Here is a 57123-nt window from a genome sequence, read left to right on the forward strand (position 1 = left end):
CTCGCGCCGCTGAATCTTTTTCGCGGGACGCTGCCCGAGCGGGACATGCCGGCGCTGGCGCTCTTGTCGTCGACCACCCTGCCGCTTGTCGTCGCGCTCACCTATCTCGGCGTCGGGAGGGGACAGCTGGCGCCAGAGACGGCGCCCGCGCTTGTGGGCGCGGCGATGGTGACCGTCACGGCGTTCCCGACGCTGGCCTTCTGGCTGCGTGGAGCGCGTCAGCCGTCGCGCCTTGAGAGCGGCATATCGTCCATCGCTCACGCCGTCGCCGATTGGTTCTCTTCGCAAGCGGCCGGCGCATTCGCCAAACTGCCGCCTCGATGGATCGAGACTCTCCAGGACGCCGAGCGTCGCGTCTCCGATCTGTTCAACCGCCCTTAGAGCGCCTCCCGATCACATGGAATCATGTGATCGATAGGAATCGCTCAAAATCAAAATGGTGGAGCAGGTTCTCATCGAAAAAGTCTGTCAACTTTTTCGGAACCTGCTCTAGCCGAACAGGCCGCCTGGCCTCGGCGCAAGCGGATTGTCGGTGAGCGCCTGCGCGTCGGGACGGTCGGGCGCAGGGTGATTGACGAGCGCGCCGTAGAGTCCCTGGACGAAGCCCTCGTCGAGATCCTTGACGATGAAGACGATGCGCGTGCGTCTGTCCGCCTCGGGCCAAGCGTCGGGCCAAGCGTCGAGGCGGTGCGGCGGGTGAAAGACATGCTGCACGCCATGGATCGCCACGGGGCGCGTCGGATCGTCGGCCAGCGCCACGATTCCCTTCACGCGCAACATCCGCGGCCCATGCGTGTGGCGCAAAAGGTCGATGAAAATGTCGAAGGAGGCTGGCGTCAGCGGCGTCTCGGAGGAAAAGCAGAAGGCCCGGATATGCGCGTCATGCCGGTTCACATCCTGACGATGGTCGTGGGCTCCGTCGTGATGCTCATGGTTATGGTCATGGTTCGCGTGATCATGCGCCTGCGCTGTTTCCACCGCTTCGGCGTTGAGCCATTCCTTCACGCGCGGCGTCTTGGTGGCGGGATCATAGAGGCCGCAATTGAGGAGCGCGTCGGGCGTCGCTTCGCCCTTGGCGGCGTCAAGCTGTAGCGCGCCCGGATTGAGCCGCGCCAGCCGCGCCTTGAGCGCATCCACACGCTCGGCGCCTTGCGGCAGATCCGTCTTGGCGATGACGAGCCGATCGGCGACGGCGGCCTGTTTGACGGCTTCCTCATGCGCGTCGAGCGTCGATTCGCCATTCACCGCATCAATGAGCGTGACGACGCCGTCGAGCCGATAGCGCATCATCAGATAGGCGTGGGACATGATCGTGTGCAGGATCGGCGCCGGATCGGCGAGGCCAGTCGTTTCCAGCACGACGCGCTTGAACGGCTTGATCCGGCCGTTGTCGAGCCGCTTCAGCAGATCTTCGAGCGTGTTCACCAGATCGCCGCGGATCGAGCAGCACACGCAGCCCGAACTCATCATCACCATGTCGCCGTCGATCTTCTCGATGAAGAGATGATCGAGGCCGATCTCGCCGAACTCATTGATGAGGACGAGCGTCTCGGCGAGCGCCGACGAGGCGAGCAGGCGGTTAAGCAGCGTGGTCTTGCCGGCGCCAAGGAAGCCGGTGATGACGGTCAGCGGAATTGGCGGCGGCGCCGAGCGCGTCGCGCGACTCGCGGCGGCCTTGGTCAGATCGTTCATTCAGCGGAACTCGCGCCGGAGCTGGAGAAATTTCCTGCTCGCGGAAGGCTCGCATCTTCGCCGAAAACGCCGCGCGTTTCCAGAACGAACGATCCTCTGGCGTTTCTCAGCTCTTGCCCGGTTCGGCGGCGGAGTGCGCCTTCGAGCCGGCCGGCTTTTGCGCTGCGGCGTGCGGCGCGGCCGCTTTGGGCTTCGTCGCGCTTCTCGCCGCCTTGGGCTTCGCGGCTGGTTCGTCGGCGACGACGTCGTCGACCTTTGCGGCGTCCGCCTTTGCCGCCTTTGCCGCCTTGGCGGCGCGCGCCGCTTTCGCGGCCTTGGCGTGTTTGGCGCGTCGCAGCGATATGGCGTCGGGCGCCGGCTTGCTGATCGGCGAGGCGCTGGCGTCGCCGGCCTCCGGCTGCGCCGCATAGGCGGCAAGATCGGGCTGCTCGCCGACCGGCGCTCCCGGCGCGCGGGCCCGCGCCACCGGCCCGGCATAGCCCGGCGCGCGTCCCACATAGACGGACACAGGCTCAAAACGCGGGCGTGGCAGGTGCGCGATTTCCTTGGCGTTCATCTGCTGCTGCTGAGCGCCGCCGAGCGTGTCGAGCAGCGGAACGCCAGAGCCGACGGGGACCGACGCGTCCTCGATCTCCGCCATGAATTCCGCCGCCGCCGGGCCGCGGTGGTGGCACACAGACTCGCGCAAGTCAGGCGCCGCCGTTGGGCCGGAGCTGGGCAGGGACGCCAAAGAGGCGACGGCCGCGCCGCTCTGGAAGCCGCGATCGAGCAGCGCCGCCGTCTTCGCCGTGCGCAGAATCGGATTGGGCGCGCCGAGGACGACGGCGATCAAACGCCGGCCGCCGCGCGTGGCCGAGGCGACAAGATTAAATCCGGCCGAACATGTGAAACCGGTCTTCATGCCGTCGGCGCCCGCATAACGGCCGAGAAGATGGTTATGCGTGGGGATGATCTGCTTGCCGAGCTGCATCGCGCCGATGTTGAACAGATTGGCGTGCTCGGGAAACTGCAGGTAGAGCGCGCGGCCGAGAATGGCGAGGTCGCGGGCCGACGTGACCTGCCGTTCGTCCGGGAGGCCGTTGGGATTGTACCAAACCGATTGCGTCATGCCGAGCGAAGCGGAGGCGCGGTTCATCTCGTCGGCGAAGGCTTCGACCGAGCCGGACACGCCTTCGGCGATGGCGACGGCGATGTCATTGGCGGATTTCACCATCAGCATGACGAGCGCATTGTGCAGGGTGACTTCCGAGCCGGGTCTGAAGCCCATCTTGGAAGGCGCCATGCCGCAAGCGCGCGGCGACATCATCACCGGGGTGTCGAGCGAGATGCGCCCCTGGCGCACCGCCTCGAGCGCGACATAGGCCGTCATCAGCTTCGTCACCGAGGCGGGATACCAGGAGGCGGTCGCCTGATCATGCGAGAGCACGGCCCCCGAGGCGACATCGACGACGATCGACGGGGTCGCGCGGGCGGGCGCGGCGGCGCCAAACACGATCAGCAATACGGTCGTCGCCGCAACCAATGTGGATTTCGAGAAGGTCATCCGCCTAGCCCCGTCACCCGGCGCTGAAACGCGCGGGATCGCATGAAAACGCCGCCTATATATAATAGCGCCTAAGGCGCACAGTCGGAAATAGGCTTGGAATTGGGCGATTCGGGGGCGGTTGTTGATAAGCTGTTAACCATGACCTCAGGGAAAGCGCGGGCCGCCGTCATGGCTGAAGCGGGTGGTTCCGACGCGCGAGTTCCGGCTCGACAAGATGATATCTCATCAGGAACTTCAGCGCCCGGGTCCATGACTGGTCGGTTTCCCCACGCAGATCCGTCTGCGAGATATGCGCCAGTTCTCCCGTGCGCGCGTCGCGAATGCGCATTTCGAGATATTGCTCCATCACGCTGACTTTTCGAAAGAAGCAGACGAAGGACAAGTCTGCGCCAAGCGTGCGCGCAATGTCGGCGTCGCAGCCGTTGCACTTGCGCAGCCAATGGTCCTTGACCCTCTGATCCGTCGCCGCGCTTCCGTCGATGATTTCGAACAGCCCGGATTGAGTCAGGAGTTCGCGCGCCAGCGCGGTCATCCGCTGGAGGCGCGCGGTTTCTTCGGGGCTTTCCCCGGCGATCGGACCCCCGGCGGTGAAGTCGTCGAGTTCGATGTCGAAGACCGCGAGTTTGAATGGCGGGGAGGATTGCGCGCGAGCGCCGGTCGCGACGGCTCCGGTCGCGATTGTGATGAGCGCCGATAACAAAAGGTGAGTGAGCGTCTTCTTGACCATCGCCAGGCTCCGCCGTTGCAGTGGAAGTCGTAGCCCGCGCGAAGCGTTGGAAGCTTCGGCCTTTCGCCTGCGGCGGTCTGGGCATATTTCCTCTGGGCGGCCGATCAGGTCGCCGGCGCGTCGCCGACAAGTCCTGCGCCGATGGCGAGCCAGACGAGATGGGCGTCGGTGCGCGCGCCGATCTTGGATTTGATCTGATAGTGGTAGTTCTGAACGGTTTTCGGACTGAGATTCAAGATGCCGGCGATGTCCTCGGTCGTTTTGCCCGACGCGACGAGCCGCAAGATCTCCGTCTCTCTGGGGCCAAGCTCATCGACGAGCGCGCGGCCTTCGCCCAGTCGCTCGGCGGCGATCTCGCGCGCGACGTCGTCGCTGAGCGCCCGGCCGCCCCTGGCGACGATCGCCACGGCGCGGAGCAGCTCGGCGGCGTCGCTGCTTTTGGTGACATAGCCGGATGCGCCGGCCTCAAACGCTTTCAGCGCAAAGGCCGCGCCGCTGTGCATGGTGAAAATCAGAATGCGCGCGCTTTTGTCCCACTGCCTGATGTGGCGGACCGCTTCGACGCCGCTCGCGCCGGGCAGAGAAAGATCCATGATGACGATGTCGGGCGAAACCTTCCGATAGGCCTGATAGGCCTCCGCGGCGTTGGCGGCTTCGGCGACGATTCTGTAATCCGGCTGGCGCTCCAAGAGCCGCCGATATCCCTCCCGAACGATCGGGTGGTCGTCGACGAGAAGAATTGTGGTCATGCGAGCGCGAGACCTTTCATCGGCGCCGGCGCGCCGGCGATGAGCGGAATGCGCGCGACGACGCGCACGCCTTTCGTGGCGTCGCTGATCGACAGACTTCCGCCAAAAGCCGCGATGCGCTCGCGAATCCCGAGAATGCCGTGGCCGGAGGCGGCGGCGAGGCGGGAGGCGTCGCCGCCGCCATCATCCTCGACCGTCAGCGCGACGAGCCCGTCGGCGGCCGCCGCGCGCTCGACGCGCAGATAGACGTTTTTCGAGTCGCCGTGCCGCATGGCGTTGGTCAGACATTCCTGCGCGATGCGATAGAGGCTCGTCGAAATCGTCTGAGGAAGGTCGGCGAGGTCGCCCGTGAGCCTCAGGTGGATGACCGCCTTTCGTCCCGCTTTGGCGTTCCAGCTCGCCGCGAGCTGGACGAGACAGGCTTCGAGCCCGAGCTCGTCGAGGTCTTGCGAGCGCAGCCGGGCAAGCGCCTCGCGCAGGGTCGTCATCATGCGCTTGGCGACGCGCCCGATTGAGCGGGCGTCCTCGGCGACGCCCGGATCACTCTTAGCCGCCGCAGCCTCGATCGAGCCGGCGAAGGCGAGGGTCGCCGTCAGGCACTGGCCGAATTCATCGTGCAAGTCGCGGGCGAGCGCGCGGCGCTCCTCCTCCTGGACTTCGAACAGCCGCTTCGTGAGCGCGGCGCGCTCCGCCGTCGTCCGCGCCAGCCGCTCGGCAAGGTCGTTGACGGCGCGCGCGATCAGGCCGAACTCGCCTTTCGTGATGGCGTTTAGCCGGCTGGCGTAATTCCCTTGCTCCAACTGGCGCAGCCCGCAGACGATGGCCCGGGTCGGCGCCAGAGCATGGACGATGGCGACCGCGGCCAAGAGGCAAATGCAGACCGCCATCGAGGCCGCAACGCCGACGATGATCGAGATCTGCCGCCAGGCTTGTCGGATCGCCGCGCCGGCGTCCGCCCTGACGAGGATTGCGCCGGTTTCCGGTTGCCGAACGGTCAAGGGCCGAGTGATCGGCGCATGTGCGCCGAACACGCGCTCATAGGCCGAAGCAAACCATGCCGGCGCGGCGGAGCCGACGCCCTCGAGCTGGCTGCAAAGCGTTTGCGGCTCGTCGTCCCCCGGCGCATAGCTGACGCAGACGCCCGGCGAAACGAGCTTCAAAGTCGAAAGCGACTCCCAGTCGGGGACGGGCAAAATGTTGTCGCGCCGCATGCTGCCCCGCCAGAGGATGGCCTGCCAGTAGAGATTTTCGAGCTGGTGTGCGACGCGCTCGGCGGACGACGCCGCTTCCGTTTCGATCGCGCGATGCGCGTCGACCATCACCCAGCCCGCGGTCAGCGTAAGGCAGATGAGGGTGATGCCGACAAGCTGCAAGACGAGCCCAACGATCAACCGCATTGGCGCATTCCCCGACAAAAAACCCGTCGCTCAGTAGAGCAGGAATCGAAGGGAGGTCCAACGCGCATCATGCGCTTAGGCCCTGATCGGGCAAATTGCCTGGGGCGCGTGAGCGATTTGGATTCGTTTCGAAATTTCGGCGCGGCCTGGGCGGATATGCTAATGTGACGCCCATGCGGGTTGACGAAAGCGCCAGTGACGCCCTGGATGCTGCGTCCTGGCGACCCGATTGTGGACTCGGTCGTGATCGACAAGCTTGAATTCCTCATCGCCGTCGCAAAGGAGAAGAGCTTTTCGCGCGCGGCGGAGATTTGTGGCGTCACCCAGCCCACGCTCTCGGCCGGCGTCAAGCAGCTCGAAGATTCGCTCGGCGTGTTGCTCGTCAACCGTTCCTCGCGCTTCCACGGCCTGACCGCCGAGGGCGAACGGGTGCTCGAATGGGCGAAGCGCATCGTCGGCGACGCGCGGGCGATGCGCCAGGAAGTTCGCACGCTCAAGGAAGGCCTGAGCGGCCAGCTGAAGATCGCCGTCATCCCGACCGCGCTTGGCATTGTCTCGGCGCTGACGACGCCCTATCGCGAGAAGCATCCGGGGGTGCGCTTTTCCGTGATCTCCGCGTCGTCGAGCGAGGTGCTGACCATGCTCGATAATCTTGAGATCGACGCCGGCATTACTTATCTCGACAATGAGCCGCTTGGCCGCGTGCGCACGGTGCCGCTCTGCTCCGAACGCTACCGGCTGCTGACCTTCGCCGACAATCCGCTTGGGAACCGCGACCGGGTGACATGGGGCGAGGTCGGTCGCATTGATCTCTGTCTTCTCACGCCGGACATGCAGAACCGTCGCATCGTCGAGCAGCTTATTCGCAAGGGCGGTTCCGAGCCCATGCCGATCCTCGAGTCGAACGATGTCATCTTGCTCTTCGACCATGTGAGATCCGGCCACTGGGCCACGGTGCTGCCGGAGAAGCTCGCGAAGACCCTAAACGTGGCGGCGCCGTTGCGCTCCATCCCCATCGTTGAGCCGGAGGCTGTGCATGAAATCGGCCTTGTGGCGCCGCAGCGCGAACCGGTGATTCCGCTGGTCGCCGCCTTGGTCTCGGAGGCCAAGAAGCTTGCTGAAAGCCACACGCTCGACGGTTGATAGGATCGCCCTATCGCACAACGGATGGTCGCTATTGATCGGGCCTTGGATTTCCGGCAGTGTTCTCGGAATTAGTCTAAATAGGACGACCGCATATGCGCAACGTCCGGACTGAAAGGGAAGAAATGGCTGGCGCTGCTCAGTATAGCGACGAGCGCGCGCGGGAAATCATCGCCGCCCATATGGGTCTTGAGGGACCCGCGATGCCCATTCTGCACGCGCTTCAAAAAGAATTCGGCTATGTGCCCGACGCCGCCGTCAAGGAAATGGCCGAGGCGCTTAATATTTCGCGCGCCGAAATGCATGGCGTCGTCACCTTTTATCACGACTTTCACCGCGCTCCGCATGGCCGCCATACGCTCAAGATCTGCCGGGCCGAGTCCTGCCAATCTATGGGAGCGGAGCGACAGGCGCGGGCGTTTCTCGACAAGTTGAAGCTTGACTGGGGCGGAACGACGCCGGACGGCGCCCTGTCGATCGAGCCGGTCTATTGTCTGGGGCTCTGCGCCCACAGCCCTTCAGCGCTTTATGACGGAGAGCCGATCGGCCGCGTCGACGCTGAAATGCTTGACGAAATCGCCGCGGAGGCGCGCGACTGATGGTGAAGCTTTACATCCCGCTGGATATGGCCGCCGTTGCGATGGGCGCCGACAGACTGACCGCCGCCGTCGCGCAAGAGGCCGCAGCCCGCGGCGAAACAGTCGAGATCGTGAGAAACGGCTCGCGTGGAATGCTCTGGCTCGAGCCCCTGATCGAGGTGGAGACTCCCGCGGGCCGTGTCGGTTACGGACCGGCCAAGGTCAAGGACGTCGCGTCGCTGTTTGACGCCGGGTTCCTGACCGGCGGCGCGCATCTGCTGAACATCGGGATCGTCGACGAACATCCCTGGATGAAGAAGCAGAACCGCGTCACCTTCGTTCGTTGCGGCGTCATCGATCCGCTGTCGGTCGCCGAATATGAGGCGCATGAGGGATTCAAGGGCCTCACGCGCGCCTTCGAGATCGGGCCCGTGGCCGTCGTCGAAGAGGTCACGAAATCGGGCCTGCGCGGCCGCGGCGGCGCGGGCTTTCCGACGGGCATCAAATGGAAGACGGTGGCGGACTGTCCGCCCGGCCAGAAATATGTGGTCGTCAACGCCGATGAGGGCGATTCCGGCACTTTCGCCGACCGCATGATCATGGAGGGCGATCCGCTCTCGCTGATCGAAGGCATGCTGATTTGCGGATACGCCGTCGGCGCCTCCAAGGGCTATGTCTATCTGCGTTCCGAATATCCCATCGTCGCCAAGGTCTTTCAGGCGGCGATTGAGAAGGCGGTTGAGGCGGGCTGGCTCGGCACGAACATCAAGGGCTCGGGTTTCGACTTCGACGTCGAACTGCGCATCGGCGCCGGCGCCTATGTTTGCGGCGAGGAGACCTCGCTGCTCGAATCTCTCGAGGGCAAGCGCGGCATCGTGCGCGCCAAGCCGCCGCTGCCGGCCCATGTCGGGCTCTTCGGCAAGCCGACGGTCATCAACAATGTGCTGTCCATGGCCACCATACCGATGATCATGGAGAAGGGCGCGAAGCATTACGCCGATCTCGGCGTCGGCCGCTCGCGCGGCACCATGCCGCTGCAGATCGCCGGCAACGTCAAATATGGCGGCCTCTTTGAGACCGACTTTGGGATTCCGCTCGGCGTGGTCGTCAACGAGATCGGCGGCGGCACCCGCTCGGGTCGTCCCGTCCGGGCGGTTCAGGTCGGCGGCCCGCTCGGCGCCTATGTGCCCGTGTCGCTTTTCGACCTTCCGATCGACTATGAAGCCTTCGCGGCCAAAGACAGTCTCATCGGCCATGGCGGCCTCGTCGTATTCGACGACACCGTCGACATGTCCTGGATGGCGCGCTTTGGCATGGAGTTCTGCGCCATCGAGAGCTGCGGCAAGTGTACGCCGTGCCGGCTCGGATCGACGCGCGGCGTCGAGACTATCGACAAGATTCGCAACGGCATGGACGTCGATGCGAATATCGAGCTCCTCAAGGATCTCTGCCACACGATGAGGTTTGGCTCGCTCTGTGCATTGGGCGGCTTTGCGCCGTATCCGGTCGAGAGCGCGCTTCGACATTTTCCCGAGGACTTCCGCAAGCCGGCCCTTGAAGCCGCTGAGTGAGGTAGCCGCCATGACGCTTATCAAAGAAATCGATTACGGCACGCCCGAATCGCCATCCGTAAAATCGGTCACGCTGACCATTGACGGGAAGAGCGTCACCGTGCCCGAGGGCACGTCGATCATGCGCGCGGCGATGGAGGTTGGCACCGAGATCCCGAAGCTCTGCGCCACCGACAGCATCAAGGCGTTCGGCTCCTGCCGCCTCTGCGTCATCGAGGTCGAGGGCCGCAACGGCACCCCGGCCTCCTGCACGACGCCGGTTGCGCCCGGCATCTCGGTCAAGACGCAGACGCCGCGCCTCGCCGCGATCCGCCGCGGCGTGATGGAGCTTTATATTTCCGACCATCCGCTGGATTGCCTGACCTGCGCGGCCAATGGCGATTGCGAGCTGCAGGACATGGCGGGCGCGGTGGGTCTGCGCGACGTCCGCTACGGTTATGACGGCGCCAATCACGTCTTTGCGCGCAATAGCGGCGAAGTGAATTTCGACTGGAAGCCGAAGGACGAGTCGAATCCCTATTTCAGCTATGATCCGTCCAAGTGCATCGTCTGTAACCGCTGCGTGCGCGCTTGCGAGGAAGTGCAAGGCACCTTCGCGCTGACGATATCAGGCCGCGGTTTCGACTCGCGCGTTTCGGCCGGCATGGACGAAGCCTTCATGGAATCGGAATGCGTGTCCTGCGGCGCTTGCGTTCAGGCCTGTCCGACCGCGACTCTGATCGAGAAGTCGGTCGTGGCCGTCGGCCAACCCGAGCATTCCGAGGTCACGACCTGCGCCTATTGCGGCGTCGGCTGCACTTTCAAGGCCGAAATGCGCGGCGAAGAAGTCGTCCGCATGGTGCCCTGGAAGGACGGCAAGGCCAACCATGGCCATAGCTGCGTCAAGGGCCGCTTCGCCTATGGCTACGCCCATCACGGCGACCGAATTCTTAATCCGATGATCCGCGAATCGATCGACCAGCCCTGGCGCGTGGTCTCGTGGGACGAAGCTGTCGGCTTCGCCGCCGACCGGCTAAAGGCGGCGCAGGAGAAATACGGCAAGAACGCCGTCGGCGTGATCACCTCGTCGCGCTGCACGAATGAGGAGAGCTACCTCGTTCAGAAGCTCGCGCGTCAAGGCTTCCGCAACAACAATACCGACACTTGCGCGCGCGTCTGCCATTCGCCGACGGGCTACGGCCTGGCGCAGGCCTTCGGCACCTCCGCCGGCACGCAGGATTTCGACTCGGTCGACGACGCCGACGTCATTCTCGTCATGGGCGCCAATCCGACCGACGCGCATCCGGTGTTCGGCTCGCGCATGAAGAAGCGCCTGCGCGATGGCGCCAAGCTGATCGTCATCGATCCGCGCCGCATCGACCTGGTGAAGTCGCCTCATATCAAGGCGGATTACCATCTGCCGCTCAAGCCCGGCACCAATGTCGCGATGATCACGGCGCTGGCGCATGTGATCGTGACAGAAAATCTCGCCAATCTGGATTTCGTGAAGGCGCGCTGCGACTGGGACGAATATCAGGACTGGGCCGCCTTCGTCGCCAACGACCGCTACAGCCCCGAGGCGCTCGAAAGCGTGCTGGGCGTGCCGGCCGCCGACATTCGCGGGGCCGCACGTCTCTACGCCTCCGGCGGCAATGGGGCGATCTACTACGGCCTTGGCGTGACGGAGCATAGCCAAGGCTCCACCACCGTCATGGGCATCGCCAATCTCGCCATGGCGACCGGCAATCTCGGCCGCCGCGGCGTCGGCGTGAATCCGCTGCGCGGTCAGAACAATGTGCAGGGCTCCTGCGACATGGGCTCGTTCCCGCACGAGCTGCCGGGCTATCGCCACATCTCCAACGATGCGGCGCGCCAGGCGTTCGAGAAGGATTGGGGCGTCTCCCTCGATCCGGAGCCGGGCCTGCGCATTCCCAACATGTTCGACGCGGCGATCGAAGGCACCTTCAAGGGGCTTTACGTTCAGGGCGAGGACATTCTGCAGTCCGACCCCGATACGCGCCATGTCTCGCGCGCGCTGGCGAATATGGACATCGTCATCGTGCAGGACCTCTTCCTAGTCGAGACCGCGAACTACGCGCATGTCTTCCTGCCGGGCGCGACCTTCCTCGAGAAGGACGGCACCTTCACCAACGCCGAGCGCCGCATCCAGCGCGTCACCAAGGTGATGTCGCCGAAGAATGGCTACGCCGACTGGGAAGTCACCCAGCTGCTCGCCAACAAGCTGGGACTCAATTGGAATTACGCCAACGCCAGCGAGATCATGGACGAGATCGCGCGGCTGACGCCGTCCTTCGCGGGCGTTTCGTTCAAGCGACTGGCGGAAGCCGGTTCGCTGCAATGGCCGGTCAATGACGCCTCGCCCGACGGCATGCCGATCATGCACATCGAAAGCTTCGCGCGCGGCAAGGGCAAATTCGTCATCACCGAATATGTTCCGACCGAGGAGAAGGTGGGACCGCGGTTCCCGTTGCTGCTCACGACCGGCCGCATCCTGTCGCAATACAATGTCGGCGCGCAGACGCGACGCACCGAGAACAGCCAGTGGCATCCCGAGGACGTCCTCGAGATCCACCCGCATGACGCCGAGGATCGCGGCGTCCGCGAGGGCGACTGGGTGAAGGTGGCGAGCCGCGCCGGCGAGACGACCTTGCGCGCCAAGATTACGGATCGCGTCGCGCCGGGCGTCGTCTATACGACGTTCCACCATCCGAACACTCAGGCCAATGTGGTCACGACCGACAATTCGGACTGGGCCACCAATTGTCCTGAATACAAGGTCACGGCGGTTCAGGTCTCAACCACGAACGGACCGACCGACTGGCAGCATCAGTATCGCGAGCTGACGGAGCAGAGCCGTCGCATCGCGAGCACGATCGACGCGGCGGAATGACGGAGACGCCGTCGCCGACACTACGGGTGGAATGCCTGGCGCGCCGTCACGATGTGATGGCGCGTTCTTCTCGCGTGATCCCCGAAGAGACGCCGGTCGCCTTCACCTTTGGCGGCTCCACCCATGCGGTGATGATGGCGACGCCGGCGGATCTCGAGGATTTCGCGATCGGCTTCGCGCTGACGGAGGGGCTGATCGATTCCCCGGAGCAGGCGGGCGACGTCGAGATCGTCGTCTCCGACGCCGGCATTGAACTACGCGCCTGGCTCAAGGGCGGACGGCAGGAAGCCTATGTCGAGCGGCGCCGTTCGATGGCGGGGCCGACGGGCTGCGGTCTTTGCGGCATCGAGAGTCTGGAGGCGGCGACGCGCGTTCTGCCGACGCTCGACAATGCCTTATCGGTGCACGCCGACGCCTTGATCGAGGCGATGGGCCGTCTGCCGGCCGCGCAGATGTATAATCAGGAGACCCGCGCCATTCACGCCGCGGCCTTCTGGAATCCCGTCTCCGGCGCGCTGATCGCGCGCGAGGACGTCGGCCGCCACAACGCCCTCGACAAGCTCGCCGGCGCCTTGACGCGCCAAGCCATCGCCGCCAAGCAAGGCGTGGTGCTGATGACGAGCCGCGTATCGGTCGAACTTGTGCAAAAGGCTGCACGCATGGGCGCGCCGATCATCGCCGCCGTCTCCGCGCCGACCGCGCTCGCGGTGCGCAACGCGCAGCACTGCGGCATGACGCTCGTTGCGGTCATGCGCGGCCGCGACTTCGAAATCTTCACCCATCCAGGACGCATCCTCGAACAGGTTTCCGCACATGTCGCATGATTCGGTCGATAAGCTCGTCAGAATGGCTAACCAGATCGGGACGTTCTTCATGGCTCAGAAGCATCCCGAAGGCGTCGTGAGCATGGCGGATCACTTAAGGAAATTCTGGGATCCGCGTATGCGGAACGCCATCCTCGCGCATCTCGATCACGGCGGCGCCGGGCTCGATCCGATCGCGATGGAGGCGGTGAAGCGCCTCAAACACGCAGCGGGCGCCGCTACTTCCGAACTGCGTCCCGGCGAAGGCGCCGCCGACGGCTGAGGAATGCGCGACGGCGCAAGCCGCCGATTGGCGAAATTATTGGACGTCGGCGCATTCCTCGCCTAGGTCTCAGACCCAGGCGCAGCCGCGCGATCATTCTTGCTACGACTGAGCGATGACCGACCAGACATGTCCCTGCCGCGCGATGGACGCGCAACAGCATTCCTATTCGGCCTGCTGCGCTCGTTACATCGAAGAGAAACTGCCGGCGCCAAGCGCTGAAGCGCTGATGCGCTCGCGTTACACCGCCTTCGCACGGGGCGACATCGACTACCTTGTCGACTCCTTGGCGCCGGAGTCGCGTTACGATTTCGATCGCAAGGCCATCACGCATTGGTCGCGCAACTCGCAATGGCTTGGACTCGAGATCCTGTCGACGGAACAGGGGCAGCAGGGCGATGAAACCGGCTACGTCGAATTCGTCGCGCATTTCACCAGCGAAGGCGAACGCTATGCGCATCGGGAGCGGTCGCTGTTTCGACATGACGCGCAGGATGGCCGCTGGTATTTCCTCGAAGAGGCCAATCGCAAGAGCGCGCCCGTCGTGAAGGGCAAGCAGGCGGGCCGTAACGATCCTTGTCCCTGCGGCTCCGGCAAGAAGTTCAAGAAGTGTTGCGGCGTCGCCGCCTGAACGGCGATAAGCGCGACGATTCGATTCACCTGCCGCCAGTATCCTGGAACAAAGCGGTTGCGCCCGCGTTCCGTCGGCGTGGAACACTCCTTAACCTTGGGAGAACGCCGATGGATTGGAATCGAGTCGAAGGCAATTGGAAACAGTTCAAAGGCAAGGTGAGAGAGAAGTGGGCGGAACTGACCGACGACGATCTCGCGCGCATGGACGGCAAGCGCGAGCAGTTTGAGGGCGTTCTCCAAGAGCGCTACGGCGAAGGGCGGGACCGCATTCGCGAAGAGGTGGACGCCTGGTTGAAGACTCTAAAGTCGTGACACTTTAGCGCGCCGCAAGCTTGGCGCGACGTCCTCTCCTGGCGCTTAGGTTCGGGCTTTTTAATCGGCGCGCCCGCGCCATTCCTTCGGCGAGGAGGGGGGCGCAGAGCTGTGCCGGCATTTTGGAACATTCTTAAAAAGGGAGAGTTGTTTTCTTATCCTTCTCCGATGATAGGAGAGCCGAAATGAGTTCGAAGCCGAAACTTGGATTAGACTGGCGGCGCATTGTGGAAGCGCTCACCAAGACGCTGCTTTTGTCGCAGCTCGAAGCGCCGCGGGAGCGCTTCATCCATGTTCGTGAACCGCGACAAGCGGAGATCGAGCATTGGCTGCGCAACCGAAAATGACTGCCTCGACGATTGATCCGCGATGATTGCCTGTTGAACGACAGGCAATCATTTTTTTGTCCATTGTTTTCTATTCACTTCAGCGCGACTCAACTCAAGGCGCCGGTCGCGCGTTTTCAGGAGCGCCGGAGCACGAACCCCTCCAACCTATTTGGCGACCGACGTCGAAAGTCGTACGAGTAAGTCAAGAAACTTGTCCGGCATGGGTTCTAACAGGCTCGCCGCGTATATGTCGCGCAGCCCGGAGGTCAATTCCCCATCGATCCCAAGGAACGAGAGCTGGTGGGGCGCGTCATATCGCTGCGCCCTGGGCGCGCCCCGACGGCCCTGCGTCGTTTGCCTTTCAGCCTTCTTTTCCATTTCGAAGAGCCCCTGGGCGGCGCTCCCGATGTGGGAGCCGTCGACTCCAATGACAACGGGCAGATGAAGAGTCATGCTTGAATTCAACAATATTCGAGGGCCAAATGTTCCCAAGGCGCGCGGCGAAGAGGGCGGAAGCGGAACGATGCGTTCGACGGAACGTTAAACGTTATAGGAGAGTTCCCTGCCCTCGGAGAGGTTTAGAATGGCGCCGCGGTCATTCTGGAAAGGCTATTTGAAGCTTTCGCTTGTGACCTGTCCGGTCGCGATGACGCCGGCCACGACGGAAGGCGAGAAAGTTCGCTTCCACATCCTTAATCGAAACACCGGCAACCGCGTCGTCAGCCAATATGTCGACGCGGTCTCCGGCGCGCCGATCGGCGAAGACGATGCGGCGAAGGGTTATCCGCGCGGCGAAGACGATTACGTGCTGCTTGAAGATGAGGAGCTTGACGCCCTAAGCCTCGAAAGCACGCGAACGATCGATATCGAAACCTTTGCGCCGGCCGCGAGCGTCGACTGGATTTGGTTCGACAGGCCCCACTATCTTGTGCCAGACGATCCGATCGGCGTTGAGGCCTTTTCCGTCATTCGCGACGCGATGAAGGCGACGGGCACAGTCGGCCTGTCGCGGCTCGTGATGTATCGACGCGAGCGCGCCGTGATGGTCGAGCCGCGCGACAAGGGGCTCGTCTTATGGACGTTGCGCTTCGCCGACGAGGTGCGCGATCCGAAGGACTACCTCGACAAGATCGGCGCTGAAGCGCCGAACGCGAAAGCTCTCAACCTGATTTCCAAATTGATCGAGGAGCGCAAGAGTCACTGGGATCCGGCGATGACCCATGATCCCGTGCAAGCGCAGTTGCTGGAGATCATTTCTGGAAAGAAGAAGGAGCACACACCCGCTCGCGGCAAAAAACGGGCGTCGGCGGCTCCGAGCAACGTCGTCAATATCATGGATGCGCTTCGCAAGAGCATTGATGCGGAAAAGCGCGGCGCCAAACGTCGCTAGGCTTTTCTCCTTCTCCGCGCGTTCGGGGTTTCGATCGGCGCCGCCGCTTGACGAAAGTCTCCCCACGGATCGCTCTGCAGCGACTCGAGGCGCGCAAGGGTTTTCGCGATCGTGAAATAGTCAGGTCCGATCGCCGGACTAAGTTCGTCCCAGGCGAGCGGCATCGACACGGCGGCGCCGGGACGGGCGCGCGTCGAGTAGGGCGCGACGGCCGTGGCGCCGCGCTGATTGCGCAGATAGTCGACGAGTATCTTTCCGCGGCGCTTCGATTTCGTGATCGTTGCAAGATATTTGCTCGGGCTGTCATTCGCCATGGCGTCGGCGATGCTTTTGGTGAAAGCCTTCACCTGCGGCCATGCAGCTTTGGGCGTCACGGGCGCCGCCACATGAAGGCCCTTTCCGCCTGAGGTTTTCACGAAGGCGGCGAGCCCAAGGGCTTGGAGTCGCTCCCGCGTTTCTTCCGCGGCCGCAATGACGGACTCCCACGCGACCTGTTCGCCGGGATCGAGATCCATGATGATGACGTCGGGGCGCTCCCAGTCCGACGCCGTCGAGCCCCAGGGATGAATTTCCAGGGCGCCGGATTGAACGAGCGCGATCAGGCCGTTGAGGTCCTTGATGCTGAGCAGCGGCTCCTCTTCGCCTTTCGGATCGTCGATGAGCACGATGTTCGGATCGATGCCTTTCCAAGCGTGTTTCTGGAAGAACTTCTCTCCCTCGACGCCGTTGGGGCAGCGCAGCAGCGCCAGCGGGCGATTGACGATGAAGGGCGCGATATAGCGCCAGATGTCGGCGTAGTAATCCGCCAGGCCCTGTTTGGTGACGCCTTGGTCCGGCCAATAGAGCCGATCGGGATGGGTGAGCCTCACGACGCTCTGCTCCGCTCTCGCCGCTGTCGCCCGCTCAACGGGCGGCGCCTTTTCGCGGACGACGTCGCGCGCGTCCTTATCTTCGCGCAGACCGCGAAAGGAGGCGTGCCGAAGATTTTGATCGCCCGTCCAGCCACGAAATTCGACCTCGGCCACCAGCTCGGGCCGCACGTAGCGCACATGGCGCGCCGCGTCCGCGCTGAGCCGCGCGCCAAAGGGATTCGAGGAGACGCGCATGGGATCGAGCTTCGTGAAAAGCTCATGCGCCATATCCGCCGTAAATCCCGTCCCGACGCGGCCGACATGGCACAGGACGCCATTCTGGTAGACGCCGAGCACGAGGGCGCCGATCGCCCGGCGCGACACCGTCGATGGCGTATAGCCGGCGACGACGAATTCCTGCCGCGCGAAGCATTTGGCCTTTATCCAGCTCTTCACGCGGCCGGAGCGATAGGGCGAATCCCGCAGTTTCGACACCACGCCTTCGAGACCCAGCCGACACGCGTGCGCCAGCACGACCGCGCCGCTGTCCTCAAAGTGACGACTCAGACGAACCTTGTCGTTGGCCTCGGCGCCCAAGAGTCTTTCCAGCAACCGTTTGCGTTCCAGCAAGGTCGCGCTGCGCAGATCGTAGCCGTCGAGGTAAAGAAGATCGAAGACCCAATAGACGAAGCGATCGGTGCGCCCTGCGCTCAGATCGGCCTGCAGCGCGGAGAAATCCGACGCGCCCGAACTCGTTTCGACGACGATTTCGCCGTCGATGAGCGCGGCGCCAAGCGGCAGGGCGCGCAGCGCCGACGCGACCTCATCGCCAAATTTCTTCGTCCAATCGAGACCGCCGCGTGAGAGCAGCCTTACGCGTCCCGCCTCGATGCGCGCCTGCACGCGATAGCCGTCGAATTTGATTTCGTGAATCCATTCCTTGCGCGATGGCGCGACGCCGGAACTGGCCTGCATTGGCGCAACGAAATTCGGCAGCGCCGCCTTCTTTGCGCCCTTGAGATTTGACGGGTCGATGTCGGCCGCAGGCGCTTGCGGCGTCGCAAGGGAACTCGTTTTATCCAAGCGCGACGCGGCGCTCTGCTTCGGCATGGCGCTTTTCTTGGAGCGCCGCGCCGGCTTGCCCTCTGCGACATCGCCAATCGTGCGTCCGGTGTCGACCGAGCGCGGCATCTCGTCGAGTATGTCTTCATCCTTAGGCGTTCGCGCAAATTCGTCTTCGCTTTTGATGAGAAGCCAGTTGTCGTGCTTCTCGCGCGGCTTTCGCGCCATGCGCACGAGATGCCAACGGCCGCCGAGCTTTTCGCCGCGCAACTCGAAATCGAGGTGGCCCTTGGCATAGCCCTTATGCGGATCGCCTTCGGGAATCCACACGCCCTTGTCCCACACGATCACTTCGCCGGCGCCATATTGGCCTTCCGGAATGACGCCTTCGAAATTGCGATAGTCGAGAGGATGGTCCTCGACGTGAACGGCAAGCCGCTTCTCGCCGGGCACGAGGCTTGGACCTCTGGTGACGGCCCAGCTTTTCAGAACGCCGTCCATCTCCAGGCGAAGATCGTAGTGCAGCCGTCTTGCGGCATGTTTCTGTATGACGAAGCTGGTGCCGGTCTTTCGAGCGCCTCGCCCCTTCGGCTCGCGCGTCGCCCCAAAGTCGCGCTTCTTACGGTAATCGGCAAGCGACATGCGAGGTCAGCTCGCTTTCCGCCGTGTCGCGGCCGTCCTGGTCTTGCGAGGCTGGGCCGCGCGCTTCTTGGCTGCAGCTGTGTCGCTCTGCTCGGAAAGAGCCGCGCTCTTGCGCAGCGCCTCGAGCAGATTGACGACCTTGGCTTCGCGAGCCTTACGCGGCGGCGCGATCGGCTTGCCTTCCAGCTTCGCTTTTACGAACTCGGCGAGGACGGCCTCATAGCGGTCTTCGAACGTAGATGGGTCGAAGGCGCCCCGCTTGGTGTCGATAATGTGCTTGGCCAGCTGAAGCATTTCGCCCTGAACTTTAACCTCAGGCACATCGTCGAACGCCTGCTGCGCCGAGCGCACCTCATAATCGAAGTTCAGCGTGGTCGCGAGAAGTCCGTCGCCATAAGCGCTGATCAGAACGGTGCGCGCGCGCCTGAAGAGCACTGTCTTCGCCAGGGCCGCGACTTTGTTCTTGCGCATGCCCTCGCGTATCAGAACGAAAAGTTCGTTCGCGTCGCTTTGTGACGGGGACAGATAGTAGGGCTTGTCGAAATAGACGGCGTCGATTTCGTCACAATCCACGAATGTCTCGATGGCGAGTGTTTTGTCGCTCTTTGGCGTCGCCTGAGCGATTTCCTCCGGTTCGAGAACGACATATTCGTTCTTGCCGACCTCATAGCCTTTGACTTGATCGCCGGACTCGACAGGTTCGCCCGTGTCGCTGTCGACAAAGGTCCGCCGCACGCGGTGGCCGGTCGATCGGTTGATCGTGTGGAACGCGATCCTGTCAGACGTCGACGTTGCGGAGTAGAGCGCCACCGGACAGGTGAGCTCCGCAATCTTCAGAGAGCCCTTCCAGTTCGCTCTCGGCGACAACGCAAACCTCGTACGCTCGCGGGCGGCTGAACGCTCGCCCGCCGATTACGCTTCCGGAGACTTCGTACTGTCAAGCTTTTCTGAGATTTTTGACGCGAGCATCAGTCCGACGGCGGCGCCGATGATCAGATGGAGGTTGGGCGCCACGCGTTCGGCCACTGCTTTCGCCGCGACAGGCGCCATCGAGCCGATCGAGGAGCCGATCGAGCGCATCAGATTTCCGTCCGACTTGAACAGCTGATCAACGAAGGGGAGTTGCGCAAAGCTGCTCTGTTCGAGTTCGGTTGCTGGAGCTTGAGTTTCCGGCGCGACGGAGTCCTTTGTCGCGAGATAAACGATGAGAGCCGCGAAGAGAAAGGCTCCGGCGATGACGAGGTTGCCGGCGATCTCGCCCCACGTCCTCATGGCGTAGGCGTGGGCGGCGGCGGTTGCGAAGCCGAGCGCGAGCAGCGCGAGGGTCAAGACGATGGCGAGACGCGCCGCTCCTCGCGTCGCGTTCGCGATACTCTCGTCAACCCGTTGGAATAGCGGATCCAGCATCATGATCTTGCCCGCCCGAGATTAGCTGCGGCCCTTCCACATGGCCCCGACGAGAAATCCTCCCGCGATGGCGAGCAACAGCGCCGTCACCGGCTGTTCGCGGACCGCGCCCTCGACCGTTGTCTTCAGCCCTTCGCCTGCCGACCTGGCCTTCTCCGCGACTTGCCGAGATTGCTCGCTCACTGTCGTTAACGCGGCGTCAGCCCTCTCCATGGTTTCATCGACCTTTGCGCTGACGTCGTCGGCGATGGAGGCGGCCTTCGCGGCGGCGTTCGCCGACGCCTTGGCCACGGCGTCTTGCGCCTCCTGGACCTTGTTCGTGACTTGAGATGTTATGCTCATGCCCGCTTCTCCGCTGTTACTGCCCCGCTGGGCGAATACTGAACTTCCAGAGCGGTTGATTGTTCCTCGCCGCGTTCCAACTGGCGCGCGTTACTCTGGAAGATTGATCTCGTGCTGAGGGAACACGTGGCTGAAGCTCACTGTTCCGGCGATGAGCAGAGGCGTCGAGAGAATTGCGCCGACCGGGCCCCAGAGCCATGTCCAGAACACGAGTCCCAGGAAAACTAGTCCGGGATTCAGAGTCAGTCGGCGGCCGATAACGCTCGGTTTTACGACAACCGTCTTCACAGTTCCGGAAAGATGTCCTTCCCGTCTTCAGCAAGTTTCGCTTCGCCGATCGTTTTTTGAAATTCACCAACGACGATCTGCGCGAGACCGGTGATCGTGAGATGGGTCGACCGCGTGGCGAGCCCGAGGGTCAACTTGGTCTTGCCCATGGCTTCATTGGCATAGCCGCGCATTTGATCGGTCGTCCCGGACTGTACGATGTTGTCGATCGCCTCCCTCATCGAATCCTTCACTTGGGCGACCGGGGAGCGAGCCCGTGTTGGCGGCTCTAGATCGACGGAATTTCCATCTGGCCGCGCCGGTGGATTCGATGCATCGCCGAAACTGCATTCTTCGTCGGCGCAGATAATGGGGTCCCCGCCATTTTCAGCTAATGCATCCATCGATTCCATGCTCCTAAAGCTCAATTCCTGGGTGCCGCCAAGGCCGCCCGCCAGGATGAAAACTGATTTAAAGGGTTCTATGTTCCGAAAGATCCGCGTAGTCGCGTATCGCGCAGCTCGAGGCTCGGAGGGGCTGCTAAACACCGCGCGTAACGAAAAGGGCGATGCGCAATGGCCTGTGCTTGGGCGACGGAGCTCACTTCACGGCGCCGAGCTGCTTGAATAGGACCTACGGCGCCGAGCGCGCGGAAGCGCCGAGAGTCAGATTTCATCCAGGGATGAACGGACTAAAGTAGAGGAATGCTTGCATGCCGAACGATGTTGCGCCTTCGAAGCGCGCCGAGGAACTGGCGACGTCCTTTCTGTCGCGGGTTTGGAATGGAGCCGCCAATGATCTCGGCGCGATCGATGAGCTCATGACCGATGACTATCAGATTCATTCCGCAACGAAGACCATCAGCGGACGCAACGCTTTCCGGCAGTGGGTAGCGGATTTTCAAACCGTGCTCACGAGCGCGCGCAATGAAATCCTCGAGGTTTTCGCCAATGCGGCGGGTGATCGCGTCGTCTCGCGGTGGATGTGCTCGGGTTTCAACAACGGGATATTTGGTCTTCCCGCCGACGGTCGCCCCGTCAAGTTTTCGGGGATCGCAATCTGGCGCGTCGAGAACGGACGGCTCGCGGAATGCTGGATAGAGCGCGCGGCGCTTGAGGCCTATAGGGATCTGGCAAACGCCTGACGGTTCGCTCCCTTCCGGAACTTCCCCGAAGCGGCCGCGCGGCTGCGACGCCGAAGCCGCGCGCGAGCTTGGAGCCGAGATGTCCTTCGTCGGCTTCTTCCGAAAGGCGAGCGTGAAGGAACAATACCTCGAATTTCGCATCCGTGACGCGCGCAGCGGCGAATTGCGGCATGTCTCGCAAACGGATTTGCGTAACGAAACCGATGAGTCGCGGAGTCGGGCGTCGAAATTTCTCGTCAAGAACGCGCTCGTGGAGTCCGAACTGGCGACATCGCCCTGAGCGATCGAATTTCGAAACTCGGCGTTACGGCTCAACCGAATGACGGCGTGAAAAGGTCAGGATTCGCGGCGGGCCCTCGGCCCAAACGCGCGCCTTCGATTTCAAGCAGGCGCGCCTTCGCGCTCGTGCCGCCATGAGCGGAAAATCCGCCGATTTTTCCGCCGGCGGCCAGGATGCGATGACAGGGTATGATGATCGCGATCGGATTTCTCGACAGGGCGTGTCCAACCGCGCGGGCGGCGCCTGGCGATCCGACGCCACGGGCGATCTCGCCATAGGTCGCGACGGCGCCCCAGCCAATGGCGCGGGTCGCATCATAGACGGCCTTGTGAAACGGGCTGCAGGCGCGAAGGTCCAGCCGCAGGGTCGAGAAATCAACCTTCTCGCCGTGGAAATAGCGCTCGAGGTCCGCGATGGCTTGCGCGATCGGCGAGGGCAGGGCGCCTGACCACCGATCCGCCTTCGCCATGCGTCGCGCCAAAGCTGAATCGTTCCGCTCCGGTAACTGGAATCGCGTCACGCCCTCTTCGCTCGATGCAATGCCGCAGGGACCGATAGCGGTTTGAAAAATATGAAAGCGCTGCATGACCGACTCGCGGCTCTATGATGGGCTACGCGCGGCGGCGCGGACCTCGGCGATCGCCGCAGGCGCGCCCGGGCGCTCGGGCTTGAACTGATGGGCTTGAAGATACGCCGTCACAAGCAGGACGAGTTCCCTTTCGAGGCGCGCCCTGAATTGGGCTGGCGCATGTTCTTTGAGCAAGGTTTGGACCGGTCCGACCAGGGCGCCAAGCGTGATCTTGGCAACCATGGCGGGATCGTCGAATCGGGTGTCCGGCGCGCTCGCCAGCATGGCGGCGACAGCCGCCTCTATGCGCGTGCGCATCCGAGCAGCCAGCACCGCGCCGCCCCGCTCTTCCGCAACGGCGTAGAGCGCCTTCGCTTCCTCGGGGTCGCGCAGCTTCGCAGCCAGGAAGGCGACAACGAAGGCTGAACCCATCTGCGAAAGTTGTTGGCCTCGATGTTCACGGCAGGCGCGCTCGACCGCGTCGGCAATGCCCTCCAGATGCTTTTCGAGGACGCCGGCGAGCAGCGCATCGCGGTTGGGATAATATTGATAGAGGCTTCCGACCGACATGCCCGCGCGCTCGGCGATACGGGTCGTCGTGCAGCGGCTCAGGCCCTCCTCGAGCAAAACCTGAATGGCCGCCAAGTGCAGCGTTTCGACGGTCGCCGCGGAGCGGACCTGAACCGGGGTTTTTCTGGGCTTTAAGGTCGTTGCGACGGCGTTCATGGAATGCGAATTCCGAAAGCGAAGGATTCTTCATATATTTGCGTGAGTGGCGCGAAACAAGGACCCACGCAATGACGACCACATTCACTTTCGGCGACCGCACCGTGAAACGGCTTGGCTACGGCGCGATGCAGCTCGCGGGACCTGGCGCCTTTGGTCCGCCGAAGGATCGTGACGCGGCGCTGGCCGTGTTGCGCGAAGCGGTGCGAGCCGGGGTAAACCATATCGACACCAGCGACTTCTATGGCCCGCATGTCACCAACCGGTTGATCCGCGAGGCGCTGCATCCCTATCCGGATGACCTCGTCATCGTCACAAAGATTGGCGCGCGGCGCGGCGCAGATGGCTCATGGCGGCCAGCCTTCTCGCGCGACGAACTCGCGCAAGCTGTGCATGACAATCTTCGTAATCTGGGTCTCGACGCGCTCGATGTGGTCAATCTGCGCGTCATGTTCAGCGCTCATGGCCCCGCGGAAGGTTCGATAGAAGCGCCGCTCGCCACGCTCGCGGAGCTTCAGCGGCAAGGGCTTATACGTCACATCGGCCTCAGCAACGTCACGCCCGCACAGATCGCGGAAGGTCGCGAGATCTGCAAAATTGTCTGCGTGCAGAACCACTATAACCTCGCGCACCGGGTCGACGACGCTCTCATCGACGAACTCGCCGGCGGCGGCGTCGCCTATGTGCCCTTCTTTCCGCTTGGCGGCTTCGCTCCGCTGCAATCCTCGACCCTATCCGATGTCGCGCGGAGCCTCGACGCCACGCCCATGCAGGTCGCTCTTGCCTGGCTGCTGCGTCGCGCGCCCAATATCCTGCCGATCCCCGGTACGACGTCGGTCGCGCATCTGCGGGAGAATCTCTCAGCGACCGAACTCGATCTGCCGGATGCGGCGATTGCTTTGCTCAACGGCGTTGCAGCAAACATCGGTTCGTCTGACTGAGCAGTCATCTCGGGCAATCTCCCCAAACGAGAAGAGGCATTTTTCGCTTGTCACGATCCGGCGGCTCTTGATCATTGACGCCGCGCCGGTCTGTGGCATGGCGTCCCTGAGCTGAAAAAATTCTTCGCGTTCGGCAGACGATTGGAGAGAGATCGATGTCAAAATTCTACGGCGCCGAGCACCGCAAGCTTCAGGACGAATTCGATACGCGCCGCCTCGCTGATTTAATGGAGGGCGGCGTCGTGCACGCCGAATTTGCTCCCCATGAGATCGAATTCATCCAGTCTCGCGACATGTTCTTTCTTTCGACGCTCGATCCCGCCGGCCGTCCGACGGTCTCCTATAAGGGCGGCGCTCCGGGCTTCGTTCGCGTCGTCGGTCAAAGCTCGCTCATTTTCCCGTGGTTCGACGGCAACGGCATGTTTTACTCGGCCGGAAATTTGGCGGAAACGAGCAAGGTCGGCCTGCTTTTCATCGATTTCGTCACGCCTAATCGGCTTCGTGTGCAAGGCGAGGCAAGTCTCATGCGCGAAGCGTCGCTGCTCGCTTCCTACCCAGGCGCGCTATTTGTCGTCGGCGTCGACGTCGAGAGCGTGTGGGTGAATTGTCCTCGTTACATTCATCGCCACCAGAAAATCGCCGAGTCCAAATATCTTCCCGCAGAAGGAGATGAAGCGCCGCTGCCGGGATGGAAGCGGATCGACATCGTTCAAGAGGCGCTTCCATCTTTTGATCGAGAGCGTGTTGCAGCCGCCGGCGGCGTCATCGACCAAGCCGCGTATGGGGATCTGCTCGCGAAGGGCGAGGCTTAACAGGCGCATCGCCTTTCGCCGGAAAATGCGGGGACAAGTCGTTGAGCGCTTGAGACGACTGCGGCGTGGCGGTCGGCGACGTCATAGTGACGCCAGCCATTTAGCCGGCCTCTCAAGCAAATTGGGGCAGTAGCCGAGCAAATTGGCTACGCTTGGTACGAATTCTATTGCTATTTGATGATCCCATCCTCGAGATTAATGATGCGATCCGCAATATCGAGTATTCTATAATCATGGGTGACGATCAGGATCGTCGTTCCATTCTGCTTGGCGAGATTTCTTAATATCTCGACGGCCTCATGGCCGCTATTCTTATCGAGAGACGCGGTCGGCTCATCCGCGAGCACGATCTTCGGTCTGGAAACCAAGGCGCGCGCGATCGAAACACGCTGGCGCTGTCCGCCAGACAGCTGGGAGGGCCGATATTCCAGACGCTCCCCTAGTCCGACCTGGGTCAGAATTTGATGCGCGAGCCCGACCCGTTCCTTTTCAGAGGAAACGTCGTGCAGCTCAAGCGCCATGCATACGTTCTCCGTGGCGGTCAGCGAGAGAAAGAGATTGTGCTGCTGAAAAATATACCCTGTCTGCCGCCGCACGGCGATCCGTTTGCTGGCTTCGCTTCGCACCAATTGCTCGCCCAGCACGACGACGCTTCCTGAGGAAGCAAGCCTCAGTCCTCCCAGGATGGTCAACAGCGTCGTTTTTCCGGAGCCCGAGGGGCCGGTTAGAATGACAATTTCCCCGACATCGATGGAAAGATGGATATCTATCAGGACTTGACGGCTCAACTCGCCGGAGCCGAATGCGAAGTTCAAACCTTTCACGTCGATCATGCTCATGAGAACATGTCCGCCGGATCCGTCGATTTCAGTTTGCGTATCGCCAGTAAGCCGGCAAAAGCGCACATCGTCAGTATAAAGAAGAACACAACGGCGATTCGATCGAGGCCCATGGGAAAGGGAATGAAAATGGAGCGTTCGGCGACTCTATAAAACACCATCGACAGCGCGACGCCCGGCAGAAATCCGAGCACCGCAAGATACACCGACGACGCAAAAACGATATTTCGTAAATAAGATTGGCTATAGCCCATCGCCACCAGCGTGGCGTATTGGGGAATGTTATTTCCAATATCCGTGAATAATATTTGGTAGACGATCACCATGCCAACGATCAGGCCCATCAACGTGCCGAAACCGAAAATGAAGCCGAGCGGCGCTGAATTCTCCCAGTAACCTTGCTCGAAGCGGACGAGCTCGTCATAGGTCAACACCCGCACTTCCTGCCCGATCAGTCGCAAGAGAGCGGCTTGCGCGGCGACGATGTCGGCACCCGGCGTCAGCATGATGAAGCCCAGATCAATCTGATCGAGCGATCGCGATGGAAAGATTCGATGGAAGTTGAGATCGCTCATCACCACATTGCCGTCGGCGGCGAAAGTGGTGCCCATGCTGAAGGTGCCGATGAGCTTCACTTTGCGGCCATTGATTTCGGTGACGTCGCGCCCGGAGGCGATCAACTCCTGTATCGGGCCAAACTCGGGGCGAGAGTTTACATCGAACAATGCCGTGTCCTGGCGCTGCAGCTCGGCTCTGAAACTCTCAAATTGGTCGATACGGATCAGTTCGGCGTTGGGATCGTAACCATAAATCATCAGCGTCCGCTGGACATGAGTGTCCATGTTCTTGAATTGGCCGAGCGACATGTAGAGAGGCACGACTCGGCGCACCTCCGGAAGGCCCAAGGCTCGCATCAGGGTGCTTCGTTCGTAGGAGACGGGACGCCATAGGGCTTCCGTCTGCTTGTGCAGTAAAAACAGCTGGCCCTGCATTTTCAGTGGCGCGGAAGCCGCGCTCGTATAGAGGGAATCTCGAAAGCCAAGCTGCATGAACACGAGGACGCAGGCGAATAGGACGCCCAAGGTGGCGGCAAGCAGTTTGGGCCTATCATAGACCAGCTGGCGCCAAGCCAGGCGAGCGGCGAAGAAGACCGGGCGCAGGCCGGTCATCGCTCTATGCGCACCTGAACCTGACGGAAAAGCTGGTGGCGAAGCTGTTCGATCCCCGGGCGCTCCAACGTCAATCGCACCTCGACGATCTTATTGTCCCGATCTGCGAGCGGATCAGTGTCGTTGACCCGATTTTTGCGCACGAGAAAAGCGATCTCACGCACCTTTGCCTGGTATGGCGCGCTGACCTCCGGAAGCTTCACAATCGCCTTCTGGCCGACTCTCACGCGCGGAATGTCCGTCTCGTAGACTTCGGCGACGACGTCAAGTTCGTTGAGATTCGCAATGTCGGCCACGCCGTCGGGACCGATGCGCTCGCCGGGCCGCGCGTTGATCTTGATGACGACGCCGTCGATCGGCGCGGTCGACACCGCCTGCGACAACTGCGCCTGTTTGAGCTCCAGATTGGCCTCGCTCTGCTGAATGCTCGCCGTCGCGACGTCGACATCCGCCTTGGCCTTTTTCAGGCGTAGTTCGACGCCATCAAGCGCGGAAAGGGTGGCGGAGCCGGACTTGTAGAGGCTCTTTTTGCGATCGCTGTCGCGCTGGGCGCTTTCCAGCTCTGCCTCGGCTGCAAGGAGACGCGCCTTGGCGGCGCTAATTTCGGCGGTGGCCAGCGCCACTTCCGCCTGGCGACGTCGCCGGTCCGTGAGCACCACGATCGGGGCGCCGGCCTTGATGAATTGGCCTTCCCGCACCAGTATTTCGCCGACGATGCCGCCGGTGACGGCGGCCTCGTTCGAGACACGGATGAGTCGAGAGCGAGGTTCGATCCGGCCGAGAGCGCCGACGCCAGGAAAATTTAGCGCCCGCGGCGTCTCCTTCATTTGTTTGGTCGGCGCTTCGTCCCCCACGAAATATTCGGCGCGGACGAAAAGCGCCACGCCGATGGCCAGCGCTGTGATCAGAACCCCTTGCAGGATCGATCGTATGGGAGTGCGCTTTTCCGGCGGACGGCCCGTCCGGCGCGCGCCCGCGCCCTCCGACACTCCGACTGCAAATCCGTGAGTCATTTTACCCGCCGCCATAATTCCGATTGACAGAGTATCGAGAGACATGCGGTCATTTTCAACATCCCGTTCGGTTGCACCTGCAAAGAGCCCGTGTAGCTCTTGCCCTCTTCGGGATCGTAAACGCGACCCCCGGTCCAAGCGCCATTTTCCGGCTTGAAATGGGTGAGGACCTGAATGCCGACCACCGGACGCGAGCGCAGCTTCGGGTCAGGATTGTGCGAATCGCGCGCTGCATCTCCCGCAGGATTCGCGAAAACATGCGCGACCGTCCCGCACATGTCGCCGCCGCAAGGCGCGATGCGCACATGCGCCTTTCCGCCCTCGGTCAGCCATACGCCCTGGACATCATTATCCGCGCGCGCGACGCCGCTTGAGGCGAAAATACCAAGAAGAACGAGCGACGCTAGGCGCATCCCGCATGTCCTTTAGGTGGGTTGGCTTTCTCCATGAGACGGACTCGTGACACGTCAGCCGCCCTCAGGCTCTCGGGATTCCGATTTCGGCAGGCCGAATTTGAAATTCGGCGGTCGCCGAGAACTATCAAGGCCCCGCCCGAACCGCGACGGCGCGTTCGCCATCATTGGGGCGCGGTGAGAGCGGGCGACGCCTCGAGCTTGCGCAGCTCCTGACGGCGATATTCGCTGGGCGTGATCCCGCAGGCGACCTTGAAGGCGCGGTTGAACGGACCCAGCGAGGAAAAACCGGCGTCGAGCGCAATGGTTAGGATCGGTACTTGCCGCTGGTCTGGATCCTCCAACGCCCGCTTAGCGTCCTCGATCCGATAGCCGTTCAGATAGGCGTTGAAGTTACGGTAGCCGAGATGCTGGTTGATCAGCCGTCGCAATCGATACTCCTGAACGTTCATTTTTTGTGCGAGCGCGGCGATGACCAGGCCGTCCTCGCGATAGACGCGCTCCTGCGTCATCAACTGATCGAGACGGGCCGCAAGTCTTGTGTAATCCGCGTCGGGCGCGGGAGCAGCGTCGGTCGTCGGCCGTCGCCGCGCAAAGGCGCCGAACTCGCCGATGCGAAGGAGTTCATAGGAAAGGAGCACCACGAGCAGCGCGATCCCCGCGATGTTCACGACGACCCAGGGTCGAAGACCCGGCGTCCAACCGTAAATGCTGTCGGCGATCGTCACCACAAAGGCGTAAGCCGCGATGGAGCCGACGAAAATTGGCCGGGCGCGGCGTCGCGCCTCCACCAGATCATCCGCCCGGCGGACCCAAACCCTCCGCAAGGCGTCGCCCGCGAAGGCGAAAGCGCTGATCTGGCAAATCAGAAAGCTCGCGTCCGACCAGAGTTCGCCAAAACCTGGGAACACAAATTCATGCAGGATCGTTAGTGTGACGACGAAGCATGCGACGCCGTATTCGCGCCAGCCGGGCCTGAAGTCGTCGTCATACCACGCGCGTGAAAACATCCAGAAGAGCGGCATCGCGGCGGCGGCCAGCGGGAATGCCGCAAATCGCAGGAAGGAGAGGTCGCCCAAATCGCCGGGGAACGAAGCCGCGAGATAAGCGATGACGGAGGCGATGAAGGCGATCCCGTATCCGACGGCTGGCGTTTGGCGGAATTCACGGACGAAAGCCGAAAGAACGACCAAGAGTCCGCCTATGGCGACGCCACGGAAGAAGATATCCAGTTCCGCTAAGGTCATGCGCAGCGTATCCCTCGCGATGATTTCAGCAAGAGACACAAAAATTTCACGCGGAAGCAACCCTTCGAGCGCCTGAGCGCACGCTTTTCCCGGTCGCCGTCAGCGTTCTCCAAGAACCCCTGTCGCGAAAATTGCAGTCCATCCCTTTGATTGCTGGGGTCAAGCGCAACGCCCCGCGCAGCGCGTCGAACTTTGATGCGCCGCCGTCGAACAGGCCGGAAAGTCTCCGGGCTGGCGGCGCGCCTGTCGACATGCGACCTCGTGCGCCTGCGCCGCCAAACCGGGTCCGCCCTTACGCCAACAGCATTCGGTCAATCACGTCACGAAGAAGCCGTCCCGTTTGAGTTCATCCAGGCTGAGGCTGAAGGCGTCGGCGATCAAATCAAGATCTTCCCGGCTATGCGCCGCGCTGATCATCATCGTGTGCATCTCAGGCATGTATACGCCGTGCTTGCGCATATAATAGGCCAGTCCGACGTTGGCTTTGAGATTACTCGACATTTTCTGGCGATAATATTTCGACGGCTTGTAATAGAACGCCATGCCAAAAATCGAATGCTTTGCCTTGAGCTGAAGCTGGACGCCCTTCTCGGCCGCAATCGCGCGCAAGTTGTCGGCAAGATAGGCTGTGGCGGCGTCGAGATCGTCATAAATTTCGGGATGGTCCCGCAAATAGGTCAGGGCGCCGATGCCGGCGGCGCAGGACATCGAATTGCCGCTCATCGTGCCGCCGATAAAGACGCGATGTTCGAAATCCGTGAACGGATCGCCCGTCGTCTTGGCGTAGCCGATGAGCCGCTCTTTACCGACCATCGCGCCGCAGGGCAGGCCGCCGCCGATGATCTTGCCAAGACAGGTGATGTCGGGTTCGACCCCGATGAGCCGCTGCACGCCTCCATAGGTGGCGCGAAATCCGCTGACGACCTCGTCGAACACGAGTGGGACCCCGGTCGAGTCGCAAATTGAGCGGAGCTCCTGAAGAAACGGCGTGTCGTAGCCGCCGGTGACGGTCGGCATTGGCTCGCAGATCACGCAGGCCAGCGTGTCCGCCTTGGCCCTCAATTCTTCCAGCGCCTTTGGGTGGGCATATTGAAGAACCAGGACGTCGTCGACATTCGCGGTGTGGCATCCTGGACTGCCGTGGATCGGCTCCGGCGTCTCGATCGGACCCCGAAAGCGAAAATAGGAGCTGACCATGCCGGAATCAGAATATCCGTGATAGTGGCCCTCGAATTTGGCGATCACATTTCGCTTCCGGTGGGCGCGACAAATGCGAATGGCCTGCATGACGGCTTCGGTTCCGGAATTGGAAAAAACCGCCCGTTCGGCAGAGGGAAAGGCGTCCAGCAGGATTTCCGCAAGCTCCAGCTCGGGCAAGTTGCCGACAGCGTTGACCCAGCCGGCCCGAACAGATTTTTCGAGGCTCTCGACGATGCTCGGGTGGGCATATCCGAGCACATGCGGACCGTAACCGGCCGAAAGATCGACATAGCTGTTTCCGTCGACGTCGACGACGCGGCTTCCTTTCGCTTCCTTGACAAAAAGCGGATAGCCGCTGGGCACGAAATAGCGATCGAGATGGGTGGGCGCGACAAGCGTCTTGCTTGCGCGCTCGGCGAGCGCGACGCTTTGAGGCGTGGTCTGCTTGAAATGCGCTTCGAATATCTCCTTCACGGCGTCGCTCATGTAAGGCGAAAACCGGTCGTTGAATCGTCGCGCATTGTCCCAGATGTCGATGTGCGGGTCGATCTTGTCGGCTGTTCCCTCACATGAGAGAAATATGAGTTCGATCTTGGCGAACTGGGTGGAATACTTCGCGCCGTGACGGTTCAGTACGCGGCTGCAGTCTCTAAAAAATTCATATGTCGACCACTTGCCGGTGCGCTCATGATAATGAAACTTGAAGACATCGATCATGGAGCGCTCGTAGCTCTCCCAATCCGAGTAAATATTTCCTTTCTTGGACACGAATGCGCGCGTGAACCTTTCGACGGCGATCTCCCATTCCTGGCGGATGCAAGCGCAAAAATAGGCGGATAGCGCCCACTTCTCCTCTTCATTCAGCTTGGCGACAATTCCGAAATCAACCAGGATCACGTCGCCGCTTTTCGAAAAGAACATGTTGCCCGGATGCGGGTCGGCGTGACAGATGCCTTCATGGTAGAGCATCGTGTAAATCGCATCCTGCACGCGCCGAGCGACCTGTTGTCTCGGCAAGCTACAGGCGGCAATATCCTTGATGTGAAGTCCCTCGACGAACTCCATGACCAAGATGTCGTCTCGACATAGGTCGGGATATAAACGCGGAATCTTGATATAGGGATGGCCCTGAAACGCGTCGTAAATGGCCTGCTGGTTCCTCCGCTCTTCGTCCATATCGACCTGAACCGACAGCAGCTTGGCTATTTCATCGAACCGCTCCGGCAGGTCGAGGAAGCGCACAGGCTTCATCGCCTTGTGGATCAGCCCCAAGGAAAAGCCGACGATTCGAAGGTTGTCCCGCAGCGACTCGACGACCCCGTGCTTGACGATTTTTACGGCCACCCGTTCACCCGTGCGCAGGCGCGCTTCGTGAACCTGAGCGATCGAGCCGCTCGCAATCGGGTCGGCGGTGAAGTCTAAAAGAGTCTCGCTCCAATCGGGGCCATAGGCTCGGAGTAGAATTTTCTGCAAAGCCTTGTTCGACATCCCCGGCACGTCGTCCTGCAATGTCGACAGAACGTCCTGCATGTCGCCGGGCAACATGTCGGAGCGGGTCGCCAGGACCTGACCCACCTTGATGTATAAGGGACCCATGCGAATGAGATAGGCGCGTATCCACTCCGCAACGATCCTTGATCGACGCTGGCTGTCTGAGAAACGGGTCGCGATGAAGCAACCGACGCCATAGGCCCCGGAGTTGATGACGATGGCGGGCAGTGTCGTGAGCATCCTCATGAACTCCTTCAGTAGACGAAGGAGTATGCCGAAAACGACATGCCTGCACTGGCGACGACCGCGGCAAGCAGGTCTCCACGCGCGACGCGTTGTTCTTCGATCGCGAAGGCCATAGCCGCCGGCACCGAGCAGGAAACGAGATTGCCGCAACGCGGATAAACGTTGGACACCAGATGCCGCAGGCTGAACATGTCGGCGAGGTCGTCGCCCGCCTTTTGCGACGCCGCGTGAGGGAAAATCGCGCGGAGCTTGTCCAAAGGCGGATTGAGGTCTTGAAACACCTGGATGAGCTCGGGGCCCGCCGCCTCGAATAACTCGTAGCCGTAAGACGTAAACCGGTTGCCGTTCTTCCCGATGCGCTCAGTCTGATTGCAATAGCCCTGGAAGCCATTGACGGGAATCGTGCACAGATCGGCGAGATCGGGCCGAGAGCGGAACTTGAACTTCCACTCGTTCGTCGGATCGGCTGAAAGGATGGTCGCCGTGGCCGCCTCGCCGATCGTGTATGTCGGGAACGTCCAGGTCAACTCTCCCTCGTGCCGCAGGGCGAAATTGCCAAGTCGATTGCCGGTGACGCTGAACTCGGCATTGACGATCATCGCACGCTTGCTGCTTCCCGACTGCAGAAAGTGATATATGATCTGGGCGCCCCGCGACCAGCTGTTGCAGGCGTCCAGCACATCGAAGCAATGCGCATTCTTGAAGCCCAGCGCATGCGCCACGAGATAAGCGCCGGCCGGCTCGATGAATCCGCGTCCGACGCCAACATAGACGAGCGTATCAATATCATCTTTGGTGCATTTCGCTTCTTCCAGCGCGGCGTCGATGGCGCCGGTCAAGACGCTCAACGGCGTTTCGCTTTCCTCCAGCGTGTAACGCGTCTGCGCGCCGCTGTAGGTCAGCCAGCTCTCGATCCTCTTTATCGCCGCGTCGAGATCTCCGTCATACGTCGCTTCGCTGCTTTCACGGACAATCTGAAGGACGTCTTCATTCGACAGCTTGCGCGACGGCAAGGCCGCCTTCACGGCATCAATGCGCATTTCTTATGTTCCTCGAGCTCAGTAGGTGCAGATCTGATAACCGGACCGGTCAGTTGCTTCAGCTTAAACGCTTGAGCAAATCTCGACCGAGCGACGCGACCGTTCGTCCCTTCATGAGCTCCATGAGAGAAACTTCGACGCCCAGCGTCGCCTTGACGGCGACCTGCAATTCCACAGCCATCAAAGAGTCGATGCCCATGTCTGACAATTGAGCGTCTATGTCGATGCGTTCGCAGGGAATGCGAAGAGTCTCTCCGACGACGCGACGAACAATGCTGACAATGTGCTCGCCGCGCTGTTCCGGCTCGATCTGCGCCAGTTCAGCGCGCACCCGGTCGATGACGCTGTCGGATTCGTCGCGGGCCTCATTGACGAGAGGCGCGAAGCGGGGAGCCGAACTCGCCGGATGGGTGGACGCCCACTTGGCCCAGTCGACATCGACATAGGCGAATTGCGCCGTTCCCTGAAGGAGAGGCGCTTCCATATCTTCGAGCGCTTCCGTGGAGGAAATTGGCTGGATGCCTGCCCGTGCGAGGTGCTGCGCAACCATCTTGTCGCGCGTGAGCATTCCGACGTCGCCAATCGCGCCCCAATTGACGCTTTGACCCGGAAGGCCGAGCGTCTGGCGGTGGTGCGCGAGCATGTCAAGGAAGACGTTGGCCGCGACGTAGTTTCCTTGCCCAGGGTTGCCGATGAGCGCCGAAATGGACGAAAAACACAGGAAGAAGTCCAGCGGCGCGTTACGGGTCATACGGTGCAGGTTCCAAGCGCCGACCGCCTTGGGGCGATAGACCGCGTCGAACCGTTCGTCGGTGAGTCCAGAAAGTACGGCGTCGTCCAATACGGCCGCCGAATGCACCACGCCGCGCAGCGGCGGAAGCTCCCTGTCGATCCGCGCCATCATGGCTTCCACGTCGGCTTCGACGCTGACGTCGGCGGCGACGCTCATGACGTTGACCCCTTGCGCTTCGAGCGCCGTCACCGCGCGTCGCGCCTCGCTGGAGGCGGCGGCGCCGCTGCGGCTCACGAGGACCAGATTCTCCGCCCCTTGCTGCGCCAACCAACGCGCGGCGTTCAGGCCGAAGCCGCTGAAGCCGCCGGTCACCATGTAGGTGGCTTTCGGCTGAATCAGCTTTTTCTCGACTTCCTCCGGCACGACTTCGACGCGCGCCGGGTTGCTGAAGGACAGGACAATTTTACCCGTCTGCTTTGATTGCGCCATGAACCGGAACGCGTCCGCGGCCTCGTGCAGCGGGAAGACGGTCACAGGCGTGGGGCGGAGATCGCCGTGCTCGAACCGGTCCCAGATTTGGGCGAGAAGTTCCCGAATCGCACTCGGCTGCTCGGCCATGAGTCGATCGAGATCAATCGCTGCAAACAGGAGATTCTTGTTGAAGGGCAGCAGCGGCAGGCGCGCGTTCTCGACGATGTCGCGCTTGCCGATCTCCACGAACCGTCCGAAGGGAGCCGTCACCTCCAAGCTTTTGACCAACGTCTCTCCCGCGATAGAGTTGAGGACGACGTCAACGCCCCGGCCGCCCGTCGATTTCAAAACGCCGTCGGCGAATTCGAGGCTACGCGAGTCGAAGACCTGCTCCACGCCCAGCGTGCGCAGATAGTCGCGTTTCGCCTCGCTTCCCGACGTGACGAAGATACGTGCGCCGATCGATTTCGCGACCTGGATCGCCGCAAGCCCCACGCCGCCGGCGGCGGCGTGAATGAGCACGGTTTCGCCAGCCTTCAGCCGTGCGATGTCATGCAAGGCGTAATAGGCCGTCATGAAGATGACGGGAACGCTGGCGGCCTCATCAAACGTCAAGGATGAAGGCTTGCGCATGGCGAGCAGGCGATCGGCGGGAACGCGCACATGGGAGCTGAAGGAGCCTTTGAAGGAGCCCATCAACTCGTCGCCGACCTTATAGGCCGTCACCCCTTCGCCGACGGCGGTGACGACGCCCGCCGCCTCCATGCCGAGTTCGGCGCCGTGATAGGAGCCCTCCAGAGCCTTGGCGGGCAACATGCCAAGGACCTTCAGCACGTCCTTGAAGTTGAGCGCCGCGGCCTTGATCTCGACTTCGATTTCGCCCGCGGCGGGAGCGATCCGAGCGGTCTCCTCGAAGCGCAGGCTCTCCAGGCGGTTCTCGGTCCCGCGCGACAAGCGGAAGGCCTGTACGGAGGTGGCGGAGACGGTGCGCGTCTCGACCTCGTCATCCTCCTGGCGGAGGGCGGCCGCCGGAACGAGCCGCTGCACACGCCGCTCATCACCCCGCAACGCGACCTCGGTTTCGGGATCGTCGCTGAGGATTTGCCGAGCGAGGAGACCGCGATTCCCGTCAAGGGGATCGACGTCGACGGCAGTGCATTTCAAATTGGGATTTTCGCCGGCGATGGTGCGCGCCAGACCGATCAGCGCGGCGTGCGCCATATTCACCGTCTGCGAACCTGGCAAGGGCTGCGCGAGCGACGTCACGACGAAGAGTCTGGGGGAATCGTCGCCCGCGTCCTGGCCTTCGAGCGCTTGCGCAAGGCGGAGGAGGCGCTTGGCTTCGCCAAGATCGCTCACGGCATCGTCCGCGCTCGGCTTTGATTGTCCCATAAAGACGATGGCGCGAAGCCGCGGGCTTTCGTCGATAAGCTTGCGCGCGGCGATGACGTCTGTAAGCGACTGCGCGTCCAAGGTCCGGACTTTGGCTCCGTTTTCTTCAAGCGCGGCTGCGAGTTCTTTCGAAGCGTCCGGATTTGCTGCGAAGAGCAGGCAGTCTCCGACCCGTTGATCGGTTTCGCTGAGCGGTTTGACCTCCCATGCGAGCCCGTAGGATCGGCTTTCGAGCCGCTCCTCTGGCGTGAGTTTTTTCGTGTGGAGCGCCTTGCATCTGATGCCGCGGATTTCCGCCGCGATGCTGCCGTCCGCGCGATAGAGAATGAGGTCGCCTTCGAACCCGTCCGAGGACTGATCGGTCACGCGTCCGTGCGCCCAAAGCGGGCCGCCGCTTCCAGCGTGAAAGACCACTCGACTCACGCCAGCCGGCAGATAGGTCGATTCCTGGAGCTTGCCCTGGCTGATCGCGCCCACAAGCGTTTGAATGGCGCCGTCAAGGAGGGCGGGATGAAGCCGATAGGCCTCAAGCTCCTCAGAAGGTCCTTGAATGACCTCCAGCTCCGCCAGTATCTCCGCGCCGTTTCGCATCAGATTGCGAACAGTGCGGAAATGCGGGCCATAGGCCAGCCCGTACGCAGCCAAGCGATCATAAAGTTCGCCGACGTCGACCGACTCCCGTATTCTCTCCTTCACCTCCGCCAACGACTCGGCTCCGGTGCGAGGCGGCGGCAAGGCGAGCACTCGGCCCATCGCGTGCAGCGTCCAAGAGTCGGTTTCGTCGTCCGTCTGGCCGTAGATATGGAACTCCCTCGAGCTCCGATCGAAGGTCGCCCGAACAATCGGATCTTTGAGCGTCGGGAAGACGAGCGGTCTAAGGAATGACAGATCTTCGAGCGTGTAACTGGCCTGTCCGCCGTCAAGCAGCGACGCCATCGCCAGACCCTGCTCAATATAGCCGGCGGCCGGAAAGACGATCGCTCCCTCGATGACATGATCGGCCAGATAGGAGATCGATGGCCTACCGAGATCATGCTCCCAGCTCGGCGTGGGCGACGACACCCGACTTCCCAACAGGGGGTGCTCCGTGCGGCCAAGTCGGTCGAGCGCGCCTGCGCTCGTCTCGTTCCAATAATATTCCCGCTGCCAGGGATACAAAGGCAGCTTCACGAAGCGCGCACCGACGGGAGAAAGCGCGCGCCAGTTCACGTCATAACCGTTTACATAAAGCGCGCCGAGTGCGGCGAGCGCCGTCGCGCGCTCGGGATGCTCACGGCGTAAGGTGGCGATCGAAACGCCGCCCGCTTCGCTGGTGCGCAGAACTTCCTTGATTGACGTCGAGAGCACAGGATGCGGGCCGACCTCAACGAAGCCGCTCAGTCCGTCGGCCACCATGGCGACCATCGCGTCGGCGAACAGCACAGGCTTCCGCATATTGGAGCACCAATATTCCGCGTCCAAGTCGGGGCCTTCGACGCGCCGACCGGTCACGGTGGAATAGAGCGGCGTGTGAGGAGTTTGCGGGCGAAGCCCGTGTAGGGACTTCCGTAGCTCCGGCTTCAGCTCCTCCATCTGGGGGCTGTGATACGCGACCTCGACATCGAGGAATCGATTGAATATCTCATCCTTGGCGAGCTGCTCCGCGATTGACGCCAGCGCTTCGCCGTCGCCAGCCAGCGTGACCGTTGAAACGCTATTGATCGCGGCGATCGAAACCGTGTCCGGACAGGACTCCAGAATGCGTTCGGCCTGCTCTCGATTGAGGCCGGTGGCCAGCATGCGCCCCTTGCCGGCAGCCAGCTGCTGAAGCCGGCTGCGATGATAAGAGACGGCGACGGCGTCCTCGAGGCTGAGCGCCCCCGAGATATAGGCGGCGCTCACCTCGCCGACGCTGTGTCCGACCACCGCCGCCGGATAGACGCCCCAGGAACGGAGAAGTTCGGCCAAGGCGACCTGCACGACGAAATTCGCTGGTTGCGCGATACGCGTCTCTTTGACCCGTGAGCGGCTTTTGTCCTCGCGCATTTCCTCCAGAATGGAGAAGCCGGCGAGGGGGCGGAAGATCTTGTCGATCTCCTCCGCCGCCTTGCGGAAGACCGGTTCGTTCTCGAGCAGTTGCCGGCCCATGCCCCACCACTGGGGCCCCATGCCGGTAAACACGAAAACGGGTCGCGATTCCGCGCGCCGTAGCGCCTTGCCCTGAATGACGTGGTCGCTGTAGCCATGTGCGGCGAACTGCTCGAGCTCCGTCGCCATTTCGGCGGCCGAAGCGGCAACGACGCTCAATCGGCATTCGTGGGCGGAGCGTCGAATTCGCGCCGAATGGCAAATGTCCTCAAGCGCCGCACGTCTGCCGCGCGAGAGCATCTGCGCATAGGAGCGGGCGAGAGCGGTCAAAACTTTGGGATCGCGGCCAGAAAGGGTGAGGATCTGCTCTCCCGCCGATCCATCCTTTTTTTCCTCCAACGGCGGCTTCTCCGCGCGCTGAAGCACCACATGCGCATTGGTGCCGCCGAAGCCGAAGGAGTTGACCCCGCAATAAACATCGCGATCCTTCTGTGAAAGCGGCTCGAGGCTTGTCGGCAAGCGAATGCCGAGTTCCCGGAAGGGAATCTTCGGGTTGGGATTTTGCAGATTGGCTTGCGGAGGCACAGCCCCTCGGTCGAGACAGAGCGCCGCCTTGATAAGTCCGGCGACGCCCGCCGCCGCTTCGAGATGACCGATCGTCGATTTCGCCGAACCGATCAGACAGGCGTCGTCAGCGTCGCGTCCGGCGCCAATGGTGCGTCCAAGAACGCCGGCTTCGATGGGATCGCCCACCGGCGTCCCCGTGCCATGCGCCTCGACGTAGCACACGTCGCTGAATGGCACGCCGCTTTGCGCGTAGACACGTCGAATCAGCGCCTCCTGCGCCACCGCGCTTGGCATTGTGATGCCGTCGGTGCGCCCGTCCTGGTTGACGCCCGTGCCGCGTATCGTCGCGTAGACATGATCGCCGTCTCGCAGGGCGGCGGCATAGGGCTTAAGCAGGACCACCCCGGCGCCTTCGCCGCGCGCATAGCCATTGGCGCGTTCGTCGAAACTCTTGCAATAGCCGTCCGGCGCCAAGAAGTGGCCCTTGCCCATGATCATCGGATACTCGGGCCGCAACATGACGTTGACGCCGCCTGCCAGCGCCATGGAAACGTGGCCACGCCAAAGATCCTGGCAGGCGAGATGCACGGCCACGAGTGACGAGGAGCAGGCCGTGTCAACCGAAAGGCTTGGGCCGCGGAAGTCGAAAAAATAGGAAAGCCGATTCGACAGCAGCGTCATCAGCGCGCCGGTGCCCGAATGGATGCTGATATTCTCCCGATTATGCGGGCTCAGCTGATCGAGCATGCTGTCGAGCGTGAAGCCGCCAATATAGACGCCTGTTTCGGTGCCCGCGAGCGTTTCCGGAACGACGCCAGCGTCCTCCAGCGATTCCCAGGCCACCTCCATGAGCAGTCGCTGCTGCGGGTCTACATGGACCGCCTCCCGCGGCGATATATTGAAGAACGCAGCGTCAAAGCGATGGACCGCCTCGTCGAGAAAGCCACCTTTGCGGGTGTAGATCTTGTTCGGTTTATCGGGGTTGTCGTTGAAGAATCGATCCATGCTCCAGCGGTCTTCCGGAACGTCGCGAATAGCGGGGCGGCCGGAGACAAGGAGGCTCCAATAGGCGTCCGGGCTATCGGCTCCTCCAGGGAAGCGGCACCCCACTCCGATGATCGCGATCGGCTCCAACTCTCCGACCTCGTCGCCGCGAAATCCCGATGCCTGAAGATTCAGATTGCGTTCGTCCATGGCATGACTCTTGCTGAATATATATTGTTGGGGATCATGCGTTACTCAACGCACAAGCGAGGCGCTATCTCAAACCAAAATATTATTCTTTGTTAGGCACATCAAATACTTAGGGGGTCAACAGATGTCCTTGAGCGGAATGCGGTTGACACGTAATTGTAACAATTGGCGTCATGGGGCATCCGTGCTTCTCCGATTGAACTGATAATAGGCTGCTTCGACCATAATTTTCTTGGCCCAGGTTGCACTGCAGCATATTCGCTATTCGATACCACAGATCAAGTCAACATGTATTTACTTAGGTTCCTACGCCAACTGCCCGACGAATGTTAAGACAGTAATAAACACAGCCCCTTGCTAAATTTTGTGCAACTATCACTTTAACATAGTAGATGCAAATGGTAGACTGCAGCCGACAGGCTTGGGGCGACGAGCGAGCGATTTGGGACGATTGCGCCCTTCCGGGCGTCAAGTCGGGTGATGCGTCGATTCATTTCAGCGCCTTGTATGGCGACCCGAGATTAGCAAGGCGTTGCTCAAGCTCATTCGACCAAACGAACAACTTACAAGCTGTGTCATTGATTTTGTTAGCGGTCACCACAAGGGTTATCCAGGAACTCCGGCCGATGAGTCCGCGTTGAACTCTGGAAGCGAGGTCGCCAAGATTTTTTCATCCTGGTGAAATACATGATATTATGTATTATGTCGTAATTAATATATATATTATTTATTTAATCACAGCACTAAAAATATGGTGTTTTGTTACTTCATCGATTTTGGATGAGATGATGCGGATCATATTAAGTTTTTATCTAAACTCCATTTAAGCTACCCCCGGCCAAACATGAACTAAAACCATGTTTACGGGACTTATGAAGCGTGGAATTTGAAAAGCGACTTGTTGCTCGACGGTGCTGGCGGTTACCATCATCGCGCCAACGGCATGAAGGATATCTGACGGCGGTGGCGTTGGCTGCTTATCAGGATTGCCGGCCATGACAAGGACCACCAAATCACTTGGCCGAGACGCGGCAGATAAATCTGCATGGTCTCGGTTCGAGCGCGCCGTAGACGCGGCTGTCAAGGGCGGACCGAAACACAAGATTGCGTCACCACCATCCGGGAGCAAAAAAGCGCGCCCCGCGAGCAAGGGGCGCGTCCATAAGGGAAAGACGAAGGCGTGAGGCTCTATTTTCAGTTCCCGTAGGATGTTGCGCAACGCCAAGCTGGCTGTCGGGGCGCGCCTGCCTCTGGCTTGCGCATTTTGGCGACGCATCCGTTTCCGATTTACCCATCGCTTCGCAATGTCGTGTCGCGATCGATCAGCGAGAGAAGCGCCTTCTTAGGCGCAGGCTCTTTGAAGGCGCGGTTATTCGCCTTCCCGGCGACGAAGGTTTCGTCCGCTCAACTGGCGAGTTCGGGGCCGCCGAACGGCGTAGCGGCGTTATCGCGGACGCTCTCGCGAATGCGATGGCAGAGAAACCAGACCGTCTTATACGGGCGGTCGATCATGCGGCTGATTTGAAGGGCGGATACGCCCTTCTTTGACGACATCATGAGGAAGGTGACGGCGAGCCAAGTATGCAGCGGCACTTTCGAGCGCTCATAGAGCGTCCCGACTGTGACCGTGAACGGCTGGCGGCAAGCGTTGCACTGATAGAGGCCGGCGCGGGTGGTCTTGCCTTGCATCAGCGTAGCGCGGTTCTCTTCCTTGCAATGCGGACAAACCGGGCCGTTCGGCCAAACCCGCGCCTCCACCCACTCGCGAGCCGCGGTTTCGTCATGAAAGATCGGGTTGGAAAGATCGGCGGCCAAGTCGACTGCTCCTTATGCTGGAGCAATACAACATAACGACGTTACTACGTCAAAGTGATAGTTCGCCGTTTGGCGCGGAATTACCGGGAAGCTGCGCCCTGCCTTCTCCCGGTCAGAAAAAAGGCTTCCATGGCGCCCTTGCCCTTGATTTCGAGGCCGTCACGCGGCGCCAAAATGAAGTCCCTGCACAGATGCTCATAGGTCGATCGTGAAACCTGGATGCGGCCTGGCAGGCTGTTCGACTCCAGCCGGCTCGCGATGTTCACCGCGTCGCCCCAGATATCGTAAATGAACTTGTGCGCGCCGATCACGCCCGCAACGACGTCGCCGGAGTTCATGCCCATCCTGATCTCGAGCGGCGCAGGCAATGTCTCGTTGAGAATGTCCAGGGTTTCGGCCATAGCCAACGCCATGTCCGCGACGGCGTGCGCGTGATCGTCGCGATTGTCGAAGAGCCCACAGGCGACCATGTAGGCGTCGCCAATCGTCTTGATCTTCTCGACGCCAAATTTGAGCGCGAGCCCGTCAAAGGCCGAGAAAACGCATCCCAACACGCCAACAAGTTCGGGAGCCGGCAGCCTGGAGGAGAGCTCGGTGAAGCCGACGAAATCCGCAAACAGAATCGTGACGTCGTTGACATGATCCGCGATGACCGTTTCGCCGCTCTTCAGGCGCGCGACAATCGGCGCCGGAAGAATATTGAGGAGAAGCTGCTCGGAGCGCTCCTTTTCGATGCACAACGCTTCGAGCGCCTCGCGCTCTCGGTCCCGTAGATGCTTTTTCTCCAGTGACGATCCGATGCGCGCGCGAAGAAGCACCGGATCGAAAGGTTTCGCGAGATAATCGTCGGCGCCCGCTTCGATGCATCTGACGATGGAGTCGATCTCGTTCAAGGCCGATATCACGATGACGGGAATGTCTCTCAAGTCAGGATCAGACTTGAGGATCGAAAGAACATCGAACCCGCTGATATCCGGCATCAGCAGATCGAGCAAGATGAGATCAAAGGGCGCCTGCCTCAACGCTTGCAGCGAGCAATACCCATTTTCCGCCAGCGCGACGGAGTGGCCCTGTCGTTCCAGACGGCGCTTCAGGAGCTCGCGATTGGACGCGTTGTCGTCGACCACGAGGATGCGACTTGGCAATACGGCGACTCTGTCGGCTTCGCCTTCTGAGATCGGCTGGACGGAGACGACGAAGCGATGTGCGACCATGGCGGAGACCGGTTCCGCGCCGACCTCGGCGTTCTTCGCGGGCGCCTCGGTTTCGGGGAGGGAAAAACTCACCAGGCCATCGATGCGCTCAAGCAGGCGCGACGCCTCCTCTAAAAGCCGATTGAGGTCCGAGACCAGCGCCCGCGCGTCGTCGACGCCCGCTGCGTCTTCGCGCAGCATTTCGCCATATCCCTTGATGGCGTTGATGGGCGTGCGCAGATTGTGCCGCAAGTCGCGACGATAGTCCTCGGAATCCTCGCTTGGCCCTCGCGTCGGCGCGCGGGACCGACTGACGAGTGACGCGATGAAATCAATCAGCGAACGGCTGGCGGCGTGAATTTTCTCAAGGTCGTCACGAAATTCCCCGTGACCGTTCCTTTCGGCCTCGTCCAGCAAAATTTCGGCATAGCCCGCAATCGCCTCGGCAGGCGCGCTCAGCTCTTGCTGCACATAAGCAAGCAGCGCGCGATCGCTCCTGTCGGCGGACGGCCGGAAGTCATGCGACGTCATCTTATTTTTCCAGAAAGCTGGAATGCGCCAACGCCCGCCGTCCAAGATGCGTGACTCGTATTTCTCATAAATGTTTCAACCGGTGGGGTCGCCAGAGTTCGCTCTGCAACGACGGCTATAAGAAAGCAGCCGCGCATCGCTGGCGACAGCTTCGAGACGACAATCGATCAGACGACGCTAAGCGCCAGATTCAATCAGGGCCGTGATCTTGCCCAGAAGACGCGTGATCTCGACGGGCTTCGTGTCATAGTCGTCGCAGCCTGCTTCGATCGCCTTCTCCCGGTCCCCCGCCATTGCATGGGCGGTGAGGGCGATGACCGGAATTTTGCGCGTCGCTTCGTTTTCTCTGACCCGGCGGGCCGCCTCCCAGCCATCGATGACCGGCAGGCTCATGTCCATCAGGATGAGATCGGGCGATTCGGCGGCGGCCATCTCGACGCCCTGCTGGCCATCTATGGCGATCACGACTTCATAGCCATTGCGCCTGAGGCGCCGCGACAGCATATCCCGGTTCATCTCATTATCTTCGACAAGCAAAATCTTCACCACCGACCCCGTCTCCGATGTCAATGCGCTTGGACGGCGTCCGCCGCGCTGGGATTGAGGCACTGACGCATAATCGTCACCAGCTCCTCAAGATAGTCATGGTCCTTTGTGATGATGTCAGCCCTAAATTCTTTCAGCTTGCAAATATCCTCTTCGCTGAGATCTTTCGCCGTGACGATAATGACCGGCAAATGGTCATAGGCGCGGCGCTTACGCAATTCCCGCAAGAAACCGAAGCCATCGAGATTTGGCATCATCAGGTCGAGAAGGATAAGGTCCGGCGCCGGGTTCTCAGCGATCCAGTCGAGCCCGTCCCGCCCGTTGATCGCGGCTTCGGCCGTGTAGCCGGCGCCCGAAACGCAGCGGCGAAGGAGCTCGCGCGTCGCGGAGTCGTCCTCGATGATGAGCACCGTCGTGTCGCTCGAGGCCCCGCAATATTGCGCCATCAGGGCCGTCAGGCGCTGACGGTCGATGGGCTTTGTCAAAAGCTCCGCCGCGCCGAGCGGAATCGCCAGCGCGCGCTCGTTGAGAATCGTCACCATGATCACGGGGATATTCCGCAGCTCGTCATCCTCCTTGAGCTGCCTCAGCACGCTCCAGCCGTCGAGCTGGGGCATCATCACATCGAGCGTGATCGCATTCGGCCTGTGCTGTCTCGCCAGGGCCAGCGCCTCCAGCCCGTGACGGGCGGCGACGACGTGATAGCCCTTGTTCTCCAAAGTTCGTGTGAGCAGGTCGCGCGCCGTCGCGTCGTCGTCGACGACCAGTATCGTCGGGAGAGACCGGGACGACGTCGGCTCGGCCGGTTTTTTCGCCGCGAGGGGCTCCTGCCGGTCCGGAAGCCTGATCGTGAAGGTCGAGCCTGCGCCCAGCGTGCTCTCAACGGAGATATCGCCGCCGAGCGCCGCGCAAAAATGCCTGGTGATCGCGAGCCCCAGCCCCGTCCCTCCGAAGCGCTTCGTGGTCGAGGCGTCCGCCTGGGTGAAGGCCTGGAAGAGGCGGGCAAGCTGCTCCTGCGTCATGCCCAGCCCCGTGTCCGACACGCGGAAAACCACGGAAGCGTCGGCGTCCCGCTCGACGGTCAGAGTGACTTTTCCCTGGCTCGTGAACTTGTTCGCGTTGCTCATGAGATTGAGCAGGCACTGCTTGACCTTCGTTTCGTCGGACAGAAAGCCGCGCACGTCGTCCGGGCAGCAAAGCTCAAGCGTATTGCCGTTCTTGTCGGCGAGGGGCTGAACGATCGAAAGGACCTCATTCACGAGAGGCCTGATCTCCACCCTCTCGATGAAGACCTCCATCTTTCCGGCTTCGATTTTGGAAAGATCGAGAATATCGTTGATCAGGCCAAGCAGGTGCCGGCCCGCGCTCTCGATCCGCTTCAGGTCCTCGATCGGCTCTGGGTCGCCGTTGTCGAGCGCGTTCTCCTGAAGCATTTCGCTATAGCCGATGATGGCGTTGAGCGGCGTGCGCAGCTCATGGCTCATGTTCGCCAGAAAGGCGCTTTTCGTCTTGCTGGCTTCTTCGGCCGCCACGCGCGCGACTGACAATTCCTCGTTCGCGAGCTGAAGTTCGCGCGTGCGCGCCCGGATCTTGTCCTCCATGGAGTCGTAAAGTCCGCGCAGCTCCACGGTCATGGAGCGGATCGCCGTCAGCAGGAGCCCCGTTTCATCACGGCTGCCAATCTCGAAATTTGCGTCGAGGTCCCCCGCGGCGACCCTTTCGGCGACGCCGACAGCGGTCTTGATCGGCTTGGTGATCGTGCGCGCGACGCCCATGGCCAAAGCGATGATCGGCGGAATCATGAAGAACAGCAGCCAGAGCGTTGCCGCTTTTTGCGCGCTGGTGAGCGCGAAGGCCTCCTTCGTGCTCTGCTGTACGACCATGCCCCAGCGAAACGAGGGAACGTAGGTCCACGAGGCGACGACGGGCCTGTTCTCGAGGTCATCGAAGAGGCCCGAGCCGTGGACGCCGGCGAGCGCCCGAGCGAGCGCGGGAAAAGCGCCGCCATCGAGCGGCGTTTTGATGCTGAACGCCTTGGAAGCGTCGTGCCGCAGCGGATTGACCACGACCATTTGGCCCTGATCCAAGCGGGCGGCGACCAGCACCTCTCCCGTCTCGCCGAGACCCGTATAGTCATTGATAAGGCTGTAAAGCTCCTGATTATCGAGCTGGAAGACGACGACGCCGATCTCGACGCCGTTGTCCAGAACGGGCCCCGCAATAAAGGCGGCAGGCTCTTTCAGCCCCGGGTAGATCTGAAACGCCGAGATTTCGGCCTGCAGCAATGTGCGCGCCCGATTAATCGTGTCCGAAAGCTCCGTTCCCTTGAGCGGTCCGCCGAGCGAATTTGCGTTGAACAGGGCAGCGCCAGATTGCTCAAAAAGCGTGACGCCTGCGGGGGAGACAATCGCGCAGTCGACATAGTTGAACGTGTCGGAAAGACGCTTGAGCGTCGGGCCGTGTTTCGCGACGGCCTGGCGATAGGAGTCCGAGTCTCTCCCACTCGTCCTTATGGCTTCGGAAAATTCCCGGGTGGCCTCGCCAATCGTGGCGCTGTGCATCAGAGACTCGACGCTTCTGATTTTTTCAAGCGTCAGAGTCTCCAGCTCCTCCACTTTCTTCTTGGCGACAACCTGCAGCGACGTCTGAATCGCCTGCTCGAGAGACTCTCGCGAAATATCATAGGTTCGCCAGGCGAGGAGGCCGCAGGAGACGATATTGATCGCAAGGAACCAGAAGATGATCTTGGCGCCGATGGAGCGCCCCAGAAAATCGGGCCAGGGAAGCTTCATGGATCAGTCCGCCTCTGTCGGATTCGCCCATCTGCCGCCCCATCTGTTGTACAGCGCGGTCAGAAATTCCGCCCACTCGGATTTTGTGCGGGTCGGCGGATAGGGCACGGGCCGGATCGGGCGATCGATCGTCCAGACAAGCTCGATCCGGCCGTCGGTTTGAATTTTACCGACAGAGAATGAGCGCCAGGTATGCTGCGTGTAAGGATCAACCGACACCAGACCTTCGGGCGCGTCGAGGGTCTCGGTCAGCATGGTGCGCTTGACCCTCTGAACGTCGAAGGATTGCGCTTCCTGGACCGCTTTTCCCCATAAGATGACGCTGAAGTATGAGGTCGCAATAACGTCGCCCGTCACACGGTTGGCGCCATATCTTTCACGAAAGGCGCGAACGAACCGCTCGTTCTCCGGCTTCTTGATCGCCTCGAAATAGCTCCAGGCGCTGTAATGGCCTTGGAGGCTCGCAATCGGCAGGCTGCGAAGCTCCTCCTCGCCGATGCTGACGGAGACAACGGGCAATTTGTCAGCGGAAAGCCCAGCGTCGGTCAGCGCCTGATAGAACGCCCTGTTTGAATCGCCCACCACCGAACTGATTATAACGTCCGGCTGCGCCATCTGGATTTTTTGGACCGCCCTGGAGACGTTGGAGCTTCCGAAGAAAATATAATCTTCGCCCACAAGCTCCGCGCCAAGCGCGCGGATCGTGTCCTTCATGATTTCATTGATGCTGTGCGGCCAAACATAATCCGAGCCGATCAGATAGAATTTTTTGCCAATATGATCGAGGCTCCATTTGATCGCCGGAATGACCTGCTGATTGGGCGCCGCACCCGTGTAGATAATGTTGGGAGACTGTTCGAGCCCCTCATAGGCCATGGGATAGACCAAGAGCTGACCATATTTTTCGATGATGGGCGCGACCGTCTTACGGCTGGCGGAGGTCCAGCATCCGAAGATCACGGATACGTTTTCCTGGGAGATCAGGCGCTCGGCCTCTTTCGCGAAGGTCGGCCAATCGGATTTGCCGTCGGCGATGATCGGCTGAATCTTGCGTCCCAGTAAGCCGCCCTTCGCATTGATCTCCTCAATCGCCAGCAGCTCCGCGTCGACCATTGAATTTTCGCTGATCGCCATCGGCCCAGAGCGCGAATGCAGGATGCCGACTTTGATCGGCAAGCTTTCCGCCCTGAAAAAGAACATCGTCGCGGCGAATGCGGTCGCGGCGGCGACAGCGACCGCGATAAAGCCTTTCCACGCGCTGCGAGTATCGAGGGCCATTGGCCGTATCCTGCTTCCGAGTTTGTTAAGATCGAAACTGGACGTCGTTTTACTCGATCGCCGCCTCGCCTTCCAGGCGCGCGCCGTCAAGGTGCAGTTAATTGTATGAATGCATAGGCGATGATTTTGATCGTGGCGGTGTAGTAGGGCGAGAGCAAGCTGGTCGCGAAGCGCGCTTTTCATAGCGCGGTAGCGAGCGAGGGCTCGCGGTGGTCATGGACGAAACGCCGGCAAGATCGAGTGGCGACACGCCAACGCAATCAAGGAGCCGCCGATGACCGACGAGATGATGACGCTTCGCGAACGCGTGGAGAGCCGCAGCGGAATGTTCCTGCGACTGACGCGCTCGCCGTCGTCGGCGCGCGTTCAACATACAGCGCGGCTCTGCGCGCCTCCGCCTCGCTCTGCTGCGCATCACGCTGCTTATGTTCTCACGTCTTGGCCGTCGCCGTCGCCACTCCTGCGGCGACAAGAACGCCGCCACTGGCGCGCTTCGTCCAGACCGCAACATCAGAGCGGGAGAGCAATGATCGTGCTGCGGAAGCCGCCAGTGCGTAGCCTGCGTCTGTGGCGGCCACGATTAAGCAGAATGTCACCGTTAGCACCGCCGCTTGCAACGCATAACTGCCGTTCGCATCGATGAACTGGGGCACGAAGGATACGTAAAAGATGATGGTCTTGGGGTGAAGGACGCCGACGGCGACATTCCCAAGAAATGCGGTGCGTGGAGAGATTGCGTCGATCTTTAGTTCTGCTGATGTGGCCCGGCTGGTTTTGAAGAACGTGTAGAGGCCTAGAACGATCAGATATAACGCGCCAACCCACTTTAGCGCCGAGAACGCTAGCGCCGAGGCGGCGAGTAGCGCGCCAACGCCGACAAGCGATAACGTCATCGCAATCGCGTTACCCACCGTCATGCCAGCGACGGAGGCCAGCGCCGTCTTGCGGCCCGAGCCGAGCGCGTAACCGACGATCGCGGCGACGCCCGGTCCCGGGATCAACCCCATGACGGCAGACGCGGCGGCGAAGGCTAACCAAACCGAGAAGGTCAAATTTGACTCCAACAAATGGAAGCGGACATGGCGCGATTTTGAAGAATTCCATTATCGCAGGCAAGCCCGACCTGGCGGTTGGACGGGCTTGACTTGGCGAATAGTTCCATCATATTGGAAATATGGAAAAGCATGACGCCATCGCCGCCCTTGTCGCGCTCGGTCACGAAACTCGGCTCGATATTTTCCGGCTGCTCATGCAAGCCGGACCTAAGGGGCTTGCCGCGGGGCAAATCGGCGAGCGGCTCGCGCTTCCGCCGGCGACGCTGTCTTTCCACCTGAGCCAGCTCAAGCACGCGGACCTCATCACTTTTCGGCGCGAAAGCCGGTCGCTGATCTACTCGGCGGCTTATCCGGTCATGAACGCGTTGCTCGCGTACATGACCGAGAATTGCTGCCAGGGCGCAACAGACGCTTGCGACGCCGCCGCTCCTTCAACTTGCCAGCCAAAGGGAAGCCATGAAACGCCTGCACGTGCACGTATCCGTTGATGACCTTGCGGGGTCCATCCGCTTCTACAGCGCGCTTTTCGGGTCGGAGCCGACCGTCGCTAAACCCGATTACGCGAAATGGAAGCTGGATGATCCGCGCGTGAACTTCGCGATATCGTCGCGCGGCGGACAGGCTGGCGTCGATCATCTCGGGATCGAGGTCGAGACGCCCGAAGAGCTGAAAGAAGTCTATGGCCGTCTGCAACAGGCCGAACGGCCTGTGCTGGAAGAGGGCGCGACAACCTGCTGCTACGCCAAGTCGGAGAAAGCATGGACGTCCGACCCGCAAGGGCTCTTGTGGGAGTCGTTCCTAACAAGCGGCGAAAGCGCGATTTACGGCGACGACGCAGCGCTCGCGGGATTCCGCACAAGCGGCGGCAAGGGGGAGTCCACCCCCTGCTGCGGCGCGAAGCCAGCGCCTGTGATTGAAGCCGCCTGTTGTTCTGGAGCTCAGAATGACTGAGACCGTTTCAGGCGCAAGCCACGACCACAAAACGGACGGCTGAGCGATGACCATCACCATCTATCACAACCCCGCCTGCGGCACGTCGCGCAACACGCTGGCGATGATCCGCCAAAGCGGCGAAGAGCCGGTCGTCATCGAATATCTGAAAGACCCGCCAACGCGCGAGCGACTTGTCGAGCTACTCAAAGCCATGGGCATTTCAGCGCGCGAGCTGCTGCGCCGGAAGGGCGCGCCCTATGACGCGCTTGGCCTTGGCGATCCAAAGTGGACGGAAGAGGAGTTGGTCGGCTTCATGCTCGAACACCCGATCCTCATCAACCGTCCAATCGTCGTGACGCCCAAGGGCGCACGGCTGTGCCGTCCCTCGGAAACAGTGCTCGACATTCTGCCCAATCCCGGCATTGGCGAGTTCATCAAGGAAGATGGCGAAGTCGTCGTGGGCAGGGCTGCCCAACCTCAATCCTGAAAGGACGAAAATGACAACCATTCAAGTTTTTGATCCCGCCCTGTGTTGCAGCACCGGCGTCTGCGGCGTCGAGACCGATCAGGCGCTCGTGACCTTTGCCGCCGACGTTGATTGGGCGAAGCAGAACGGCGCGCACATCGAGCGCTTCAATCTCGCCCAGGAGCCCATGGTCTTTGCTGAAAATGCGAGCGTTAAAAGCTTCCTCGAACGCTCGGGGCAGGAAGCGCTGCCGCTGATCCTCATTGACGGCGAAATCGCGCTCGCCGGACGCTATCCAAACCGCGGGGAGCTTGCGCGCTGGGCGGGCCTCAAAGAGGTCGAGGAAGCGAAATCAGGCGCGTGCTGTAGCGGCTCGTCGTGCTGCTGAAAGGTCGATATGAAATTTCTTGAACAGGCTCCGCGCTTCCTTTTCTTCACGGGCAAAGGCGGCGTTGGGAAAACATCGATCGCCTGCGCGACGGCGATAGAGCTCGCGGAAGCCGGACGCCGCGTGCTGCTCGTCAGCACCGATCCGGCCTCGAATGTCGGGCAGGTGTTCGGGGTCGGCATCGGCGACAAAATCACGGCGATTGACGCCGTGCCGAACCTGTTCGCGCTGGAAATCGACCCACAGGCGGCCGCGAAAGCCTATCGCGATCGCATTGTCGGCCCCGTGCGCGGCAAGCTTCCCGAAGCCGTGGTGAAGGGTATCGAAGAGCAGCTTTCCGGAGCCTGCACGACGGAAATCGCCGCCTTCGATGAATTCACCGCGCTGTTGACGGACGCCGCCATTACATCGGGATACGACCATATCATTTTCGATACGGCCCCGACCGGCCACACCATCCGCCTGCTGCAGCTTCCCGTCGCGTGGAGCGGCTTCCTTGAGGCGGGGAAAGGCGACGCCTCTTGCCTTGGTCCGCTTGCCGGATTGGAAAAGCAGCGCGCACAATATAGCGCCGCGGTCGACGCTTTGGCCGACGGTCAGCGCACCCGCCTGATCCTTGTCGCCCGTGCACAAAACTCCGCGCTGCGCGAAGCCGCGCGCACGCATGAGGAGCTGGCGGCGATTGGCCTCCATCAGCAATTCCTCGTCGTGAACGGTCTGCTGCCGAAGGAAGAGGCGGCGCTCGATGCGCTCGCCGCCGCGCTTTACGCGCGCGAGCAGGCCGCTTTGGCGACGACGCCCGATGCGCTTCGTAGGTTGCCCTGCGACTATGTGCCTTTGAAGCCTTTCAATTTGGTCGGGCTCGATGCGTTACGCCAGCTCCTCGTTGCGCCGCCGCCGCTCCTGGACGCAGCAGTCGGCGAACCTGTCGAGCTGCACGCGCCCAGCCTCTCGGAACTGGTGGACGGCATCGCCGCCGATGGTCATGGCCTCGTCATGCTGATGGGCAAGGGCGGCGTCGGCAAGACGACGCTTGCGGCGGCTGTCGCCGTCGAGTTGGCGCATCGCGGACTGCTTGTCCATCTCACCACCTCCGATCCTGCCGCGCATCTCGCCGAAACGCTGCATGGTTCGCTCGACAATCTGACCGTGAGCCGCATCGACCCGCACGCCGAAACCGAACGCTACCGGCAAGAGGTGCTGAAGACGAAGAGCGCAAAGCTCGACGCGCAGGGGCGCGCCCTGCTCGAAGAGGATTTGCGCTCTCCTTGCACGGAAGAAATCGCCGTCTTTCAGGCCTTCTCGCGGATCATCCGTGAGGCGGGTGAGAAATTCGTCGTCATGGACACCGCGCCGACCGGCCACACGCTGCTGCTGTTGGATGCGACAGGCGCATATCATCGCGAGGTCGCGCGGATGCTGGACGCCAAGGGCGCGCATTACTCGACGCCGATGATGCAGCTTCAGGACCCGAAGCGGACGAAAATCCTTCTTGTCACCCTGGCGGAAACGACGCCGGTCCTCGAAGCGGCAAATCTGCAAGCGGATTTGCGGCGCGCCGGAATCGAGCCATGGGCATGGGTCATCAATAACAGCGTGGCTGCGGCGCGCCCACACTCACCCTTGTTGCAACAGCGCGCCAAGAACGAACTGTATGAGGTGGAGAAAGTCGCAATGATACATGCGCGGCGCTACGCCGTCGTGCCGCTGCTAAGGGACGAGCCGGTCGGGGCGCCGCGACTTCTCGAATTGGCGGCCTATGCGACCGAAGCGGCCTAAAACGCTCGTCACCTGTTCGGCCTGCAAGGGGCGAGGGGATCATTCGACCGGAAAAAAGAAAAAGGCGAAGACGTCCGTTTCCGAACGATCCTCGCCCAAGGCCAGCCCCTTTGGCCTAATCCGGGTGCGCGACTCTCGGCGTCAATTGGCGCAGGAGACGCTACGCATGTAACGGACGCGACCCCGCTCGTCAGTTTTCGGCGTGATGACGAGCGTACAATCTTCATCCTCCGCGCCGTAGGCGCGCCCCACTCGGATAGCCGGCCCGCGCGCAAGCGGACGCATGCCGACGTCGCTAAGGCTCACGGCGGCTTGGACGCCAGTGGCGGTGGATTGAATCTTCGGATCAGACGCTGAAGGCGCGGCTGCGACAGCAGCAACCGCGCAGATGGCGACTGTGAATCCGAGAACAATCCGCGACGTGCGGCTTGCGAAAGGGCTTTCGCGCGAAACGGCCATTTAGGGCTCCCACAGGGTCATCGGGAATTTCCCCAGATCGCTACTCGAACGATGCGAACCTGGACGCTTCCTCTTTTGCCGGGGAGAAACGCAGCGGCCCCGCTAATGGTTCCGCCGCAGTCACGAAATTTACGAAATTTTAAGGTTTAGCCTTAAATCCGCCCTATCGCTCAAGACGGGCGATGAGGCTCGACGTGTCCCACCGCCGCCCGCCCATCTTCTCGACCTCGGCGTAGAATTGGTCGACCAGGGCCGCGACCGGCAGCCGCGCGCCATTGCGCCGCGCCTCGGCGAGGCAGATCGCAAGGTCCTTGCGCATCCATTCGACGGCGAAGCCGAAGTCGAAATCGCTCGCGACCATTGTTTTCGTGCGATTTTCCATCTGCCACGATTGCGCCGCGCCGTTCTTGAGGAGATCGACGACGTTCTCTGCGTCGAGGCCGGCGGCGCCGGCGAAATGCAGCGCCTCCGCCAGGCTCTGGACGAGGCCGGCAATGGCGATCTGGTTGACCATCTTGGTGAGCTGCCCGGCCCCCGGCGGCCCCATCAGCCGGCACGCCCGCGCGTAGCAGGCGATCACCGGCTCCGCCTTGGCGAAGCTCGACGGATCGCCGCCGCACATGACGGTCAGCGCGCCCTTTTCGGCTCCGGCCTGGCCACCGGAAATGGGCGCGTCGATGAAGCCGAAGCCGCGCTCGGCCGCCACGGCGTGGAGTTCCCGCGCAACTTCCGCCGAAGCCGTCGTATGGTCGACGAAGATCGCTCCCGCCGACATGCCGGCGAAGGCGCCGCCGTCGCCAATCGTCACCGCGCGCAGATCGTCGTCATTGCCGACGCAGGAAAAGACGAATTCCGCGCCCATCGCCGCTTCGGATGGAGTCGGATGCCATCTCGCGCCGAGATGCTCAGCGGCGAATTTCTCGGCCTTGGCGGCGGTGCGGTTGTAGACCCGCACCTTATGGCCGGCGCGATGAAGATGGCCGGCCATGGGATAACCCATGACGCCAAGCCCGATAAAAGCGAGGGAAGCGGGCTCCATATATCAGCCGCCCGTCATGCTCATGTGGCGCGAGACGGCGGGAGCCGGCACGGTTCGATCAATCACAAAATCGTGGCCCTTGGGCTTGCGCAGAATCGCGGTCTCGATCGCCTGGTGCAGCAGCGCGTCGTCGGCGCTTTCGCGCAGCGGCGCGCGAAGGTCCGCCGCATCCTCCTGGCCGAGGCACATATAAAGCGTCCCAGTGCAGGTGACGCGCACGCGATTGCAGCTTTCGCAGAAATTATGGGTGAGCGGCGTGATGAAGCCGATGCGCCCGCCGGTTTCGCGCGCGCGCATGTAACGCGCGGGGCCGCCGGTGCGATAGTCGATCTCGTCGAGCGTGAAGGCTTCGCTCAGCCGATCGCGCACCTCCTGCATCGGCAGATATTGGTCGGCGCGTTCCGGGCCGTCGAGTTCGCCGAGCGGCATCACTTCGATGAACGTCATGTCCATCCCGTTTTCGTGGGCGAAGCGCACGAGCGGGACGAATTCGTCTTCGTTCACGCCTTTCAGCGCCACGGCGTTGAGCTTCACTTTGAGGCCGGCGGCGCGAGCGGCGGCGATTCCCGCCAGCACCTGCGCATGCGCGCCGGTGCGGGTCAGGGCTCTGAAGCGGTCTGGGTCGAGCGTGTCGAGAGAGACGTTGACGCGCCGCACGCCGCAGTCGGCGAGTTCGGCCGCGAAACGCGCAAGCTGCGAGCCGTTGGTGGTCAGCGTCAGCTCCTCCAGCGCGCCCGTGTCGAGATGGCGCGAGAGGGCGCGAAACAGCTTCATCACGTCGTGGCGCACCAGCGGCTCGCCGCCGGTGATGCGCAGCCTCTTGGTTCCGCGCGCGATAAAGGCGGAGCACAGCCTGTCGAGCTCCTCGAGCGTCAGCAGGTCGCGCCGTGGCAGGAATTGCATATGTTCCGACATGCAATAGACGCAGCGGAAATCGCATCGATCGGTGACGGAGACGCGCAGATAGGAAATCGTCCGCCCGTAGGGGTCGACAAGCGGCGCCGGCGCGGCGACCGCGGGCGTCCTGGCGTGGGCGTTCATCCTTACCTCGAACCGGCGGAAATTCGGCGTCCTCCATATATTGCCGGAACGCCGTCACGTGAAGCCCACCCGTTGGGTCGCCAAGGGCTGGGACTAGAAGCAAGGAGACGTTCGCCGCGGGATGTGGCCTCTTATCGGGCGGCGCCCCAGCCGAAGTCCTTGTCTAGAAGCGCGTAGAGTTCTTCATTGTAGGGCCGGAAAAACTCGGCCAAATTCGCCCGAACGCCGTCATCGAGCGTTCCGGGCGGACCCGGATTTTGCTCTTCGATCACGAGCGGCTCGACTTTGGGAAGGCCAAGAAAGGCGTAAATTTCCTTCGCGGTCGATCGCGGATCTCGAAAAAATTCCGCCGCATCGACGATGAAAACGCGGTCTCTGCCGAATTTTTCGAACAGCAGGCGCAGAAAGGGCGCGTAGATGCTGTGCCGCAAATAGCCGGCGCGCGCGCCCGAAAACGCGTGCGGCTCCATGCCGCCGCCGCGTATCGTCGCCTTTTCGGCCTCGATCAAGGTTTCGAAATCCGGAAAGCCCTTCCAATGCGGATCCTGGATCTTGCGGCTGAAACGCTTCTGATCCCATCGCCAGTGCGAAAAGGTGCGCTCCACCGGATCGCGCAGAACGCAGATGATGCGCATGTCTGGAAACATCGACCGGGCCAAAAAAATCCAGAGGGGATTAGGCATGACCGGCGTGCAGTAGCCGGTGATCGCGCCGCCGTTTCGCCGCTCCGCCGCCCTTTGCGCCGCGAGCGTCGGAAAATGCGCCATGAGTTCGCGCATCGTGTCCGTGAAGGAGATTTCCTTCGACAGCGGCAGCACGACGTGCGGATGCTGGAAAATATAGGAAGAGAGAAAAGACGTGCCGGAGCGCACCGCGCCGATCGATGCGAAGGACGGCGCCATGCGTTGGCTGGAGCCGAGGGTCCGCGCCCACACCCGCCATTTTGGCGGATTGAAAAAATAATAGGAGCGGAATTGACGCTTCGCCCGAAGGGGCAGGGTCTCCAGAGCGCTGCTGGCCCGCGACAGCCGGTTGAAGTCCTGGTAGGGGGCCTGGATCGTTTCGAGCCGCTTCGGATCAACCGCGGGAATCGGCTCCGGCTGGGAGGGCGCGTGGAGTTCCGGCGAAAGGATGGACATTCGACCACTCTCCTTTGCGAAGATTTTTCTTTGGAGCAGGATGACAAGGTTGCGGGCTAGGTTGCGTCGACGAGCGTAGCCTTGAGACTGCCGCTGGATTGGCGCGTATCGAAACCGCGCACGCGTGCAAAACTCGCATCGAGTGTCGCGAGCGGATCGGGGCTTCGGCCTCGCGAACGCCAGCAGATGAATCCGTCTGGCCGCACGAGGAGCGCGCCTTCAGGCGAAACGCGCAGGCGCGGTAGAAACAGCCCTTCGGGATCATGGACGTCTAACCCAAGGCGGCAGACGCCAAGCGGGGCTTTCGAACGCAGGGCTATGTGCTGCGCCGCTTCAATCCACTCGCCGCCATCGGGGCCGGTAAAAAGCATGAAATCGCGTCCGATCAGATCGTGAGAGGAGATCGTCTCATCGCCGCGCCGCAACCAGACATGCGCGAGGCGCGTTCCCGGCGCGCCGCTCGGGTGAAGAGGGTCTTCGACTGCTGCGCCGTCGTCGATTT

General features: G+C 61.7%; 54 protein-coding genes (2 of these 54 running past the window's edge). 21 read left to right on the forward strand and 33 right to left on the reverse strand.

All coding sequences use genetic code 11. The features are described 5' to 3' along the window. Window positions 1-381, forward strand: the 3' portion of a protein-coding gene (locus ACR65T_RS09725) for a cation:proton antiporter (RefSeq protein WP_434496287.1). The gene continues 936 nt to the left of window position 1, outside the view; 381 of the gene's 1317 nt are visible here — the last part of the coding sequence; the start codon falls outside the window, past its left edge; its stop codon occupies window positions 379-381. 108 nt (window positions 382-489) lie between these two features. Here ACR65T_RS09725 and ACR65T_RS09730 read toward each other — a convergent pair whose 3' ends face one another. The 5 genes from ACR65T_RS09730 to ACR65T_RS09750 all read right to left on the reverse strand — a co-directional run bounded on the left by ACR65T_RS09730 (window position 490) and on the right by ACR65T_RS09750 (window position 6111). Next, complete coding sequence (locus ACR65T_RS09730; protein WP_434496288.1) at window positions 490-1692, reverse strand: CobW family GTP-binding protein; 1203 nt, start codon at window positions 1690-1692, stop codon at window positions 490-492. A 106-nt stretch (window positions 1693-1798) separates the two neighbouring features. Next, window positions 1799-3235 (reverse strand): serine hydrolase, encoded by a 1437-nt coding sequence (locus ACR65T_RS09735; protein WP_434496289.1) that lies wholly within the window; start codon window positions 3233-3235, stop codon window positions 1799-1801. A gap of 169 nt (window positions 3236-3404) precedes the next feature. Then, a complete protein-coding gene (locus ACR65T_RS09740) occupies window positions 3405-3965 on the reverse strand; it encodes a DUF3280 domain-containing protein (protein ID WP_434496290.1) in 561 nt (186 codons plus the stop codon). Window positions 3966-4069: 104 nt separating this feature from the next. Then, window positions 4070-4714 carry a response regulator gene (locus tag ACR65T_RS09745; protein ID WP_434496291.1) on the reverse strand — a complete coding sequence of 215 codons (645 nt, stop codon included), beginning with the start codon at window positions 4712-4714 and terminating at the stop codon, window positions 4070-4072. Continuing rightward, window positions 4711-6111, reverse strand: a complete 1401-nt coding sequence (locus ACR65T_RS09750) for a histidine kinase (RefSeq protein WP_434496292.1) — start codon at window positions 6109-6111, stop codon at window positions 4711-4713. Before ACR65T_RS09750 ends, ACR65T_RS09745 begins: the two co-directional genes overlap by 4 nt. Before the next feature lie 243 nt (window positions 6112-6354). Here ACR65T_RS09750 and ACR65T_RS09755 point away from each other — a divergent pair, with 243 nt between their 5' ends. From ACR65T_RS09755 to ACR65T_RS09795, 9 genes are all read left to right on the forward strand, one after another. Then, window positions 6355-7254: a LysR family transcriptional regulator gene (locus ACR65T_RS09755; protein ID WP_434496357.1), complete on the forward strand. Its 900-nt coding sequence runs from the start codon at window positions 6355-6357 to the stop codon at window positions 7252-7254. 125 nt (window positions 7255-7379) lie between these two features. Then, a complete protein-coding gene (locus ACR65T_RS09760) occupies window positions 7380-7853 on the forward strand; it encodes a formate dehydrogenase subunit gamma (RefSeq protein ID WP_434496293.1) in 474 nt (157 codons plus the stop codon). Next, window positions 7853-9403, forward strand: a complete 1551-nt coding sequence (locus ACR65T_RS09765) for a formate dehydrogenase beta subunit (protein WP_434496294.1) — start codon at window positions 7853-7855, stop codon at window positions 9401-9403. Before ACR65T_RS09760 ends, ACR65T_RS09765 begins: the two co-directional genes overlap by 1 nt. A gap of 10 nt (window positions 9404-9413) precedes the next feature. Continuing rightward, the gene (gene fdhF, locus ACR65T_RS09770; RefSeq protein WP_434496295.1) at window positions 9414-12293 is read left to right on the forward strand and encodes a formate dehydrogenase subunit alpha; all 2880 of its coding nucleotides are present in this window, start codon (window positions 9414-9416) and stop codon (window positions 12291-12293) included. Beyond that, window positions 12290-13117 carry a formate dehydrogenase accessory sulfurtransferase FdhD gene (gene fdhD, locus ACR65T_RS09775; protein ID WP_434496296.1) on the forward strand — a complete coding sequence of 276 codons (828 nt, stop codon included), beginning with the start codon at window positions 12290-12292 and terminating at the stop codon, window positions 13115-13117. Before fdhF ends, fdhD begins: the two co-directional genes overlap by 4 nt. Beyond that, the gene (locus tag ACR65T_RS09780) at window positions 13107-13379 is read left to right on the forward strand and encodes a formate dehydrogenase subunit delta (protein ID WP_434496297.1); all 273 of its coding nucleotides are present in this window, start codon (window positions 13107-13109) and stop codon (window positions 13377-13379) included. The genes fdhD and ACR65T_RS09780 overlap by 11 nt, the downstream gene beginning before the upstream one ends. Before the next feature lie 115 nt (window positions 13380-13494). Beyond that, the gene (locus ACR65T_RS09785; protein ID WP_434496298.1) at window positions 13495-14010 is read left to right on the forward strand and encodes a YchJ family protein; all 516 of its coding nucleotides are present in this window, start codon (window positions 13495-13497) and stop codon (window positions 14008-14010) included. Window positions 14011-14120: 110 nt separating this feature from the next. Further along, window positions 14121-14324, forward strand: a complete 204-nt coding sequence (locus ACR65T_RS09790) for a CsbD family protein (protein WP_434496299.1) — start codon at window positions 14121-14123, stop codon at window positions 14322-14324. 185 nt (window positions 14325-14509) lie between these two features. Then, entirely contained in the window at window positions 14510-14671 is a 162-nt protein-coding gene (locus ACR65T_RS09795) for a hypothetical protein (RefSeq protein WP_434496300.1), read from the forward strand. 147 nt (window positions 14672-14818) lie between these two features. Here the strand turns inward: ACR65T_RS09795 and ACR65T_RS09800 are convergent, their stop codons facing one another. Continuing rightward, window positions 14819-15106, reverse strand: a complete 288-nt coding sequence (locus ACR65T_RS09800; RefSeq protein ID WP_434496301.1) for a NepR family anti-sigma factor — start codon at window positions 15104-15106, stop codon at window positions 14819-14821. A 130-nt stretch (window positions 15107-15236) separates the two neighbouring features. Here ACR65T_RS09800 and ACR65T_RS09805 point away from each other — a divergent pair, with 130 nt between their 5' ends. Continuing rightward, window positions 15237-16043, forward strand: coding sequence for a Ku protein (locus ACR65T_RS09805; protein WP_434496302.1), 807 nt, complete (start codon window positions 15237-15239; stop codon window positions 16041-16043). Here ACR65T_RS09805 and ligD read toward each other — a convergent pair. From ligD to ACR65T_RS09835, 6 genes are all read right to left on the reverse strand, one after another. Continuing rightward, window positions 16040-18598, reverse strand: a complete 2559-nt coding sequence (gene ligD, locus ACR65T_RS09810) for a DNA ligase D (protein ID WP_434496303.1) — start codon at window positions 18596-18598, stop codon at window positions 16040-16042. The two genes, ACR65T_RS09805 and ligD, sit on opposite strands and share 4 nt — an antisense overlap. 6 nt (window positions 18599-18604) lie before the next feature. After that, the gene (locus tag ACR65T_RS09815; protein WP_434496304.1) at window positions 18605-19465 is read right to left on the reverse strand and encodes a Ku protein; all 861 of its coding nucleotides are present in this window, start codon (window positions 19463-19465) and stop codon (window positions 18605-18607) included. A gap of 45 nt (window positions 19466-19510) precedes the next feature. Continuing rightward, window positions 19511-20008 carry a phage holin family protein gene (locus ACR65T_RS09820; protein ID WP_434496305.1) on the reverse strand — a complete coding sequence of 166 codons (498 nt, stop codon included), beginning with the start codon at window positions 20006-20008 and terminating at the stop codon, window positions 19511-19513. Between the two features lie 18 nt (window positions 20009-20026). Continuing rightward, complete coding sequence (locus ACR65T_RS09825; protein ID WP_434496306.1) at window positions 20027-20347, reverse strand: hypothetical protein; 321 nt, start codon at window positions 20345-20347, stop codon at window positions 20027-20029. 90 nt (window positions 20348-20437) lie between these two features. Next, the gene (locus ACR65T_RS09830; RefSeq protein WP_434496307.1) at window positions 20438-20635 is read right to left on the reverse strand and encodes an AI-2E family transporter; all 198 of its coding nucleotides are present in this window, start codon (window positions 20633-20635) and stop codon (window positions 20438-20440) included. Further along, window positions 20632-21027 carry a hypothetical protein gene (locus tag ACR65T_RS09835; protein WP_434496308.1) on the reverse strand — a complete coding sequence of 132 codons (396 nt, stop codon included), beginning with the start codon at window positions 21025-21027 and terminating at the stop codon, window positions 20632-20634. Before ACR65T_RS09835 ends, ACR65T_RS09830 begins: the two co-directional genes overlap by 4 nt. Before the next feature lie 299 nt (window positions 21028-21326). Between ACR65T_RS09835 and ACR65T_RS09840 the strand changes: the two genes are divergently transcribed. Both ACR65T_RS09840 and ACR65T_RS09845 read left to right on the forward strand, forming a co-directional pair. Then, window positions 21327-21758: an ester cyclase gene (locus ACR65T_RS09840; protein ID WP_434496309.1), complete on the forward strand. Its 432-nt coding sequence runs from the start codon at window positions 21327-21329 to the stop codon at window positions 21756-21758. After that, complete coding sequence (locus tag ACR65T_RS09845; protein ID WP_434496310.1) at window positions 21727-22038, forward strand: DUF2380 domain-containing protein; 312 nt, start codon at window positions 21727-21729, stop codon at window positions 22036-22038. The genes ACR65T_RS09840 and ACR65T_RS09845 overlap by 32 nt, the downstream gene beginning before the upstream one ends. A 31-nt stretch (window positions 22039-22069) precedes the next feature. On the opposite strand, the gene ACR65T_RS09850 is transcribed toward ACR65T_RS09845, so the two are convergent. Together ACR65T_RS09850 and ACR65T_RS09855 are read right to left on the reverse strand one after the other, a co-directional pair. Next, complete coding sequence (locus ACR65T_RS09850; RefSeq protein ID WP_434496311.1) at window positions 22070-22624, reverse strand: methylated-DNA--[protein]-cysteine S-methyltransferase; 555 nt, start codon at window positions 22622-22624, stop codon at window positions 22070-22072. Window positions 22625-22639: 15 nt separating this feature from the next. Beyond that, window positions 22640-23332: a TetR/AcrR family transcriptional regulator gene (locus tag ACR65T_RS09855; RefSeq protein ID WP_434496312.1), complete on the reverse strand. Its 693-nt coding sequence runs from the start codon at window positions 23330-23332 to the stop codon at window positions 22640-22642. A gap of 71 nt (window positions 23333-23403) precedes the next feature. On the opposite strand from ACR65T_RS09855, the gene ACR65T_RS09860 reads away from it, so the two are divergent. Together ACR65T_RS09860 and ACR65T_RS09865 are read left to right on the forward strand one after the other, a co-directional pair. After that, window positions 23404-24273 carry an aldo/keto reductase family oxidoreductase gene (locus ACR65T_RS09860; protein WP_434496313.1) on the forward strand — a complete coding sequence of 290 codons (870 nt, stop codon included), beginning with the start codon at window positions 23404-23406 and terminating at the stop codon, window positions 24271-24273. A gap of 155 nt (window positions 24274-24428) precedes the next feature. Continuing rightward, a complete protein-coding gene (locus ACR65T_RS09865; protein WP_434496314.1) occupies window positions 24429-25085 on the forward strand; it encodes a pyridoxamine 5'-phosphate oxidase family protein in 657 nt (218 codons plus the stop codon). A 170-nt stretch (window positions 25086-25255) separates the two neighbouring features. On the opposite strand, the gene ACR65T_RS09870 is transcribed toward ACR65T_RS09865, so the two are convergent. The 13 genes from ACR65T_RS09870 to ACR65T_RS09930 all read right to left on the reverse strand — a co-directional run bounded on the left by ACR65T_RS09870 (window position 25256) and on the right by ACR65T_RS09930 (window position 48220). Continuing rightward, a complete protein-coding gene (locus ACR65T_RS09870) occupies window positions 25256-25924 on the reverse strand; it encodes an ATP-binding cassette domain-containing protein (RefSeq protein ID WP_434496315.1) in 669 nt (222 codons plus the stop codon). Continuing rightward, window positions 25921-27093, reverse strand: coding sequence for an ABC transporter permease DevC (gene devC / locus ACR65T_RS09875; protein WP_434496316.1), 1173 nt, complete (start codon window positions 27091-27093; stop codon window positions 25921-25923). The genes ACR65T_RS09870 and devC overlap by 4 nt, the downstream gene beginning before the upstream one ends. Beyond that, on the reverse strand, window positions 27090-28106 hold the full coding sequence (locus ACR65T_RS09880) for an HlyD family efflux transporter periplasmic adaptor subunit (RefSeq protein WP_434496317.1): 1017 nt from the start codon (window positions 28104-28106) through the stop codon (window positions 27090-27092). Before ACR65T_RS09880 ends, devC begins: the two co-directional genes overlap by 4 nt. Continuing rightward, window positions 28103-28519 carry a DUF2147 domain-containing protein gene (locus ACR65T_RS09885; RefSeq protein ID WP_434496318.1) on the reverse strand — a complete coding sequence of 139 codons (417 nt, stop codon included), beginning with the start codon at window positions 28517-28519 and terminating at the stop codon, window positions 28103-28105. Before ACR65T_RS09885 ends, ACR65T_RS09880 begins: the two co-directional genes overlap by 4 nt. 164 nt (window positions 28520-28683) lie before the next feature. Further along, entirely contained in the window at window positions 28684-29766 is a 1083-nt protein-coding gene (locus ACR65T_RS09890) for a helix-turn-helix transcriptional regulator (protein ID WP_434496319.1), read from the reverse strand. A gap of 315 nt (window positions 29767-30081) precedes the next feature. Then, a complete protein-coding gene (locus ACR65T_RS09895) occupies window positions 30082-32697 on the reverse strand; it encodes an aminotransferase class III-fold pyridoxal phosphate-dependent enzyme (protein ID WP_434496320.1) in 2616 nt (871 codons plus the stop codon). A gap of 14 nt (window positions 32698-32711) precedes the next feature. Then, on the reverse strand, window positions 32712-33743 hold the full coding sequence (locus ACR65T_RS09900) for a 3-oxoacyl-[acyl-carrier-protein] synthase III C-terminal domain-containing protein (protein WP_196399518.1): 1032 nt from the start codon (window positions 33741-33743) through the stop codon (window positions 32712-32714). 58 nt (window positions 33744-33801) lie between these two features. Next, window positions 33802-40167 carry an SDR family NAD(P)-dependent oxidoreductase gene (locus tag ACR65T_RS09905; RefSeq protein WP_434496321.1) on the reverse strand — a complete coding sequence of 2122 codons (6366 nt, stop codon included), beginning with the start codon at window positions 40165-40167 and terminating at the stop codon, window positions 33802-33804. Window positions 40168-41571: 1404 nt separating this feature from the next. Further along, the gene (locus ACR65T_RS09910) at window positions 41572-41982 is read right to left on the reverse strand and encodes a transposase (RefSeq protein WP_434496322.1); all 411 of its coding nucleotides are present in this window, start codon (window positions 41980-41982) and stop codon (window positions 41572-41574) included. Between the two features lie 80 nt (window positions 41983-42062). Then, entirely contained in the window at window positions 42063-43706 is a 1644-nt protein-coding gene (locus tag ACR65T_RS09915; RefSeq protein ID WP_434496323.1) for an adenylate/guanylate cyclase domain-containing protein, read from the reverse strand. 177 nt (window positions 43707-43883) lie between these two features. Continuing rightward, window positions 43884-44255 (reverse strand): response regulator, encoded by a 372-nt coding sequence (locus ACR65T_RS09920; RefSeq protein WP_175094698.1) that lies wholly within the window; start codon window positions 44253-44255, stop codon window positions 43884-43886. A 17-nt stretch (window positions 44256-44272) separates the two neighbouring features. Next, the gene (locus ACR65T_RS09925; RefSeq protein WP_434496324.1) at window positions 44273-47044 is read right to left on the reverse strand and encodes a response regulator; all 2772 of its coding nucleotides are present in this window, start codon (window positions 47042-47044) and stop codon (window positions 44273-44275) included. A gap of 3 nt (window positions 47045-47047) precedes the next feature. Next, entirely contained in the window at window positions 47048-48220 is a 1173-nt protein-coding gene (locus ACR65T_RS09930; protein ID WP_434496325.1) for an urea ABC transporter substrate-binding protein, read from the reverse strand. On the opposite strand from ACR65T_RS09930, the gene ACR65T_RS09935 reads away from it, so the two are divergent. Further along, entirely contained in the window at window positions 48210-48431 is a 222-nt protein-coding gene (locus tag ACR65T_RS09935) for a hypothetical protein (protein WP_434496326.1), read from the forward strand. The genes ACR65T_RS09930 and ACR65T_RS09935 overlap by 11 nt on opposite strands. A 322-nt stretch (window positions 48432-48753) precedes the next feature. Here the strand turns inward: ACR65T_RS09935 and ACR65T_RS09940 are convergent, their stop codons facing one another. Both ACR65T_RS09940 and ACR65T_RS09945 read right to left on the reverse strand, forming a co-directional pair. Then, complete coding sequence (locus ACR65T_RS09940; RefSeq protein WP_434496327.1) at window positions 48754-49329, reverse strand: LysE family translocator; 576 nt, start codon at window positions 49327-49329, stop codon at window positions 48754-48756. Window positions 49330-49370: 41 nt separating this feature from the next. Then, on the reverse strand, window positions 49371-49670 hold the full coding sequence (locus tag ACR65T_RS09945; RefSeq protein WP_434496361.1) for a hypothetical protein: 300 nt from the start codon (window positions 49668-49670) through the stop codon (window positions 49371-49373). Between ACR65T_RS09945 and ACR65T_RS09950 the strand changes: the two genes are divergently transcribed. The 5 genes from ACR65T_RS09950 to arsA are packed head-to-tail and all read left to right on the forward strand — an operon-like array spanning window position 49572 to window position 52943. After that, complete coding sequence (locus tag ACR65T_RS09950) at window positions 49572-49865, forward strand: ArsR/SmtB family transcription factor (RefSeq protein WP_434496358.1); 294 nt, start codon at window positions 49572-49574, stop codon at window positions 49863-49865. The genes ACR65T_RS09945 and ACR65T_RS09950 overlap by 99 nt on opposite strands. Continuing rightward, window positions 49834-50328: an ArsI/CadI family heavy metal resistance metalloenzyme gene (locus ACR65T_RS09955; protein ID WP_434496328.1), complete on the forward strand. Its 495-nt coding sequence runs from the start codon at window positions 49834-49836 to the stop codon at window positions 50326-50328. Before ACR65T_RS09950 ends, ACR65T_RS09955 begins: the two co-directional genes overlap by 32 nt. Before the next feature lie 46 nt (window positions 50329-50374). Further along, window positions 50375-50797: an arsenate reductase (glutaredoxin) gene (gene arsC, locus ACR65T_RS09960; protein WP_434496329.1), complete on the forward strand. Its 423-nt coding sequence runs from the start codon at window positions 50375-50377 to the stop codon at window positions 50795-50797. 10 nt (window positions 50798-50807) lie between these two features. Further along, a complete protein-coding gene (gene arsD / locus ACR65T_RS09965; protein ID WP_434496330.1) occupies window positions 50808-51164 on the forward strand; it encodes an arsenite efflux transporter metallochaperone ArsD in 357 nt (118 codons plus the stop codon). A 9-nt stretch (window positions 51165-51173) separates the two neighbouring features. Then, complete coding sequence (gene arsA / locus ACR65T_RS09970) at window positions 51174-52943, forward strand: arsenical pump-driving ATPase (RefSeq protein WP_434496331.1); 1770 nt, start codon at window positions 51174-51176, stop codon at window positions 52941-52943. 622 nt (window positions 52944-53565) lie between these two features. Here the strand turns inward: arsA and ACR65T_RS09975 are convergent. The 4 genes from ACR65T_RS09975 to mbnF all read right to left on the reverse strand — a co-directional run. Next, window positions 53566-54441 carry an NAD(P)-dependent oxidoreductase gene (locus ACR65T_RS09975; protein WP_434496332.1) on the reverse strand — a complete coding sequence of 292 codons (876 nt, stop codon included), beginning with the start codon at window positions 54439-54441 and terminating at the stop codon, window positions 53566-53568. Between the two features lie 3 nt (window positions 54442-54444). Further along, a complete protein-coding gene (gene moaA / locus ACR65T_RS09980) occupies window positions 54445-55482 on the reverse strand; it encodes a GTP 3',8-cyclase MoaA (RefSeq protein WP_434496333.1) in 1038 nt (345 codons plus the stop codon). A gap of 131 nt (window positions 55483-55613) precedes the next feature. Further along, window positions 55614-56621, reverse strand: coding sequence for a sulfotransferase family protein (locus ACR65T_RS09985; RefSeq protein WP_434496334.1), 1008 nt, complete (start codon window positions 56619-56621; stop codon window positions 55614-55616). Between the two features lie 56 nt (window positions 56622-56677). Beyond that, window positions 56678-57123 carry the final stretch of a methanobactin biosynthesis FAD monooxygenase MbnF gene (gene mbnF / locus ACR65T_RS09990; protein ID WP_434496335.1) on the reverse strand. 1201 nt of this gene lie beyond the right edge of the window, so 446 of the gene's 1647 nt are visible here — the last part of the coding sequence; its start codon lies beyond the right edge, outside the window; the stop codon is at window positions 56678-56680.

Source organism: Methylocystis sp., from assembly GCF_051061285.1.
Lineage (GTDB): Bacteria > Pseudomonadota > Alphaproteobacteria > Rhizobiales > Beijerinckiaceae > Methylocystis.

Coding starts and splice junctions, on each gene's coding strand:
- arsA (WP_434496331.1), top strand. CDS start 51,174: ATGAAATTTCTTGAACAGGCTCCGCGCTTCCTTTTCTTCACGGGCAAA.
- ACR65T_RS09880 (WP_434496317.1), bottom strand. CDS start 28,106: ATGACTCACGGATTTGCAGTCGGAGTGTCGGAGGGCGCGGGCGCGCGC.
- ACR65T_RS09900 (WP_196399518.1), bottom strand. CDS start 33,743: ATGCGCATTGATGCCGTGAAGGCGGCCTTGCCGTCGCGCAAGCTGTCG.
- ACR65T_RS09870 (WP_434496315.1), bottom strand. CDS start 25,924: ATGAGCATGATCGACGTGAAAGGTTTGAACTTCGCATTCGGCTCCGGC.
- ACR65T_RS09890 (WP_434496319.1), bottom strand. CDS start 29,766: ATGACCTTAGCGGAACTGGATATCTTCTTCCGTGGCGTCGCCATAGGC.
- ACR65T_RS09835 (WP_434496308.1), bottom strand. CDS start 21,027: ATGGAATCGATGGATGCATTAGCTGAAAATGGCGGGGACCCCATTATC.
- ACR65T_RS09840 (WP_434496309.1), top strand. CDS start 21,327: ATGCCGAACGATGTTGCGCCTTCGAAGCGCGCCGAGGAACTGGCGACG.
- ligD (WP_434496303.1), bottom strand. CDS start 18,598: ATGTCGCTTGCCGATTACCGTAAGAAGCGCGACTTTGGGGCGACGCGC.
- ACR65T_RS09825 (WP_434496306.1), bottom strand. CDS start 20,347: ATGAGCATAACATCTCAAGTCACGAACAAGGTCCAGGAGGCGCAAGAC.
- ACR65T_RS09735 (WP_434496289.1), bottom strand. CDS start 3,235: ATGACCTTCTCGAAATCCACATTGGTTGCGGCGACGACCGTATTGCTG.
- ACR65T_RS09820 (WP_434496305.1), bottom strand. CDS start 20,008: ATGATGCTGGATCCGCTATTCCAACGGGTTGACGAGAGTATCGCGAAC.
- ACR65T_RS09800 (WP_434496301.1), bottom strand. CDS start 15,106: ATGACTCTTCATCTGCCCGTTGTCATTGGAGTCGACGGCTCCCACATC.
- ACR65T_RS09750 (WP_434496292.1), bottom strand. CDS start 6,111: ATGCGGTTGATCGTTGGGCTCGTCTTGCAGCTTGTCGGCATCACCCTC.
- ACR65T_RS09730 (WP_434496288.1), bottom strand. CDS start 1,692: ATGAACGATCTGACCAAGGCCGCCGCGAGTCGCGCGACGCGCTCGGCG.
- ACR65T_RS09865 (WP_434496314.1), top strand. CDS start 24,429: ATGTCAAAATTCTACGGCGCCGAGCACCGCAAGCTTCAGGACGAATTC.
- ACR65T_RS09745 (WP_434496291.1), bottom strand. CDS start 4,714: ATGACCACAATTCTTCTCGTCGACGACCACCCGATCGTTCGGGAGGGA.
- ACR65T_RS09975 (WP_434496332.1), bottom strand. CDS start 54,441: ATGGAGCCCGCTTCCCTCGCTTTTATCGGGCTTGGCGTCATGGGTTAT.
- ACR65T_RS09955 (WP_434496328.1), top strand. CDS start 49,834: ATGAAACGCCTGCACGTGCACGTATCCGTTGATGACCTTGCGGGGTCC.
- ACR65T_RS09940 (WP_434496327.1), bottom strand. CDS start 49,329: ATGGGGTTGATCCCGGGACCGGGCGTCGCCGCGATCGTCGGTTACGCG.
- ACR65T_RS09915 (WP_434496323.1), bottom strand. CDS start 43,706: ATGACGTCGCATGACTTCCGGCCGTCCGCCGACAGGAGCGATCGCGCG.
- ACR65T_RS09885 (WP_434496318.1), bottom strand. CDS start 28,519: ATGCGCCTAGCGTCGCTCGTTCTTCTTGGTATTTTCGCCTCAAGCGGC.
- ACR65T_RS09950 (WP_434496358.1), top strand. CDS start 49,572: ATGCAAGCCGGACCTAAGGGGCTTGCCGCGGGGCAAATCGGCGAGCGG.
- ACR65T_RS09985 (WP_434496334.1), bottom strand. CDS start 56,621: ATGTCCATCCTTTCGCCGGAACTCCACGCGCCCTCCCAGCCGGAGCCG.
- fdhD (WP_434496296.1), top strand. CDS start 12,290: ATGACGGAGACGCCGTCGCCGACACTACGGGTGGAATGCCTGGCGCGC.
- ACR65T_RS09785 (WP_434496298.1), top strand. CDS start 13,495: ATGACCGACCAGACATGTCCCTGCCGCGCGATGGACGCGCAACAGCAT.
- moaA (WP_434496333.1), bottom strand. CDS start 55,482: ATGAACGCCCACGCCAGGACGCCCGCGGTCGCCGCGCCGGCGCCGCTT.
- ACR65T_RS09860 (WP_434496313.1), top strand. CDS start 23,404: ATGACGACCACATTCACTTTCGGCGACCGCACCGTGAAACGGCTTGGC.
- ACR65T_RS09760 (WP_434496293.1), top strand. CDS start 7,380: ATGGCTGGCGCTGCTCAGTATAGCGACGAGCGCGCGCGGGAAATCATC.
- ACR65T_RS09850 (WP_434496311.1), bottom strand. CDS start 22,624: ATGCAGCGCTTTCATATTTTTCAAACCGCTATCGGTCCCTGCGGCATT.
- ACR65T_RS09925 (WP_434496324.1), bottom strand. CDS start 47,044: ATGAAGCTTCCCTGGCCCGATTTTCTGGGGCGCTCCATCGGCGCCAAG.
- ACR65T_RS09895 (WP_434496320.1), bottom strand. CDS start 32,697: ATGCTCACGACACTGCCCGCCATCGTCATCAACTCCGGGGCCTATGGC.
- arsD (WP_434496330.1), top strand. CDS start 50,808: ATGACAACCATTCAAGTTTTTGATCCCGCCCTGTGTTGCAGCACCGGC.
- ACR65T_RS09795 (WP_434496300.1), top strand. CDS start 14,510: ATGAGTTCGAAGCCGAAACTTGGATTAGACTGGCGGCGCATTGTGGAA.
- ACR65T_RS09855 (WP_434496312.1), bottom strand. CDS start 23,332: ATGAACGCCGTCGCAACGACCTTAAAGCCCAGAAAAACCCCGGTTCAG.
- arsC (WP_434496329.1), top strand. CDS start 50,375: ATGACCATCACCATCTATCACAACCCCGCCTGCGGCACGTCGCGCAAC.
- ACR65T_RS09805 (WP_434496302.1), top strand. CDS start 15,237: ATGGCGCCGCGGTCATTCTGGAAAGGCTATTTGAAGCTTTCGCTTGTG.
- ACR65T_RS09780 (WP_434496297.1), top strand. CDS start 13,107: ATGTCGCATGATTCGGTCGATAAGCTCGTCAGAATGGCTAACCAGATC.
- ACR65T_RS09765 (WP_434496294.1), top strand. CDS start 7,853: ATGGTGAAGCTTTACATCCCGCTGGATATGGCCGCCGTTGCGATGGGC.
- fdhF (WP_434496295.1), top strand. CDS start 9,414: ATGACGCTTATCAAAGAAATCGATTACGGCACGCCCGAATCGCCATCC.
- ACR65T_RS09740 (WP_434496290.1), bottom strand. CDS start 3,965: ATGGTCAAGAAGACGCTCACTCACCTTTTGTTATCGGCGCTCATCACA.
- devC (WP_434496316.1), bottom strand. CDS start 27,093: ATGACCGGCCTGCGCCCGGTCTTCTTCGCCGCTCGCCTGGCTTGGCGC.
- ACR65T_RS09790 (WP_434496299.1), top strand. CDS start 14,121: ATGGATTGGAATCGAGTCGAAGGCAATTGGAAACAGTTCAAAGGCAAG.
- ACR65T_RS09905 (WP_434496321.1), bottom strand. CDS start 40,167: ATGGACGAACGCAATCTGAATCTTCAGGCATCGGGATTTCGCGGCGAC.